Consider the following 53946-nt stretch of genomic DNA (forward strand, 5'->3'; position numbering starts at 1 on the left):
GAGCAAGCCCGCTCCCACATTTGATTTTGCCCGGCATCAAAATTGGGTTCGACGCCTGACCTGGTCAGGCGTCGAAGGGTCTATCAGGCTTGGGTCAGTTTCGCTGCAGCACGTTCGAAACGATCAAGACCGGCGTCGATGTCCGCGTCTTCAACCACCAGGCTCGGGGCGAAACGGATCACGTCCGGGCCGGCCTGCAGAATCATCAGGCCTTCTTTTTCAGCGGCGTTGAAGATGTCCTTGGCCTTGCCTTTCCAGGCATCGCTCAGCACGCAACCGATCAACAGACCGAGACCACGCACCTGGGTGAACAGGCCGTATTTCTCGCCGATCTGTTGCAGGCGGGTCTTGAACTTGTCGTGCTTGGCGTGGACGCCGTTCAGCACCTCAGGGGTGTTGATCACGTCAATCACCGCTTCAGCCACGGCGCACGCCAGCGGGTTGCCGCCATACGTGGTGCCGTGAGTGCCGACGACCAGATGCTTGGCCAGCGCTTCAGTGGTCAGCATCGCCGCGATCGGGAAACCGCCGCCCAGGCTCTTGGCGCTGGTCAGGATGTCCGGAACCACACCGTAATGCTGGTAGGCGAACAGATTGCCGGTGCGGCCCATGCCGGTTTGCACTTCGTCGAACACCAGCAGCGCGTTGTTCGCGTCGCACAGTTCACGGGCACCTTGCAGGTAAGCCAGCTCGGCCGGCAGCACGCCGCCCTCGCCCTGGATCGGTTCCAGAACGACCGCACAGGTCTTGTCCGAAACAGCGGCTTTCAGTGCCGCCAGATCGTTGTACGGCACGTGGGTGATGCCGGTGATTTTCGGGCCGAAACCGTCGGAATACTTCGACTGGCCACCAACGTTCACGGTGAACAGGGTACGACCGTGGAAGCTGTTGAGCGCGGCGATGATTTCGTATTTCTCGGTGCCGAAACGGTCGAACGCGACACGACGGGCCAGCTTGAAGGCGGCCTCGTTGGCTTCGGCGCCGGAGTTGCAGAAGAACACGCGTTCGGCAAACGTGGCGTCGATCAGCTTGTGCGCCAGGCGCAGGGCCGGTTCGTTGGTGAACACGTTGGACACGTGCCACAGCTTGTTCGCTTGCTCGGTCAGCGCACCGACCAGCGCCGGATGCGCGTGGCCCAATACGTTGACGGCGATGCCGCCGGCAAAGTCGATCAGCTCGCGGCCGGCCTGATCCCAGACGCGGGAACCGGCGCCACGCACCGGAATGAAAGCGGCAGGCGCGTAGTTGGGAACCATAACCTGGTCGAAATCGGCGCGTTGTACCGCAGCGTGCTCAACGGACATCGGAGTCTCCTGATGAGGGCCACCCGCCTGAAACTGGCGAGCGATGGGGGGATTGTAAGGACAGTTTTCAGCCCGGCCTTGTCGCCAAGCGACAACTTCTTATAGCGCAAACCCCGGATTTTCCCGGGTTTACGGCAATGCGACATATAGCGTCGCAAAGGCGCAGTTTAAACCGTCGACGACAATTGCAGCAGGCCTGCGAGGATATCAATTGAAGGCCGCAGCGTTGTCGTATCTATATACCGCACCCCGCTCGGGACATTTTGATTTGCTTGGCTCATTTCCAGACGCCAAGGCGCAATCACCATGCAATCACCGACCGAACCGCAACCGGACGCCATACCCGGCAATCCCCCCTCACACTATCAACCGCTGGTGGATGCAATCCCCGAATGGCTGGGCCAGGCGTCTTCCACCCGGCGCGCGGCATTGAAGAACAACCGGCGCCCCGTCACCGACCGCATCAGGAATGCTCCCCGGGCTCAACACGATCAGTTGCGCAACGCGATTGCCGAGCACATGCAGGTACAAAACAACGTCGACCAGCGGCTCGCGCAAGTGCAGGACGTCAGTGCCTATGCCGAACCCTTGCTCAAGGCGGCACTCAAGTCTCGGTTCGGACTGGAACTGGATGTGAAGGAAATTTTCCTGCGCCTCTACCTGCCTGCCAGCACCCCCGTTTTCGGCATCAGGACAGGCGTGCGCAGCTGGACGGTTTCCCTGCTGGACGCGGCACTTCACAACTTCCAGCAGGACGAAACCCGGGAAGACGCCTACGATCGCGACTCCTGTTTCATCACCCGGCCGTCACAAGACGGCCAGTTCGAAACCTTGCCGCAGATCCGCGCAAAGATCGGCATCCCCGCCTTCATCAGCCTTTGCCGGGAACTGGATATCGGGGCGAGCTACAAGGCCTACCTTGAAGATTGCCTGGGCATCTCCAACCCGGTCGTTGCCGCCATCCTTCCCGACAGGCTCAAGGAGAGCCAGAAAACCGCCCTGAAAGCAGACCTGCAACTGGCACGAGTCAACGCAGACATCGGCGAGAACTGGCTGCGGCTGATCAACGGGATGCTCGACGGGATAGAGGGCATGCGCATCAATGGTCACACCTTGCGCTGCCAGGATTTGACGATGATGTCGGCGCACCTCACCGGCATCGTGGTTTTCGCCGCGGATCTGGAACAGGCGCGGACCGCAGTCGGGGTGGTGGCCTATATACCGGGCGACCCGGAACACCCGATCAAGGAGTACGCCTCGAGTGCAGAAATGGAAAAGGAACTGGTCCGCCAGTTGCGTTCACCGCAATACCAGCGCTTTTTCACCCAGTTCGTGGCCCATGAACAAAAGGGACATTTCCTGGCCGATCTGAACCGACGCCTGAGCCAGGTGAAATGGCATGAGCCGGAGTCAGGCAGCCAACAGCCCCCCTGGCGGGAAACGCCGATCGAAAACCCCAAGCTGCAACTGGCCGCATCCCCCATCACTGGCGACCTGTGGGAACACCTCTACCAACGCAAACTGAACAAGGTACTCAACGACGCCGCCACCCTTGCCGTCCCGACCGCCGACGCCGACCGAAAAGCGCGCTGGGCGCTCTGGTATTCCTTCGTCGATATTGCCTCCTCGATTCTCCAGATCGCCTCGTTTGTCGTGCTGCCTTTCGTACCATTTCTGGGCGAAATGATGATGGCTTATATGGCCTATCAATTTCTCGACGAGGTCTTCGAAGGCATTGTCGACTGGTCGGAAGGTGCGGTAACCGAGGCCGGCGAGCAATTGTTCAGCGCTCTCGAATCACTGGTACAACTGGGGACCTTCGGCATCGGCGGCGGCATCGCCATGACGGAGCTGCCCAAGGTCTTGCCACAGAACGTCGTCTCCTTCATCGACCGCTTTCAGCCCGTCAAACTGCGCAACGGCAAGACCCTGTACTGGAAACCCGACCTCAAACCCTACGAAAGCCCGATCGTGCCGCCAGAAGGCGCAGCGCCGGACAAGCAGGGACTGCACTGGCAACAGGGTAAAAAACTGATGCCAATCGAGCAGAAACATTACGCGGTCAGCGATCACATCCGTCCCGACACGTTGCAGATCGAACACCCGACCCGAACGGACGCGTACCGCCCTATTGCCTTTCATAATGGCGAGGGCGCCTTCCATACCGAACTCGAACAGCCGCTGGAATGGGATACAACGGCTGCATTGCAACGCCTGGGCCCAAGCATCGAGCCGTTCTCGCCCGACCGTCGCGAGCGAATTCTCAAAGTCAGCGGCTGCCACGAAGAGGCCTTGCGCAAGATGCATGTCGATCGCGAGCGGGTACCACCGCTGCTGGCCGACACGATCCAGCGCTTTCGCATCGATCAGGAGCTGCAGGCATTCATCAGTTGCATGGCCAGCGACAAGGCCGAGGATTACCTTCATGCCGATCCGCTGATTCAACTTCAGCTGCTCAATGATGAGGGGCTGCTGCCGGGCACCCGACGCCTGCGCCTGATTGACGGTCAAGGCGAAATCCTCTGGCAATCCTCTGCCGATGAACAGCTGCCGCTGATTGACCTTCACCAGGATCGACTGGCCGACGGCGACCTGCTCAAGAGCTTGCTGCAATCCCTCGGCGAACAGGACATCAACACACTGCTGGCGGAAGAGTTCGGCCAGATGTTTGCTCTGGACGTTCGTATTCGCAAACTGAGAAGCCGGATCGAGCAGATCGCGAATTCTCGTCGTACGGCGCTGTTCGAAGCACGCTACCAGGCACTTCAGCAGCCTGAAGAGCCAATGGCGAAAAAGATTGCCGTGCACGAACCGCATCTGCCCGCCAGGATCACCGAAGAACTGCTGCACACCGCCACTGGCGCCGAATTGCTGGCAATCGACGCCGGAGAATGGCCGGAGCGCCAACAGAACCTCGCCGCCCAGGCGACCCACGAACTGCGCATAACCCGCGCCTTTGAAGGACTGGAGCTGGACTCGGTGCGCAACCCGGATACCGATACCCTGGCGTTGCACAGCCTGAAAAAACTACCGGGCTGGTCAGGGGACGTGCGGTTCGAAGTCCGGGCCGGATCACCCGAAGGGGCATTGCTGGACAGCACCGGAGCACAATCGGCCGCCATTCAGAAAGTGTTGGTACGCAGAACCGATGGCCACTGGCAACCGTTCGACCAACAAGGGCTGGAATTACACGCCCCCACCGATTTCTACACCTGCGTGCTGCAGGCTTTGCCGGATGCACAACGGCAGGCCCTGAACCTGCAGATCGGAGAAGGCACAAAACTCAGGCAAGCCATTCGTGACAACCCTGTGGATCGAGACGACCTGCGCCTGGCGATTTCCGACGAGGCCACACAGCCGGTGGTCGTCGATACGCTGCGACTGGTTGGCGCACAAGGCTATGCCCGCGAAAACCCGCAAAGTCCGCGCACACTGGAAAACCGCATCAGGCAGGTGTATCCGGGCATGGCGAACGACGATATGCCAGCCATGATCCGCCACCTTCAAAATCACCCTGATGGCCCGCTCGCAGAACTGTCGCGCCTTCAGCTCGAATACGCGCAACTGGACAGCGACCTGAATCACTGGGCGACCGATGTGCCGCGAGTCGATCCGGCCACGCGTCTCGCCCTTTCACCGATCCAGAAGACTGCCATCCAGCGCGACCGTCAACAGTTCGCCCATGCGCTGCGTAGTTGCTGGCGCAGGGAAACACCGGAGCCAGGCGGTTTTCGAATTCAGGTTGCAGAGCCGTTGCTGGGTGAGCTGCCGGTCTTGAGCGCGAACTTCGATCACGTCACCAACCTGGATCTGAAAGGCGCTGACAGCAGCGGCGGGATCGATCGATTCCTGCAAGGTTTCACACGCTTGCGGCGACTGGCATTGAATCACTTCGACCTTGATGACCTGCCACAGCCCATCACCACCATGACCTCGTTGCGGCAACTGAGGCTGCGCCATTGCGGGGTCACCCTCACACCGCAAAACCAGTTGCTGCTGTCATCGCTCAATGAGCTGACAGCACTCGACCTGCAGGGCAATCCCCTGGGCATCACGATGGACATCAATGCCCTGCCGGCGCTGCACCACCTCAATCTGACCGATACCGGAATATCCGAGTTGCCGCACGGCCTGCTGGCGCATCCACGCATCAAAAGCGCCTGGCTTGCCAACAACCGGATCACTGCACTTCCCGATGTCGTGTTCGAGTTTTCTCCGGGCACTACCGCTGGATACGACTTTGCCGGCAACCCGTTTGCCAGCGCCACGCGAGAACAGATAAAGGTCTATTTCAAACGGACAGGCAACGACATGGGCGTGCGTGCGGTGCAGTCCGATATCGATCGGACCAAGGCACTGTTCACCGACCTCAACGATCGTCAGGCCAGCGAGCTGATCTACCAATTGCCGGGCTCGCTTGTCCAGGGACAGATACAACTGACTCGCTGGGAAAGCGAAATCGCACGGATGACCGCCGACCTGGCGGCGTGGGTCCGGGACATTCCCGACCGTCATCCGCTCAACGGGGAACTGTTCAGCATTGAAGAGCGACTCGCCGAACACACGGCGCGAGAAGCATTCGCCGGGCGCCTTGAACGACTCTGGCGCCATCGTTCGACAGCTCATCCACTGACGAGAGCGGACGTGCTCACAGCGCAACCGACATTCGCGGGTGACTTGCCGGTAGTCAATGCAGACCTCAGCCACGTCACCACTTTGTCCATGACCGGCAAGAAGGACATCAGTGCCATCCCTGCATTTCTACGCACCTTTCCACGACTGACCCACCTGGTCCTGCAGGACTTCGCACTGGAAGGGTTGTCCCAGGCCCTTGCACAACAACGCTCCCTCACCACACTGGCCCTGAAGAATTGCGGTCTGGTGTTCACCGCCGAGACGCAAGCGGCGTTGGCAGCCATGCCCTCACTGGAACTGCTGGAGTTGCCCGACAACCCCTTGGGCAGCACGCCCGACCTGAGCGAGCTGGGCGAGCTGACTTACCTGGACCTGTCCAATACCGCCATTGCTGAAGTGCCGGCCGGCATGGCCGGTCATCCAAAGCTGAAAACCGCCATCGTCAGCGAAAACCGGATCAGCGAAATTCCCGACGCCTTTTTCTCGCTCCCGGCTAGAGCCAGCGAAGGGTTCGATTTTTCCGCCAATCCGTTGACCGACGAGACGCGGGAAAGAATCAAGACCTACTCCCGCGAGTACGGCCCGGACTTTGGCGTACTGGCCGACCCGACAGACATTGGCACCACCAAATCGTTGTTTCCCGGCCTCGACGATGAAGAAGCCAGTGAAGTGTTCTATAGCTTGCCAGGCGATATCGAACATGGCCGCTCTCAACTCAGGCACTGGCAAGCGGAGATCGAACAACTGTCGTCGGATCTTGCGCACTGGATCAATACGACGCCGACCTCGCACCCGATCACCGGCGAGCGGATGAACCCGATGCAAATGTTTGTGGAACACACGCACCGCAAGGCATTTGCCCAGCAACTCGAACGACTCTGGCGTGCAAGGACGTCGGACGCCCCACGGCAAAGGAGCGACACCCTGATCATGGAGGTCGCGCTGATTGGCGACTTGCCCACTCTGTCGACCAACTTCAGTCACATCACCGAGCTGTCGTTTCGCGGTAATAGCGCATTGAACGGCATGGACACCTTCCTCGATTCGTTCACCGGATTGCGGCATCTGGAACTGCATGACTTCAACATCACACAACTTCCCTCGGCCTGCGAACGCATGCCCTCGTTGCAGCGCCTGATCATCGAAAACTGCGCATTGACGTTGACCCCGCAAACACAGGCCAGCCTTTCCTCCCTGAGCCGATTGCAGTATCTGAACCTGAGCCGCAACCCGTTGGGCGCTTCGCCATCGCTGTCGGGCATGACGGCACTGGTTCATCTGCGAATGGTCGACACGGCAATCACCCGCCTGCCGGACGGGATGCTCGATCACCCGCGACTGGTTGCCGCCAACCTGGACAACAATCTGATCAGCGAATTGCCCGACGCGGTGTTCAACATCCCGCCGCAACAACCCGCGCAATTGAGTTTTACCGATAACCCGCTGAGCACGGCCACCCGCGAACGCATCAAAGTCTGCTATCAACTGAAACGGCAAAACTTCGGGGTTTTCATGCCTCGTGAAGACCTTGAACGGACCCAGTCGCTCTTTCCGACCCTGGATCGCGAGGATGCCAATCGCGTGCTGTACCTGTTGCCGGGAACGCTTGAGGACGGCCGGATGCAGATTGAGAACTGGGAAAGGGAGTGGCAGCAACTCGACGAAGATCTCACCTCTTGGGTTGCCGATGTACCCGAGCGCTTTCCGGCCACTGGCGAATTGCTGAGTGAAAACCTGCGTTTGGCGGAGCAGACCGACCGCGAAACGTTCCGCCGGGAACTCGAAGCGTTCTGGCGTGAAAGGTCAGAGGAACAGCCTGAAGTCAGGTCACAGACGCTGAACCTGAATATTCCGTTCGTCGGTGATCTGCCGCGATTACGCGCAGACTTCAGCCATGTATTGAGTCTGTCACTCACCGGCAATACGCAGATGCGGGTCAACGATGGTTTTCTCCAGTGTTTCAGCGGCCTCAAGGGCCTGGAGTTACGCGATCTGGCCTTGGGGCAATTCCCGCGAGCGATCACCAGGATGCCTGCGCTCGAGGAGCTGGTGTTAAGCAATTGCGCTCTGGTCCTGGACAGTGAAGGCCGGACGGCCCTGTCGACACTGACCCGGCTCACCAGCCTGGATCTCTACCGCAACCCGCTCAGCCGCTCGCCCAATCTGCGAAGCATGACGGCCCTCGAGTACCTGGATCTGGCGAACACCGGCATTCGCGAAGTGCCCGAGGGGCTGTTGGACTTGCCGGCCACTGAAACCATCGTGCTCAACAACAATCGCATCACCGATATTCCCCTGGCCGTCTTCGAACTGCCGGCCTCTGTGGGTGCCGGCTATGACTTCGGGGACAATCCTCTGAGTGCCGCCACTCGCGAGCACATCAAGAATTACTTTCGCCTGACCGGGGAAGACCTGGGCGTGTTGGCCGAGCCGGCGGATATCGCCCGTGCCCGGACACTGTATCCTGCCCTGGATGATGAACAGGCCAGCGCTTTCATTTACCGCCTGGACGGCACGCTGGCGGATGGCCGAACCGAATTGACACGCCTGGAAGGCGAGCTCGAAACGCTACGGGGAAATCTGGTCGCGTGGGAAGCTGACATCCCGGAGCACCCGGTGACCGGAATGCCACTGAGCCCGGATGAGCGCCTGCATGAAGAACAAAACAGGGCAGCCTTCTCGGAGGCCTTGCTGACATGCTGGCGCCAGATACCCGTGGAGGGCGGGAATGCGACGGATCATCAATTCACGTCGAATCTTTCGATCCGGGGTGAATTGCCAACGCTACATGTCGACTTCAACCATGTGTCGGACTTTTACCTGGTCAACACCGCCAACCACTGGCCACGCCTCGGCCGACTCCTCGACGCGTTTCCCAATCTTGAACATGTCGATATTCGTGGTTATGACCTGGGCACTCTGCCCGAGGCCATCTTCAGGATGAAACGGCTGACCACCCTGAGTCTGCCCGCCTGCCGTATCACGCTGACTGCACGTGAAGTGAACGGACTGGCAGGGCTGCATTCGCTTGAACTCCTGCACCTGCATGACAATCCTCTGGGGCTGACTCCCGACCTGAGCAACCTGCAGCGCCTGAGCGATCTCGACCTGAGTACCACCGGCATCCGCGAAGTGCCCAAGGGTGTGCTCGAAAATCACAACTGGATGGAAATCGATCTTTCGGGCAATGAAATCACCGATATCCCCGCCGAACTTCAGGAAGTGCCGGCCTACGTCGGCGACCGCTACGACTTGCGTGGCAATCCCTTCTCTACTGAGGCCATGAACCGTATTCGTGCGTACTACCAGGAAACGGGCCACACGCTGAACGTCGACAACGTGGTCGGACATCAGGTTCTGGCGGCGCCTTCCGGCATCCCCATAGAAGAGTGAAGCGCTGGAAACGAAAACGCCATGGAGTTGGATTCCATGGCGTTGGTTTTACAGGTTATCCGCGCTCGGGCGGCACCGATGACAACTCGAACGGGCTGCTGCTGCGCCGCTGGTTGCGGTCTTCCCGCGGCGTGGCGCCGAAGAAGTTGCGATAGGCGCTGGAGAAATGTGGTCCCGAGGAGAAACCGCACGACAGGCCGATCTGGATGATCGACTTGCTGGTCTGCATCAACATCTGCCGGGCCTTGTTCAGGCGCAGTTCCAGGTAGTACTGGCTCGGCACACGGTTGAGGTATTGCTTGAAGATCCGCTCCAACTGGCGACGGGACACGCACACGTGCTGGGCGATTTCGTCGGTGGTCAGCGGCTCTTCGATGTTGGCTTCCATCAGCAGCACGGCTTGGGTGAGCTTCGGATGGCTGGAGCCGAGACGATTCTGCAATGGAATGCGCTGACGCTCGCCGCCTTCGCGGATGCGCTCGACCACCAGTTCTTCGGAGACCGCACCGGCCAGTTCCGCACCGTGATCGCGCGCCAGAACTGCGAGCAACAAGTCGAGCACCGACATGCCGCCGCACGCGGTCAGGCGATCGCGATCCCAATCGAACAGATGGCTGGTGGCGATGACCTTCGGGAAGCGCTCGGCGAAATCGTCCTGCCAGCGCCAGTGCACGGCGGCGCGATAACCGTCGAGCAGACCGAGTTGCGCCAGCGGGTACACACCGGCCGACAGACCGCCGATCACACACCCGGCGCGCACCAGTTGTTTGAGCGCGCTGCTGAGTGCCGGTGCCAGCGTGGTCGGTGGCTCATCGGCAAGCAGGAACAGTTTCTGGAAGTTCTCGAGTTTACCGGCCCAGGGTTCGCCGGGCAGTTGCCATTCACCTTCGGTCGGTGCTTCGGCCTGCAGGAACGACAACTCGTAAACCACGTCCGGATGCACACGCTGGGCAACACGCAAGGCCTCCTCTGCCAGCGCCAAAGTCAGAGCTTTAGTGCTGGGCCAAATCAGGAAACCAATTCGATGGGCAGTCATGGCGGGCGATCCGAAACGTAAACAGAGGGAAAAACCGAAATCGGCTGCAACCAAATTAGACCATCTGGCGCGCTGCGCAGCATGACCTAATCTGGTGCATAACGGGAGCGATTACTTAAGGCTGCCCGAGAGGAATTGTTGCAAACGTTCCGATTGCGGATTGACCAGCACTTCACGCGGGTTGCCGCTTTCTTCCACGACGCCTTTGTGCAGGAACACCAACTGGTTCGACACTTCACGGGCGAAGCCCATTTCGTGGGTCACCACCACCATGGTCCGGCCTTCCTGAGCGAGGGCCTGCATGACTTTCAGCACGTCGCCGACCAGTTCCGGGTCGAGGGCCGAAGTCGGTTCGTCGAACAGCATCACTTCCGGTTCCATCGCCAACGCACGGGCGATTGCCACACGCTGTTGTTCGCCACCGGACATGTGCCCCGGGAACGCATCCTTACGATGAGCCACGCCAACCTTGTTCAGGTAGTGCTCGGCTTTCTCGCGGGCTTCGGCCTTGGACACGCCCAGCACGTGAACCGGGGCCTCCATGATGTTTTCCAGCGCGGTCATGTGCGACCACAGGTTGAAGTGCTGGAACACCATCGACAGGCGCGAACGCATGCGTTGCAGCTGTTTCGGATCAGCGGCTTTCAGCGCGCCGTCCTTGTTCGCCACCAGTTTCAGCTCTTCGTTGTTGAGCAGGATCTTGCCCGCGTGCGGCTGCTCGAGCAGGTTGATGCAGCGCAGGAAAGTACTTTTGCCGGAGCCACTGGAGCCGATGATGCTGATCACATCGCCGGCGGCCGCTTTCAGGGAAACGCCCTTGAGCACTTCGTGACTGCCATAGCGTTTATGCAGGTCTTGGACTTCAAGTTTGTACATGCGGTCGGTTCTCACAAAAACAGTCAGTCGTTGAGCAAAGGGCCGTCGCGCAGCGCATCGCGCCCCGCCACTTTGGCCAGCCAGAAACCGGGTTGGGCGTAACGCAGCCGCTCAATGGCAAACAGCACCCCGGACGTACCAGCACACACCGTGCTGACCCGATCCGACAGCGGATCGATCACTTCGAAAATCTTGTCACCGGCTTCAACCCACTCGCCGGGCTTGCGCAGAAAGCTCACCACGCCAGGATGCGGCGGCAGGAGCAATTCAGTGCCCTCGAACGGCATGCCTTCGCACGGTTCGCGCACGGCGCTCGGCCACTCGCCACGGATCAGGCCCTGCTCGGCGAGGAACGCCAGAATGCCTTCAGCCCAGGCCTCGGCCTGTGCAGGTGTGGTGTCGGCCTGACCACCGAGTTCAACGGTGGTCGCCAGGCACGCCAGTGGAATCCGCGCGTCCGGGAACAGACGCGACAGACGCAGCCACGGCAACGAACAGGCTTCATCGAACGAGCTGCCGCCGGAATCTTCCGCCAGCAGGCCGACCTTCACATCCAGGTGCGCGGCGAGCGAACGCCACTGCGGCCAGTGCTGCGGCAAGGCGTACATGTGCAGCGCGGCTTCACAGTCGCAATGCAGGTCCAGCACCACATCGGCGGTGGCGGCATGTTGCAGCAGGATGCGCTGCATGCCTTGCAACTGGCTGCCGGCCTCGGGCAATGCGGCCAGGTGATCGGCCATCGCCTGACGGATCAGACGAATGTTGGCGTGCGGATCATCACCGAGTTGTCCCTCCAGCCTGGCGGCCACCGGGGCGCTGAGCTCGACGAAATCACGGTTGAAATTCTTGCCGCTACCGGCTTCGAAACGACCCTGGTGATTGCCTTGCAGCAACTGGCCAAGACCCAGCGGGTTGGCCACCGGCACCAGTTCGATGACGCCGTTGAGCAGGCCCTTGGCTTCGAGTTCGCCGAGGCGTTTTTTCAGTTCCCAGGCGGTGCGCATGCCGGGCAATTCGTCGGCGTGGAGGCTGGCCTGGATGTAGGCCTTGCGCTCACCGCTACCGAAGCGAAACACCGAAATCCGGCGCTCGCTGCCCAGGTGGCTCCACGGCAGAACGTGGTCGATGCGTTCCATATCAGTGCTTCCTCGGGGCCAGGTAGCTCAGCCAGCGACGCTCGGCCAGCTTGAACAGGCGCACCAGAATGAAGGTCAGGCACAGGTAGAACACGCCGGCGGTGATGTACGCCTCGAACGGCAGGTAGAACTGCGCGTTGACGGTACGGGCCGCGCCGGTGATGTCGATCAGGGTCACGATGGACGCCAGACTGGTGGTCTGCAGCATCATGATCACTTCGTTGCTGTACTGCGGCAGCGCCCGGCGCAGGGCCGATGGCAGCAGGATGCGCTTGTACATCTTGAAGCGCGACATGCCCATGGCCTTGGCCGCTTCGATCTCACCGTTCGGCGTGGCCTTGAGGCTGCCGGCGATGATCTCGGCGGTATAGGCGCTGGTGTTGATCGCGAACGCCAGGCACGCACAGAACGTTGCGCTGGACAGCCACGGCCAGAGAAAGCTTTCACGCACGGCTTCGAACTGGGCCAGACCGTAGTAGATCAGGAACAGTTGAACCAGCATCGGCGTGCCGCGAATCACGTAGGTGTAGAGCCAGGCCGACATGTTGACGACCGGATTCTTCGAGACGCGCATCAGCCCCAGCGGCAGGGCCGCGAGCAGACCGAAGAACAGCGACAGCGCGAGCAACTTGAGGGTGGTCACCAGGCCGCCGAGGTACAGCGGCAAGGACTCCCAAATGACGTTGTAGTCGAAGATCATAGATCAGCCGCCCTTACGCCTACCGAGTAGCGCTTCTCAAGGTGACGCAGCGCCAGCAACGAGACACTGGTGATGACCAGATACATCGCCGCCACTGCGAGGAAGAAGGTGAAAGGCTCGCGGGTGGCGTCGGCCGCCTGCTTGGCCTTGAACATCATGTCTTGCAGACCGACCACGGAAATCAGCGCGGTGGCCTTGGTCAACACCAGCCAGTTGTTGGTGAACCCCGGAATCGCCAGACGGATCATCTGCGGCACCAACACCCGGAAGAACACCTGGAAGCTGCTCATGCCGTACGCCATGCCGGCTTCGGCCTGACCTTTGGGGATCGCCATGAACGCGCCGCGGAAGGTTTCCGACAGGTATGCACCGAAGATGAAACCGAGGGTGCCGATACCGGCGGCCAGCGGGTTCAGGTCGATGTACTCGTCATAGCCGAGCATCGGTGCGACGCGGTTGAGCAAGTCCTGGCCGCCGTAGAAGATCAGCAGGATCAGCACCAGGTCAGGAATCCCGCGAATCACCGTGGAATACAGATCGCCCAGCCACGCCAGCCAGCGCACTGGCGACAGGCGCAATGCAACGCCGATCAGCCCGAGAACGATGGCCAGGGCCATGGACGACAAGGCGAGCTGAAGCGTCAGCCAAGCGCCATCGAGGATGACAGCCCCGTAGCCTTTCAACATGATTCAGGTCCTCGAAAGTTGGGATGAAAAAATGGCGCAAACCGCAGAGATCCTGTTGCTTGCGCCATTTCGGACGGGTCGAGCGACGTCTTTACTTGCCGTAAATGTCGAAATCGAAGTACTTGTCCTGGATTGCCTTGTACTTGCCGTTCTCGCGGATGGCCGCGATGGCAGTATTGATCTTGTCTTTCAGGGCGTCGCCCTTGCGCACCGCGATGCCTACGCCGTCGCCGAAGTATTTTTCATCGGTGAACTGCGGGCCGACGAACGCAAAGCCTTTGCCGGCGTCGGTTTTCAGGAAGCCGTCATTCAACAGCGTAGCGTCAGCCACGGTGCCGTCGAGGCGACCGGCGGCCACGTCGAGGTAGATTTCGTTCTGCGAGCCGTACGGCTTGATCTCGGCACCCAGCGGGGCCAGGACTTCGCGGGCGAAACGCTCGTGGATCGAACCACGTTGCACGCCGATGTTCTTGCCCTTGAGCTCGGTCAGCTTGTCGCTGACAGCGGTGCCTTCCTTCATGACCAGGCGGGCCGGGGTGTTGTAGTACTTGTTGGTGAAGTCCACGGACTTCTTGCGGTCTTCAGTGATCGACATGGATGACAGGATCGCGTCGATCTTGCGCACTTTCAGTGCCGGGATCAGACCGTCGAACTCTTGCTCGACCCACTGGCACTTGACCTTCATTTCTTCACACAGTGCGTTGCCGATGTCGTAGTCGAAACCGACGATGCTGCCGTCCGGCGCTTTGGAAGCAAATGGAGGGTAAGCCGCTTCGATACCGATTTTCAGAGGCTTTTCATCGGCGAATGTCGGCAGGGACAGCACGGACAGTGCCAGGGCGCCAAGCAGCACAAGTTTCTTCATCTTGGGACTCCATCGGTAAAGGGCAAAAACGGCAGAGTGAGCGACAGCCCAATATGCGAATGGGTGAATCGGGAAAGCAGTGCTGCATCCGTGGGAAATTTCCCATTGAAACCGTCAGCGATTTCAACACGAGCCACGACGAGCGAGTGATCGGCATTCTAACGACAGGCCCGAAGCCGATATTTCTTCAATGCGACAACTAATTACAGATGCACCGAGAAACCCGCTTGAGCACATTGACAGCTCTGCAATTTCATGCAAGAGCGAAAGACAGTGAACCGATCTATGCTGCAAATTGCGGGCCTATTATTCGCAAACCCTTCTAATCCGGCAAGCGCGGGGTGATGTCTTATTTTTCACAGGGTGTTTTGAGGCCCAGAAACAGGGCGCGGCGTTTCCCATCGCCCCGTTGCGGAGCAGGCGGTTACACATTCAGTTACTTGAAGGCTGACGGGTAACAGTGGGAAGTGCCTGACGGAGCAATTCGATAATTATTGGCTGAATGCCGATAGCGTAAGACAGCGGAACACTTCGGAGAATGACAGGCCGTCTTCGCGAGCAAGCCCGCTCCCACATTGGGGTTGTGTTTGGCGCGGATCAAGTGTGGGAGCGGGCTTGCCCGCGAAGAGGCCCACCCCGACGCCACAAAATCATCAGACACAAAAAAGCCCCACCCGGCTAAACCGGACAGGGCTTTCTGCACTTCAGACCCTCCGCTTACGCGACGTTCATGGTCTTGTGCGTATCGATCAGGTGTTGCACCACACCCGGATCGGCCAGGGTGGAGATATCGCCCAGGCCTTCGTATTCGGCGGTAGCGATCTTGCGCAGGATGCGGCGCATGATCTTGCCCGAACGGGTCTTCGGCAGCCCCGGCGCCCACTGGATCACGTCCGGCGAAGCGATCGGCCCGATCTCTTTGCGTACCCAGTTTTTCAGTTCCAGGCGCAGCTGCTCGCTCGGCTCTTCGCCATTCTTCAGGGTGACGTAGACATAAATGCCCTGCCCTTTGATGTCGTGCGGCACACCGACCACCGCCGCTTCGGCGACTTTCGGGTGAGCGACCATCGCGCTTTCGATCTCGGCAGTACCCATGCGGTGGCCGGACACGTTGAGCACGTCGTCGACACGACCGGTGATCCAGTAGTAACCATCGGCATCGCGACGGGCGCCGTCACCGGTGAAGTACATGCCACGGAAGGTCTTGAAGTAGGTGTCGACAAAACGGTCGTGGTCGCCGTACAGGGTGCGCGCCTGACCCGGCCACGAATCGAGAATCACCAGATTGCCTTCGGCCTCGCCCTCGATGATGTTGCCGAGGTTGTCCACCAGCGCCGGCACCACACCGAAGAACGGACGCGCCGCCGAACCCGGCTTCAGCGCATGGGCGCCCGGCAGCGGGCTCATCATGTTGCCGCCGGTTTCGGTCTGCCACCAGGTGTCGACGATCGGGCAACGGGATTTGCCGACGTTCTTGTAGTACCAGTCCCAGGCTTCCGGGTTGATCGGCTCGCCCACCGAACCGAGCAGACGCAGGCTGCTGCCGTCCGCGCCTTCAACAGCGGCGGTGCCGGAGGCCATCATTGCGCGGATCGCGGTCGGCGCGGTGTAGAGGATGTTGACCTTGTGCTTGTCGACGATCTTCGCCACCCGGGTGATATCCGGGTAGTTCGGCACGCCTTCGAACAGCAGCGTGGTCGCGCCGTTGGCCAGCGGGCCGTAGACGATGTAGGAGTGACCAGTGACCCAGCCGACGTCGGCGGTGCACCAGTAGATTTCGCCCGGACGGTAGTCGAACACGCGCTCGTGGGTCATGGCCGCGTACAACAGATAGCCGCCGGTGGTGTGCTGCACGCCCTTCGGCTTGCCGGTGGAGCCGGAGGTATAAAGGATGAACAGCGCTTCTTCGGCGCCCATCTCTTTCGGCGCGCAGACGGTGCCCGCCACTTTCATCAGGTCTTCGTACCAGATGTCGCGATGCTGGTTCCACTTGATGTCGCCGCCGGTGCGCTTGCACACGATGACTTTCTGGATGCTGCTGGTTTCCGGGTTGGTCAACGCGTCGTCGACGTTGGCCTTGAGAGAAATCTTTTTGCCGGCACGGATGCCTTCGTCAGCGGTGATCACCACTTTCGAGCGGCAGTCGATGATGCGACCGGCCAGGGCTTCCGGCGAAAAACCGCCGAACACCACCGAGTGAATCGCGCCGATCCGGGTGCAGGCCAGCATGGCGACCACGGCTTCGGGGATCATCGGCATATAAATGGTCACCACATCGCCGCGGTGCACGTCCTGGCCACGCAGGGCGTTGGCGAGTTTGCACACTTGCTCGTGCAGTTCGCGGTAGGTGATGTTGCGGCTTTCGGAAGGATCGTCACCTTCCCAGATGATGGCGACCTGATCGCCGCGCTCGGCCAGATGACGGTCGAGGCAGTTGTAGGAAACGTTCAGGGTGCCGTCGGCAAACCACTTGATGTCGACATGGTGATCGTCGAACGAAGTCTGTTTCACCGTGGTGAAAGGCTTGATCCAGTCGAGGCGCTTGGCTTGTTCGCGCCAGAAGCCGTCAGGGTTGACGACCGACTGTTGGTACATGGCTTTGTAGGTCGCCTCGTCGGTCAGCGTATTGGCCAGAACCTCGGGACGAACGGGATACAGGGAAGCCGCACTCATCTTTCCTACCTCGGTGTAATAGTTGTTTTTGTATGACCCTGTTGTAGCCGGGGCGCCCGTATAGAACCATTCGACGATGGTAGTAACAAGCCCCTACATGTCGTGGCGATAATCCCGATGCTCGCCCGCAATGGCCTCGCAGGCCTTGAGTCTACTGGCCTGGCAGCGATTGTTACCAAATCTGCCAAAGGTGTTTATCAAAACCCCATCTGTTTACACCCTCCCCGCCTCCCTAAAATCTGCCTCGCCGACAAGGCAAAGCGATTAACAACGTTACAGCCCCCACGAAGGCCGTTAATCCAGCTCTGAAGTAACAAACCAAACGATGAAGTTCCACACGCAACCCCAAAAAGGTTGCGTGACCCCACTCGACCTCAAGAAGGTAAATTTCAAATGAAAGCTTTATTGGTTCTGGCCCTCAGCAGTCTGTGCGCAACCGCCATGGCAGACGAGGTCCCGACTGATGTCGCACAGCAACAACCAGCCATCGAGGAATACACTTACTCCACTCACCTGGACATCGCCAAAGTTGTATCGATGAGCGAAGTGCCGAATGTCTGCGAAGTGGTACCGATGAAAATGGAGTACGACGACTCCACCGGCCAGCGCCACATCCTGCGTTACAGCATCATGGGCAACGGCTGCACCAATTGATGGTTTGAGACTGCACCGAATCGGATCGCTCAGCGCAACATCGAGGGTCGATTCCAGCCCGGCTTCGGTCGGGCTCAGTTGTGTTTGAAGTGACGTAAAAGGGTTGCAAAACACAAGATATAGTGAAAAACGCGGTTTTTTGCTCGTTTTTTGAGCAATCAATCACACGCAGAAAAATTAATGAAAAAATTTTCTCCTGGATCAATCCCGGCGAAAGCCCTGTAAACCCTCGCTCCGATCGAAATCATCCTCCTGCTCGACCGCCCTGCGCTGTTTCGCCCTCCCCCACGCCGGTGTTTTTTTCCCTATAATGCCGCCCTAATCGGGTCAGCAATATTCCCTTACAGGGATCAAAGCCATTCTGAAGCCCCGCAGCAGCGACAACGCTGACCTGCGCCCGTCAGAGGCTCTCGGAAACCCGAAAAAATTTTCTGTTTATTGCCTGCGTTGCACCGCTGCAAAAAACGACATCCAACGCGGCCTGTACGGCCGTGTGAAAAACAACCAATCAGTTTTCACACGGGCACAGGCCCTCACGCAGGAGACGACACGTCATGCTGAGCTGGGACGAATTCGACAAAGAAGACAGTGAAGTAGCAGCAGTGAAAGGCGCCAACGCCGGCCACGCTAGCGAAGCCAACATGGACCGCCTCGACAGCGCCGGCGGTGCCGCTGCTCTCGAAGCCCGCGCCGTGACCGCCGAAGACTCGGCCGCCGTGGCCCGCGCCAAGGCTGCACTGGATTCCCTCGACGTCGCCGAAGGCCTCGCCGAACTCGAAGGCTCCGCCGCCCGTGTCGCCGTTGACGAAAAGCGCATGATCAACTGCCGCGCCGACCTCAACCAGCTCGTGCCATTCAAGTACGACTGGGCCTGGCAGAAATACCTGGACGGCTGCGCAAACCACTGGATGCCGCAAGAAGTCAACATGACCGCCGACATCGCCCTCTGGAAAAACCCGGAAGGCCTGACCGACGACGAGCGCCGCATCGTGATGCGCAACCTCGGCTTCTTCTCCACCGCCGACTCCCTGGTTGCCAACAACCTGGCCCTGGCCGTGTACCGCCTGATCACCAACCCGGAATGCCGCCAGTACATCCTGCGCCAGGCCTTCGAAGAGGCGATCCACACCCACGCCTACCAGTACTGCATCGAATCGCTGGGCATGGATGAAGGCGAGATCTTCAACATGTACCACGAGATCCCGTCGGTCGCGAAAAAAGCCGCCTGGGGCCTGAAATACACCCGCGCCATCTCCGACCCGGAATTCAACACCGGCACCGTCGAAACCGACAAAGAACTGCTGCGCAACCTGATCGCCTACTACTGCGTTCTGGAAGGCATCTTCTTCTACTGCGGTTTCACCCAGATCCTCTCCATGGGCCGCCGCAACAAAATGACCGGCGTCGCCGAGCAGTTCCAGTACATCCTGCGCGACGAATCCATGCACCTGAACTTCGGCATCGACGTGATCAACCAGATCAAAATCGAAAACCCACACCTGTGGGATGCCGAAATGAAGGAAGAAGCTTCGCAGATGATTCTGCAGGGCACCCAGCTGGAAATCGAATACGCGCGTGACACCATGCCTCGCGGTGTACTGGGCATGAACGCAGCGATGATGGAGGACTACCTGAAGTTCATCGCTAACCGTCGTCTGTCGCAGATCGGTTTGAAGGAAGAGTACCCAGGGACCACTAACCCGTTCCCTTGGATGAGCGAGATTATGGACTTGAAGAAAGAGAAGAATTTCTTTGAGACTCGCGTGATCGAATACCAAACTGGTGGTGCTCTGAGCTGGGATTGATAGTCTCGCTCGCCACGATTTGACGATTGCTGTTTGAGTCGTCGAATTGAGAAAGCAAAAAGCCCCGATTTGATCGGGGCTTTTTTATGGGCGGCTGGTTGTCCTTTTCCGTCCCTACGTTGCAGTGCTCAATCTCCTACAGCACTTACAGCCGCTTCGCATTGAAGCCAACTGCAAGCACCTCTAAGCTCAATTGCAGGTGCCTAAGAAACACCCAACGTAGAAGCTTGATCAGTCACACAGACGCATATGCCGTCAGTGGAGCTGCCTCGCTCGTTGGGATTTCTTCAGTCCACTCTACGTTGGGGCCAGGCCCTCCAAAAATCTAAACGTAGAGGTAATGGATATGCCCGATCCTTTTTCTGTAACAGTCTTCTCGCGTCACAACCTCGTACTACACGCCCTTCTGCTCGAAAACCAAACGTGGTTCTGCGCTCGCGATGTGGGTCGTTTGATGGGTTTCCATCTGTGCGAACGCATGGTCAACAAGCTAGATAAGGACCAACGTCGCGTTTTGTGGATTGAGTATTTTCGGCAACCCGAAAAGCAATTGATGCTCAGCGAATCAGGTGTGTATGCGCTGCTGGTGTACCACTACGTTCCGGGGAATCGGTTGTTTCGGGAGTGGTTGACTCTGCAGGTGGTGCCGGCCTTGCGCGATGCAGAACATTTGGGACATTCAGATCGGCCGATGTTGAGCTTGTTGGATTGGCCGGAGATGTCGTTGAGCTTGCTGCATTGGCAGGATGAAGGCTGGATTCGACTGCGGGATATGCCTTATCTGCTGAACGATCAGACGCAACGGCGGACACCGGGGAAGCCTTGGTGGCGAAAGGTTGCGCAGGTTTTTCAGTCTTCGGGGCACTCCATGGGGTAGTAATGGTGGTTGTAGGACTTTACGAGATCCGTCTTTATTTTCTGTAGGAATTTTCGTAGACATCAGTGATGGCCACTCAGTATCGTCCGAGGGTTTTCAACCCTCGGCGATTTTATGAGCGACAAGAAAAAAGACACTGACTGGACTGTTGCTGAGATTGAGGCAGCGGTTGACGCCTATCTGAAGATGTTTGAGCTAGAGCGAATCGGCCAAAAATTTAACAAAGCACATGAGAATCGCGTGCTGCGTGCATCTGCGTTGCACAACCGCACTGAAGGCTCAGTTGAATTCCGCATGCAGAACATCTCTGCCGTTTTATTGAGAATGCATAGGGAATACATCAAAGGGTACAAGCCAGCTAGAAACGTTGGGTCCAACGTTGAGCCAGCCATACGAGCAGTATTGATTGCCAAAGGGGTCACGCTTGGGGATCCAACGATTGCGACTGCGGATGAAGAAGCACTAGAACAGAGAGCTCTGGCGCTAGAAAAACTGCCTCTTGAAGACGAACCTGAGGGGATTGTGAAACCGAAGCGAGCTCCCGCCCAAAGCACTGCATTTATACGTGACCCGAAGGTTAGAGCCTGGGTCCGTCAAAAAGCCAAAGGAATATGTGAAGGGTGCGGTGAACCGGCGCCGTTCACCAAAAATGACTCGCCCTACCTTGAAGTGCATCACGTGAGGCATTTGGCGAATAAGGGTTCTGATCGAATCAGCAACGCTGTAGCACTTTGTCCGAACTGCCATCGGCGCTGCCATCACTCGAATGACAGCAAAGAGTTCACCGAGTCGCTTTATGACAGGGTTAAACGGTTGAAGCGTGAGTACCCGAACCGCAAATCCCTGTAACGAGAGAGCTTGCTCCCTCGCCACAGGGTTATGCGTGGCCTGCAGTTGCAGTGTGAGAGTTGAAATCTGGTTGGTGGCGAGAATCGCCAGCAGGCTGGCTCCCACAGATCCCGCATCATTCTGAAAACAATCAGTGCAACCCACCCCACCTCCCGCTATTAATACCCCTCCCCCACTCAAGGACCCGAGCCCCACCATGAAATTCGACCTCGCCTACTGCCTCAGCCTCGACGACAAACTGTCGATCTATGACGTTCGCGATCTCAATTTCGATGAGACGGTGGCGTTCGATTCTGCGAAGGAACACTTCCAGTGCCCCAACGACGCCTGTCGTGCGGCGTTCGATGCTTCCAACGAGTTGGGTACGTTCAACGCCAAGAACGTGAATTACGTGCGCACGCCGCACTTCAAGAATCTGCCCGGTACGCAGCATGTGGCGGGTTGTCCGTATGTGAGTTTGAAGACGTCGGCGTCGGGAGTTGAGGCGGCGGATGGGGAAACGGATGACGGGCGGGAGGAGCATTTCCCGTCGGAGTTGTTGCTGACGCGCCGTGAGTATGTGCGCAAGCCTGCCGCGCCAGCGGGGACCGCGGATGTGTTGCGGGATGATCCGGTGCGAGTGGCGACTAATCCCTCAAAAGAGTCGCCGAGTCGTGAGACGGCGCCGGACAAGACCAGTGTCTTCGCTCACCCCGTGGAGTGTTTTGTGTCGAACTTCGCGGACAAGGATTTGCTCAAGCGCATGCCGTTGAAGATTGGCGAGCATACGGCACCGTACAGTTCGTTCTTCAAGAAGATCGAGTACTTGATGGACAACAAGGGGCTGATTTACTGGGGCCGGATCAAGAAGATCGAGGACTTTCACAGCGCCAGTTTCCGGATCGATTTCGAGGACAAGGTCTGGTTCAAGAAGCCGGATGACAGCAAGAAGAAGCCTTATCCGGTCAGTGTCTATCTCAACAAAAAGCTGATCGACAACTACCGCAAGCGCAAGGCGTTTCTGGAAGAGATCAAGCACGCCATCGACAGTGACAAGGAGTTGTTCTGCTTCTTTTATGGCGTGACGCCAGAGTTGAAGCAGGTGCCGGGCAAGAAGAACCCCGAAAAGCCTTTCGAGGTCTTCAATGCCAATATCGAGAACCTGGATCACTTCATCATTCGTGAAGCGCCGGGTCTGGCGTGATGCTAGCCCTGGGGCAGTTGCAGTTTGACGGCGCCGGGGTGTTGCTTGATCAGGGAGTACGGCAGGATCGACCAGTCTGGTCTATCGCAAGAACGTTGTACGCGAGCGAAGTAAGCGCCCAAGTATAAGCCTTTCGCAGTGAAGTACCACGGCGAAGAACCCCAAACGCTTTCTTCCGTGAAGTCGCAATCGTCATCTTGCGTCGGTTTCTTCATTTCTGCGGGGTACAGGACGGTGAATTGCTTGATCAGCCAAGGCACCAGCTCTTTGCTTTCATACTGATAACGCGCGCCACTTTCAGCTGAGCTCAAAGGCTTGTCACCCAGGCTGTCTCGTTCGGCATGCAGAAGTGGCTTGCCCTCACCTACCCACAACACATCTTCGAGCGACAACGGATGACCAGTGCTCACATCAATATTGAGGGGTGAATCACCGAAGTCCGGATGCGCGCCACCGCAGAAATAGCTGGTCGAGATGTTCAGGCTGACCACGGCTGGCGAAATCATTTTGGGCTCTGCGTTCTGCATGAAGTCGACGTTTTCCCCGCCCAGCAGCTGGCAACCGTGATAACGAATGACTTCATTCCACAATCGTCCAAGCAACTGCTGGTTAACCCGTTGCAGATCATCTTTTGGCAGACCGGACTCTACGCTGAACAATGAAATCTTCGACTCGGGCTCTGTCCACCATTGCAGGGTGTAACCCATGAAGTCTTGTTTCTTCAGCGGTTTGAGTTTGAGTCCCTGTAGTCGCAAATATTCATACGGCTCGCCGTTTGGCAGCGCGGCGATGAAGGGCAGCGTAGAAGCTGTCGGCGCTGGAAACCTGGCCTCGGAAAGTTGCACTGTAAGCTTCTTGCCCTTCGGACTTTGCCACTCGCCCTGCCAGCCAGTGGCAGTTTCTTCCAGTTTTAAAGTTGGCAGTGGCTTGTCGTCGCTGTAGCGATTGTTGCCTTCGACCAACGTCAGGGTGCCGTCCTGCGATGACCCGCTGAGGGGCAGGTCCCGATGGTATTTCTCGTAGAAGTAACGACCGGTCACTTCATCCGGATTCTGGGTATTGATCTCGACCACAATCGGCGTCTTGCCCAATGTGCCGGTGAATACGCGCCGGCCATCTTCGGCATGGGCGGTGGAAATGAGTGTAAACAACGCCACGGCATATGGTGCCAGGCGTAACAATCCCTTGAGCATGGATCGATCCCTGAGTGAGTCGGAGGTTGCGCCGCAACGTGGGTGCCGGCGCTGGAAAAATCGGGGCGGATTATGGCGGGGGTTGCTTAAGTAATCGAGTTTTGTCGGTTGTATTCCTTCAGCCAGGCTTCGCGCTCGACTGCTGCGATCTCCCGATACACTTGCTTGCGCCGTTCCTTGGCCGCTTGAACTTCATCCTCATCCAGAGCGCAATAACGACGAAGCCAATGAACGGTCATCTCCTCATCCGGGTAGTAGTAACCCTTGGCGCCCTTGCTGTTTCTTGGGGTGTCGTTCATCTGTGCATCAAACACCATGGATGCGACTTCATCAGGCGGTAAACAACCTGCCCCTGCGGCCTTGTCCTGGAAGACCCAGGCAATTTCATCGATGTGTTTTTGTGCGCTGCGATGGCTGCGGCGATAGAACTGCTGCGGTCGACACATCCACTGGAATCGCTCAATCAACGGTTCAATATCAATCCACTCGGAGAGCCCGTGATGGGTTGCATGAAGCATGACACCGTTGAACCAACGATCAGCGAATTGCCCCACAAATGCATTCAGATCAGCCTTTTTCATGTCGGCGAAAACCATGCAATAGCGAGTCTTGATATGGATGGCGAACAGCACATGCTTTCGTTGCACGGTGATCGCATGCACCAGCCACTGTTCGACAGAACTGTCCATCTCATCATCTTCAATGATTGATGATGGTGGAGCGAAATCCACCGGGGTGATTTTTTTGCCCTGGTGGACGCGACTGAAGAACTTGCTGGCAGCTTCGGTGCAGTTGAAGATTAACATCCGGGTTCTCTGCTGATTGGTCGAAGGCATCTATCATTCCTGATAGACGATTTCCTCAACCCACTTGAGTTCGTAGGGTTGTCGCTCGATATCGGTGACCAGTTTAAGAGCTTCTTCACTGAGGATTGAGAGTTCGGCGTCGGTCAACAGGTCTCGGGACACCATCAAGGTCAACTTCCACAACGCGGAAGAGCGGGCAAGCCCATCGAACATTCGAGCCATTTCCCTGTCTCGATCCTGGATAAGGCCATACAACATACCGTAGCGGGCATGTGCTGACAGCGCTCCATGCTGAGCAATGGTTTTAGTATCGGCTAGTACGCCTTGGCAAAAGCGGTCGAGTGCGATCTTGCGCAGGTCTTTAAACTTCTTCCAGTCGCTTTCCAGGATCGACATAAAACTCTCCTGCATGACATTGAACGGTGCGAAGACTGACTCTTGCGAATTTGCCTCAAGATCTCACCTTGTCCAAGCCCATACTCACCCTTACGGCAGTTGCAGCGCAACACCACCCGGATGTTGTTTGACGATGTTGTACGGCAGAACACTCCAGTCCACGAATCCGCATACTGCTGCGACGTGCGGAAATGATGGCTCGATGTTGATGCCCTGTTCCGTGAAGTGCCAACCCGGATAATGCCAGGGATAATCCTCGTTGTAGCCGCAAACGTTTTCACCCTCGGCGGTGATGGTCATTTCGTTGGGGTAGAGTTTCAGAAACTGTGCGACCAACCAGGGTGCCAGTTCATTGGTGCGGTAGTTCGACCACGCTGTAGAGGAGCCGGGGGAGTCTGCGGCGAAATCTTCATATTCCTCGTAGTGCAATGGCTTGCCCTGCCCCACCCACATAACATCATCCAGGGTCAGAAGCTTGCCTGTCTTGGTATCGATGTTGAGCGCGTCGTGGCTTTGATCCGGATAGGCGCCACCGCAGTAATAGTCCGATGAAATCCGCACACTCATCACGGTGGACGACATCCACAGTGGCTGGCTCCACTGTGCGTAACTGCCGGAACAACCATAAGAAGACAACACTTCGCCCCACAAACGCGCCATCAATTTTTGGTTGATACGTCGACGCTCTTCGAGGGAGTAACCGGACACCACTTCAAACAGGGAAGTGTCAGTCTTCGGCTCGGTCCACCACTGCAGCGTGTAGCCCATGAAGGTGTCAGTCTTGCCTTTTTTGAGTGTGACGCCTTGCAGCCGCAGATATTCGTAAGGGTACTTATCGTGAAGTGTGGTGAAAAAGGGCAAGGCATCGGCGGGCACTTCGGGGATGACGGCTGGCTCTAACTCGATCTTCAGGGTCTTACCGGCAGTACTTGTCCACTCGCCACTCCAACCATTAGATGTCGGCTGCAGACGAAGGGTCGGGCGCGAGTCTTCCATTCGCGAACCTTCTTCCAGCACCAGTGTTTCCCCGTCCAGGACACCGTCGAGTGGCAGATCCTTGCGGTACTTCTTATAGAAGTAACGACCGTCTCCAGTGCGAGGATTTATTTCGAGGACGATAGCCGCTTTGCCCAAGGTGCCGGTGTACACCTGCGCGCCGTTATCGGCCCGAGTTGCCGTCGAGACAAACAACCCCGTCAGTAAAAGAGTAGCGAAAAGGCGTGTCAGTCCTCGGAACATCACTTCATCCTTGAATAAACGAGCAACTGCCCGCGCAAAATAGCCGTGGATTATGTCGAGGTTGTGCGGGGGAATCGAGCGTCTTCGTTATCAGCTCAAGCACATGCTGATCATCACCATCATGAGCAGACCGATATACACCCGCGCATGCACCCAATCCTGTATCCGTCCGATCCACGGCGTAGCCAGTCGAATCCCCAGCAACGATCCGAGCGTCAGCACCGCAAACGCCAGCAGATCCACATACCCGATAAACCATGGCCCGAGGTCTGTCTCGCTGAACCACGCGATCAGCATGTACGTCAGCGTTCCCGCCAGCGCCACCGGCACGCTCAATGGATTGGCCATAGACGTCGCCTGCGACATGCTCAACCCACAACGCCGCAATAACGGCACGGTCATGACGCTTCCTCCTACACCGAGAAAGGTTGCGATGGCGCCAATGCCTACACCGCCGCCGGACGTTTCCAGTGTTCTCAATCGACGTGGGATGGCGCCTTCGGACTGCGTAAGAAATCCGCGTCGCAGCAGGCAGTCGACAATCGTCACGCCAAGGTAGGCGATGAAGGCATAACGAATGACTTCGCCGCTGACCCAGACCGCGGCGATTGCGCCGACGACCGCGCCCAACCCGATGAACCCGCCCAAGGGCCACAGGTAATCACGGATGAGGTTGCCGGCGCGGCGATGTTTGTCGGTGGCGACCAGAGCGTTGACGATCATCACGCAGGTCGAGGTGGCGACGGCGATGTGCATGGCGGATTGGCTGATCGGGTCGTCGGCGCCGTGGCTGGCGGTGAGCATGCGATACAGCAGTGGCACGACGACGAAGCCGCCGCCGAAGCCGAAGAGCACGGCGGTGACGCCGGTCAGGCAGCCGAAGAGTGTCAGCAGGAGGTAGAACATGGCGCGTCGTCCGTTGTTTGGGAGAGTTCGACGATAGAGCGGCGACGCTTGGCCTGCTTCAGCAAGTCAGCCAATAATGTTTGCGTTTACGCCAATTTGCCGGGTGCCGCTCGATGCGCAATGTTTCGATCAATTTGCTGGACGACACGCCGCGCCCGGTGGTGGCGATCGGTACGGATTATTCCCACGGCCATCTGTTGCCACGTCATACGCATCGACGGGCGCAATTGTTGTACGGCGCGACCGGGGTGATGCAGGTCAGCACGCATGACGGCAACTGGGTGGTGCCGCCGCAGCGGGCGGTGTGGATTCCACCGGGGGTGGCGCATGAGGTTTTGATGCTCGGGGTCAGTACCCGCAGTTTGTACATCGAGCCGGGGGCGGTGGATCTGGGTGAGCGCTGTCAGGTAATCAGTGTGTCGCCACTGATGCGCCACTTGCTGATGGAAGCCGTGGAGCTGCCGCTGACGTATGACCTGAGCGGGCGCGACGGTGTGCTGATGAATTTGTTGCTGCATGAATTGGTGCGCAGCGCACCGCTGCCGTTGCATATACCGCTGCCGTCTGACGGAAGACTGCTCGAATTGTGTCAGACCTTTCTGCATCAGCCGCATGCCCACCAATCACCCCAGCAATGGTCCGATCAGCTGCACGTAAGCTTGCGCACCTTCAACAGACTGTTTCGTCAGCAAACCGGCCTGAGTTTCAGTCAATGGCGCCAGCGCGCCTGCGTGGTACTGGCGCTGGCGCGGCTGGCGGAGGGTGAGGCGGTGACGCGGATTGCCCTGGATTTCGGTTATGACAGCCCGGCGGCGTTCTCGACGATGTTCCGTCGGATCCTCGGTCAGGCACCGTCCGTCTGGTTGGAGGCGGCGAACTAGGGCAAATCAAAAAATGCGTTTGATCCCGGCTAAAAACAACTGTACAAAAACACAGTACATTTTCCATCAGCACTCTCGAGCCCGGAGCACACCATGGCCTCTTCAGCGATGAACCTCATCCTCGAACGTATCGCCCTTTTCCAGTTCACCCCGACCCATTGCGCCCAGGCCCGAGGGATGTTGGGCTGGAGCGTTGAACAGTTGTCGCGAGAGGCCAAGGTTTCAACAGACGACATTCAGCGATTCGAAGCGCAACAAGACGTGGCGGATGCGGTGCGGCTGGCGTTGACCTATCGGTTTGAGGCGCAGGGGCTGGTGTTCTTTCCGGGGTTTGCGCCGGGGCGCGGGGGGAATATGAGAGAGTCAGGCTCTGTAGAAATACGCGGTGAAATGGCAATGGTCGAGTAATTCACCGCGCATGGTTAGTGGAATGTGATTGTTGCTGCGGCTTGAATTCGAAGGTTCCACTGCCATTTGCAAGGAAACCCTCGTTGGCCTGATTACTCCTTGAACACCGGATGCTGCAATTCCATCGAAGCCTGCTCATAGCTGTACGCCATCGCAAACAACTGCGGCTCGCTCCACTGCTGGCCATAAAAGAACACGGAGGTCGGCATGCCGTCATCGTTCATGCCTGAGGGCAAGGTGATTGCCGGGTAGCCTGCGGTGGCAGCAGAGAACTGGGAAAAGCCGTCCGACTCGGCGAACAGGGCATCCAGATTGTGCTCACGCACCTGCTCGTCGATAGCATCTTTGAAGTTCTGGCTGATGGTTGTAATCAGTGCACTCGCCTCCTGATGGGAAAGCGCCGACGCGTTGATGGCCTCAAGCATCTCCTGGCCGTATTTCTCTGCACCGGGATTGGCCTTGTTGAAGTCGATCAACGCCTGCAAAGAATCGATCGGTAAACCCTGACGGCTGGCGAGATATTCGGGAAGCTCATGTTTCATCGCGCCCATCAGGCCGTTGATGTAGTCATCGATGGCCGGAAGACGCACAGTCAGTGGGACCAGCGTAGCGCCCTGTTCCTCCAGAGTTGCCAGAGCCACCAGCATCTCCAGAGTCGGGGTCAGCTCCGTATTGTGGGACCCTGTGTACGCAATCGGATAACCGATCCGTTTACCTTGCAAGGCTTCACTGGAAAGCAATGCGGTGTAGTCGACTCCAATGGGAGCGTTGGCAGTTTCTCTGTCCGAGGCGTCAACGCCTTGCATGACGTTGAACAGCAGCGCGGCATCCCGGACGGTACGGGTAAGCGTACCCGGAGTGTCTTGCAAGCGGGTGATCGGCACGATGCCGGAGCGGCTGAACAGTCCCAGTGTCGGTTTGACGCCAACCACACCGGTGGCCGACGCCGGGCAACTGATCGAACCATTGGTTTCCGTCCCCAACGCCAGCGGTGTGAAACCGGCGGCTACCGCTGCCGCCGGGCCGGAACTGGAACCACAGGTGCTTTTACTCAGCACATGAGGATTTTTCCCCTGGCTGCCGCGCCCACTCCACCCCAAGGGCAGGGACATGTCCCGCATCCCCGACCACTCGCTCATGTTGGCCTTGCCCAGCAGGATGGCGCCGGCATCGCGCAGTTGTTTAACCGTAAAAGCATCTTGAGCCGCCGGTTGCCCGACCATGGCCAATGACCCGGCACTGGTTTGCAGACTGTCAGCAGTATCGAAGTTGTCCTTCAACAGGACCGGGATTCCATGTAGCGGGCCACGGATCTTGCCCTGCGCACGCTCCTCGTCCATCGCTGTCGCGATGTCGAGAACCTGGGGGTTTATTTCGATGATGGCGTTGAGCGTCGGGCCTTGCTTGTCCAGATCCGCAATGCGCGCAATGAGGTGTTGAACCAGCGCAACCGAAGTCAGTTCGTTGCTGACCATCATTGCACTGAGCTCGCTGGCGCTTGCGTATTCAAGTTCAGCGCTGGAGGGCGCCGCGAAGGCGACACTGCTGGCGAGCGAAAGCAGGATGGCCGGCGCCAGCGTATTCATGTTGCGTTTAAAGCGGCATTTCATTTTCCAATCCTTGTTTAAGCCAATCACGAGTGAGTCATTTCACTCGCGACCAAGCCTACCGAAGCCTCAGGAAACGGCTGTCAGCAACAAGAACCAGTACTGGTAGGAAAATTCACCCTGCCTTGTAGCCGCTACAAGCAACGCGCCCTTTTTCTGACATCTCCTGTTCCACTTCCAACCACCACGCGTCCCCACGCTGGGGTTGCATCAAGTTAAACGCCTCACCCATTTTCGGCGTCGTGATGGAAACACTGCGTTCCCAGGCCAAGGCAAGAATGCGATCAAACGGTTCATGCCACGCATGCATCGCCAGGTCGAACGTGCCGTTGTGAATCGGAAACAGCCAGCGGCCCTTGAGATCGATGTGGGCTTGCAGGGTTTCTTCCGGTTGCATGTGCACGTGGGGCCATTCGACGTTGTAGGCGCCGGTTTCCATCAGGGTCAGGTCGAAAGGGCCGAACTGTTCGCCGATGCGTTTGAAGCCGTCGAAGTAGCCGCTGTCGCCGCTGAAGAAGATCCGTTTGTCGCCGTCGATGATCACCCACGAAGCCCACAGCGTCTGGTTGCCATCGAACAGGCCACGGCCGGAGAAGTGCTGTGACGGGGTGGCGATGAAGTGGATGCCCGCGACTTGGGTGCCCTGCCACCAGTCGAACTGGCGGATCTTGCTGGCATCGATGCCCCATTTGATCAGGGTATCGCCGACGCCCAGCGGGGTCAGGAAGACGTTGACCTTGTCCGCGAGTTTCAACACCGCTTCGTAGTCGAGGTGGTCGTAGTGGTTGTGCGACAGGATCACCGCTTCGATCGGTGGCAACTCGTCGATGCTGATCGGCGGCTGGTGGAAGCGTTTCGGGCCAGCCCATTGCACGGGCGAGGCGCGGTCGGCGAAGACCGGGTCGGTGATCCAGAATTTGTCTTGCAGCTTCAGCAGCAGGGTCGAGTGACCGAGGCGATAGACACTGTGGTTTGGCGCGGCAATCAGGTCGGCGCGGGTCAGAGGCTGTACCGGAATGGCCGACGCCGGGCGGGTGTTGTGCGGTTTGTGGAAGATCATGTTCCACATGATCCGCACCATTTTGCGCAAACCTTCGCGCTGGACCGGAGCGTGATTGCGGAAAGCCCCTTCGGCCTGACGCGAAGCTTCAGGTAATGGACTGACCGCGGAGGAAGTTGATTTGGCCATGACTGAATGACTCCAGAAAAACCGCGCAATTCACGGTTTTCCACGGTGGGACGATAAATGGCCAAGGCACGCACGCATCAGCCGGACATCTGCTTTTAGGTTGCACCGATTAACGCAACATTACACTGATCGGTGTACTTTCTAGGTTGCATCAAACCGCATGACAAGTAAACTGCCGAGTGTAATTTCATCTTTTTTCTGCCGAATCGAATTTATGACAGCTCCAACGCGCCTCACCGACCGCAAACGCGAAGCCATCATCCTGGCGGCCATTAACGAGTTCCGTGCCAACGGTTTCGAAGTCACCAGCATGGACAAGATCGCGGCTACCGCCGGGGTGTCGAAGCGCACGGTGTACAACCATTTTCCGAGCAAGGAAGAGCTGTTCGCCGAAATTCTCAACCAGTTGTGGGCACGGATCAGCACTGAGCAAGCCGTGTCATATCAGCCAGATCAGCCCTTGCGCGACCAGTTGCGATCGATGCTGTTGGCCAAGTTGCAGATGATGGCGGACGACAATTTCATGAATCTGGCCCGTGTCGCCATCGCCGCCGCGATCCATTCGCCCGAACGTGCACAGAACATGGTGGCACGCATGGGCGAACGAGAGGAAAGCGTCACCGTGTGGATTCGCGCCGCTCAGGCGGACGGTCGATTGAAACCCGTCGATCCGGAGTTCGCCGCGCATCAGGTACAGGGGCTGCTTAAATCCTTCGCCTTCTGGCCGCAGATTTCCATGGGCCAACCGGCGCTCGACAACGCAACACAAAGTGCCGTGGTCGAGTCGGCGCTGGACATGTTCCTGGCCTGCTATCAGCTCTAGGTCGTGCCTGCGCCACGATTAAATGGCTCACAAGGACACTGAATTTTCCCGCTGGAATAAATGACAATGTCTGTCATTGACCGATGAACGGTCACTCTGAAGAATTACACTGCAAAGTGTTTCAGAATGAATCTGGCGAAGAACATCATGGATAACCAACGCGGCAAAGGCTTGTCATTCGCCAGACGCATTTACCTGCCACGCGCCATCGGTTTGGGCGTCGGTTTCTTCAGTGTCGGCGCCGCGCTGTACCCGTTGAACATGCCGGCCTGGCTCTGGGCGCTGTTGCTGTTCAACGGTTTTCTCTGGCCCCACGCCGCCTATCAATGGTCGAGCCGCTCGGCCTTCCCCTACCGAGCTGAACGTCGCAACCTGCTTTACGACTCGGTATGCGGCGGTTTCTGGACTGCGTGTTTCCAGTTCAATCCGCTGACCGCCGTGACCATTCTGTCGATGATGACCATGAACAATGTGGCCGCCGGTGGCCGGCGTCTGTTCCTGCTCGGCGCCCTGGCCCAGTTGATCGGCGTGTTGTTGGGCTGGTCGGTGTTCGGGGTCAGATTCAACCTGACCACCACGCAAACCCAGGTCTGGGCGTGCCTGCCGATGCTCACTCTTTATCCGCTGGCACTGGGAATGGTCTGCTACAAACTGGCGATCAAACTCGCTGAACACAAACGCACCTTGAGCGCCCTGAGCCGCACCGACAGCCTCACCGGCCTGCTCAACCACGGCGCCTGGAAAGACCTGCTGCACCTGAAATTCCAGCAGTGCCGCGAGCACAACAGCCAGGCCACCCTGGCACTGATCGACATCGATCATTTCAAGGTGATCAACGACAGTTACGGGCACATCGTCGGCGACGCGGTGCTGCAACAACTGAGTCGCGAACTGAAATTCCTGCTGGATGAAAGTGAGCTGGCCGGGCGTTACGGCGGCGACGAGTTCTGCGTGATTCTGCCCAACCTGCCGCTGAGCAAAGCCGAAGCCCTGATGGAGCAACTGCGCCAGGCGCTGCATCAGTACCGCCATCCCGAGGTGCCCGAGTTGCGGGTCAGCCTGAGCATCGGACTGGCGCGTTTTCAACTGACCTGCCCGGATGCCCTCGACTGGCTGGATGACGCCGACAAAGCGCTGTACACAGCCAAACACACGGGGCGTAACACAATCTGCGTTGCGTTGAGCCGCTCCAGCGCCTGACAAAAGTTGTACAAGATCCTGGCAAATCACTTTCTTGTACAACCATACAAAGTTTGTATAAGATCTGGTTGTCAGCCTGGATGCTGGCACTATGAAGTCAACGCCGAACGTCGCCAGCATCTTCGGCCTGCCGCCGCGGGAACAGGGACAACACCTCTAGCCCTATTTCCGGAGCGCACCCAGCATGTTTTTCAATCGCCACAAGTCCGTCATCGACGACCTGCAACAAACCATCACCGAGCAATCCGGTTTGCTCGAAGCCATCGACCGCTCCATGGCTGTGATCGAATTCGATCTCGACGCGGTGGTGTTGCGCGCCAATGACAACTTTCTCAAGACCACGGGCTACACGGCAGCACAGGTGATCGGCCAGTCCCACCGCCAGTTCTGCCCGCCGGATTTTGCCCGCAGCAGTCAGTACACCGAGCTTTGGTCGAAGCTGAAAAACGGTCAGTTCCAGTCCGGCACCTTCGAGCGCATCGACAGCCAGGGCCGACCAATCTGGCTTGAGGCCAGTTACAACCCGATCAAGGATGCTTCAGGCCGCGTGGTGAAAGTGGTCAAGTACGCCATGGACGTCACCGCCAAGGTGCAGCAGGAAAGTGAAGCCAACGCCAAGTTGCAGGCCATCGACCGCGCCATGGCGGTGATTGAATTCGATCTCAATGGCAATGTTCTTACAGCCAATCAGAATTTTCTGACGCGCATGGGTTACACCCTCGCCGAACTCAAAGGTAAACATCACCGCTTGTTCTGCACCGCAGAGCTGGTCAACAGCAGCGAGTATCAGGATTTCTGGCGCCGACTGAATCAGGGTGAGCTCTTCCACGGGCAGTTCGAACGCGTCGACAAGCACGGGCGAACCGTCTGGCTGGAGGCCAACTACAACCCGGTCTACGACGCCGCCGGGCGTCTGTGCAAAGTGGTCAAATTCGCCTCGGACGTCACCGCCCGGGTCGAGCAGCACGAGCAGGATGCCCGCAGCGCCAGCGCCGCTTATCACATCTCCGTCGCTACCCGAAAAGTCGCCGAGCAAGGCACGCAAGTCATTCAGCAAGCGGCCAGCGAGATGCGCGAAATCGCCGATGACATCGCCCAATCGTCGACCCTGATCGCCCAGCTCGGCGAGCGCTCCGAGCAGATCACCGCCATCGTCAACACCATCCGCGCGATTGCCGACCAGACCAATCTGCTGGCACTCAACGCGGCAATCGAGGCGGCGCGGGCCGGTGAACAAGGGCGTGGTTTTGCGGTGGTGGCCGATGAAGTGCGACAACTGGCGGCCCGCACCAGCGGCTCGACAGCGGAGATTTCCAACATGATCGGCCTGATCCAGAGCGAAACCCGCCAGGCAATCAAGAGCATGGACGGCACCCGTGGGCGCGCCGCCCAAGGCGTCGAGCTGGCGGATCAGGCGGGGACGGTGATTCTGCAGATTCGTGACGGCGCCAGCGAAGCCGTGGAAGCGGTGAGCATGTTTGCCAACGAGCGTGCGCCGGGATAAGGCCAACACGGGCGACGCAGGGCTATAGTGACTCAACGTCCCAAGCCCTGCCGAGTCCGTCATGACCACCGAAAAAACCGAATCATCCAGCGCCCCTGTCGATCACCTGCGCTTTCATCGCCCCCACGCCCACCTCAATACAACCTTCGGTAACGACAAGTTTGCCTTGCGGGCCGAGGCGTTTGCGCGGTTCTTCGGCACGCCGACCTTCCTCGGCGCGCAAACCCTGATCGTTGTGCTCTGGGTGTGCCTCAACATATTTGGCGTCACCCACTTCGACGTTTATCCGTTCATTCTGTTGAACCTGGCGTTCAGCCTGCAATCGGCCTACGCCGCCCCGCTGATTCTACTGGCCCAGACCCGCCAGGCCGCGCGGGACAAGGCGCAATCGGACGCGGACGCGCAGCATCGCGAAGCTCTGGCCGTGGCCAACAGCGAGCGCCAGGTGCAGGCGGCGAAGAACACCGCGCAGTTGCTTGAGCTGCTGGAGCAGAACACCCGGCTCACCGAAATGACCAAGAACCTCACCGAACGCATCGAAGGCCTGACCCGCGAGTTGCACGATCACATGCGCCAGAACCCGCAATCCTGATCACGGCAAACGCAGCGCCCGCCCGAGTTCATCGAACAGCGTGACCACCGAGCGCAATGCTCGGCAGTCCGGGCGGGTCAGCAGCCACAGTGCGGTGTCGTAGCCGTGCAGCGGTTCGCTCAAGGCTTGCAGACCTTCGGTGATCAGAAAGTCCGGCAACGCCGCCACGCCGAGCCCGGCGCGTACCAGCTCCGTCACCGACAGCATGCTGTTGCAGCGATAGCCCGGCGTCACGCCCGGCAAGTGCTGGCGACGCCAGACGACAGTCGGGTGATCGGGCAGAAAATCGTCCGGGGCGATCCAGGTCAGTGCCGTCAGATCGGCCCCATCGGCATTGTTCAGATAACGCTCACTGGCGCAGACCCGGTAGGAAATCTTCGCCAGTTCCCGTCCGACCAGATGCTCCGGTGGTGTGCGCGTCAGGCGCACGGCGATATCGGCATCGCGGCGGCTGAGGTTGGCAAAGTCGTTGGAGGTGCTCAGTTCGATGGTCAGCGCCGGGTAGTTCGGCATGAACTGCGCGAGCGCCGGCAGCAGCAATCCTTGCAGCACAGAATCGGTACAGGTCAGGCGCACCGTGCCGCTGACCACTTCGCCGCCCTGCTCCACGCCGACTCGCGCCGCTTCCAGTGCCTGCTCGGCACGCTCGGCCTGCTCCGCCAAGGTCTGCGCGAGGCTGGTGGGCAGGTAACCGGCGCGGCTTTTTTCGAAGAGTTGTTGACCGAGCGCGGCTTCGAGGCGGCGCACGGCGCGAAACACCGTCGACACATCGACCTTCAACAGCTGTGAGGCCCGGGCCAGAGAGCCGCCACGCACCAGGGCGAGAATCAGCGCCAGATCCGGGAAGTCGAGCCGATAGTGCGTCGCTGCATTAATCACTTGGGGAAACGCCCATATTGAGTGCGTGAACGCCAATCTATAGTGAGCGTCATCCCTCAACAAGCACAGCGAACACTCATGGAATCCAGAGCCCTGCGCATCGCCCTGATCGGTGACTACGACCCGCAAGTCACCGCCCATCAAGCCATCCCCGTTGCCCTCGAGCTGGCGGCGGAACACATTCGCCGTCCCGTGGAATTCGAATGGCTGGCCACAGACCGGATTCACCTCGATACGCCGCTCGAAGGTTTCGATGGTTTCTGGTGTGTCCCGGCCAGCCCTTACAAGAGTGAGGCAGGTGCGTTGCGGGCCATTCGTTTTGCCCGCGAACAGCAGCGCCCCTTCCTTGGCACCTGCGGCGGTTTTCAACATGCCGTGCTGGAGTTTTCCCGCAACGTGCTGGGCTGGGCCGATGCCGAACATGGCGAAACCTCACCCGACTCCAGCCGCACGGTGCTCACGCCGCTGACCTGTTCGCTGGTGGAAGCGGTGGACAGCATCCATCTGGTGCCCGGTTCGTTGATCGCCAAGGCGTACGAAACATCGGAGATTCGTGAAGGTTATCGCTGCCGTTTTGGTGTGAATCCGCAGTTCGAACGTGAATTGCTGACCCATGACCTGCACGCCGTGGGTCACGATTCGGCAGGCGATCTGCGCGCCATCGAACTGAAAAACCATGTGTTCTTCGTCGCCACATTGTTCCAGCCGGAACGTGTAGCGCTCAAAGGGCAATTGACGCCACTGGTGCGGGCGTTCGTTGAAGCCTGTGTGGAGCAATCTCGATGAAGTCGGACAATGAGTGTTTCGCTGTGATCTTCACCTCGACCCGTACCGAGGGCGACAACGGCTATGCCGAAGCCTCCGAACGCATGATGCAACTGGTGGCCGAGCAACCGGGGTTTCTCGGCATCGATTCGATCCGGGGCGCGGACGGGGTGGGGATTACGGTTTCGTACTGGGAAAGCGAGGCGGCGATTCTGGCCTGGCGCGAGCATCCGGAACACCGGGTGATTCAGGCACGTGGGCGGGCTGAGTGGTATTCGGCATTTCATACGCGGGTGTGTCGGGTGGAGCGGGAATATCGGTTTGCTCTGTGAGTATTGAGGCGGGCTCACTGGCCCCTTCGCGGGCAAGCCCGCTCCCACAGGGTACTGCGTTGTTCTCAAGATCACGCGGTACCTGTGGGAGCGGGCTTGCTCCGGGCGGCGTTCCGACGAAGAGGCCAGGACAGTCACGCCAGAACCTCAGCCCTTGACCAGACTGCGCACCGCCACAATCTCCGGCACTTCGCGCTTGCTCATGTAAACGCGCAGCGGCTCGGTGATGTTGATCCGGTCATCGATGTGCTGATCGAGCAGCAACTGGATCAACTCGCGCTTGAGGGTCATGGTCTGTTCGGTGGCCGGGGCCCAGACGAATTCGCTGGCGGGAATGATGCCGTCATCGGCCACGTCCATGCCGAACGAATCTTCGCTGAAACGCACGATGTACTGGCCGGTCTTGCGATTGAGGCCGACAAAGCCTTTGAGGTCGTCGGCCGCCTGGCAGATGAGTTGGGATGTGATGCGCATGGTAAACCTCACAAGAGTGGTCAAAGGTTTACACGCAGGGCATTGGGGCACACCCTCTGCAGGGGTGGTTGCCGTGGCCAAGCGTACTGCAAACAAACGCACAAAAGTGCGGAAATTTTCGCTTTCAGTACGTTTATGTCGGTCTTGCGATAGCAGGTTTTCGTTTGAGTTGCTAAAAGGGACATCTTCGAAAATACCTGCGAAAGGACCTCGACATGCCCGCCACGTTTACCAAAAGCGCTCTGCTGCTGAGCCTGATGCTCGGCCTCGGCCAGGCCCATGCCGCCACCCAGCCAAGCCCTGTTGCACTCGCTGCCTCGGAGGGCATTCCGCACCCGGCCGTGATCGCCCACCGTGGCGCGTCCTTCGACGCCCCGGAATCCACCGCCGCCTCCTACAAACTGGCCCGCGACCTGGGCGCCGATTACCTGGAAATGGACCTGCAGCGCAGCAAGGACGGCGTGCTGTTCGCCCTGCACGACAACAATCTGCAACGCACCACCGACGTCGCCAGCAAGTTCCCGGATCGCAAGGACAGCCCGGCCAACGCCTTCACCATGGCCGAACTGAAAACCCTCGATGCCGGCAGCTGGTACAACAAGGCTTACCCGGATCGCGCGCGCCCGTCCTACGTCGGCCTGAAGATTCTGACCCTGGACGAAATCATCGACATCGCCCAGGCCAACCCGCAGCACAAGCCTGGCCTGTACATCGAGACCAAGGAACCGCAACTGTTCCCCGGCATCGAGCACGACCTGAAGGAAAAACTCCAGGCCCGTGGCTTGCTGATCCCGGCCGGCGCCAAGCAGCCAAAAGACGCCACCAGCGTCGGTGCAGGCAACGGTAAAGTGATTCTGCAAACCTTCGAGAAAAACAGCCTCGAACTGCTGCAAAAGGAAATGCCGCAGGTGCCGAAGATCCTGTTGCTGTGGGTCGGCGAAGGCAGCATCGAGCCGAAATCCAAAGTGACATTTGCCGACTCCGGCGAGAAGGACAAAAACGTTTTCTACGGCAAGCAAGAGCCGAAATCCGAAGCTGAATTCAAGCAATGGATCGACTATGCCAAGGCTCAGGGTGCCATCGGTACCGGCCCGTCGGCCAAGCTGACCCACGGCGGCGATCAGAGTTATTCGGATCTGGTTCAGCCATGGATGAACAAGTACACCCACGACAAGGGCATGCTGGTGCACGTCTACACCGTCGATGAGCCGGTGGACTACGAGAAAGTCATGGCTGCAGGTGTCGACGGCATCTTCACCAACCGCGCCAGCGAACTGCTGAAGTTCTACAAACGCCCGGCCGCCGCCAGTGTGGATCAGGTGTTGAAGAACAACGGTTTCTGATCCGTAAATCGGGGCGTCAGTATTGCGAGCAGGCTCGCTCCCACAGGGAGTCCGGCCTGCTCGCTGTGTTTTAAGGGTGAATTAAGTTGGGGTCATTAACCTGAACTCACTTGAACGAATCACCCAAAGGAATAACCGATGAAAACCCTGACTGCCCTGTTTACCGCTGCCGCCCTGACCCTCACCGCTGGCCTGGCCCAGGCTGACGTTCGTGTTGATCAGATCCCTGAGCTGGTCAAGTCCGGCAAGATCAAATCGCTGGAATCGATGAACGAACAAGCGCTGAAACTGCATCCGGGCGCGACCATCACTGACACCGATCTGGATAATCATTTCAATGGTTATGAGTATGAAGTCGAACTGAAAACTGCTGATGGCAAAGAGTTCGATGTGGACTTCGACGCGACCACCGGCAAGGTGCTGAGCAACAAGCAAGACACTTGATTGGCTGATAAAACAAAGCCGCATGACTTTTGGGTTGTGCGGCTTTTTTGTGTCTGTAGTTTGACGGAACTCTTGCGGCGCCTGTGAGATTTACCCCCTCACCCCAGCCCTCTCCCCCAGGGGGGCGAGGGGGAAAGGGAGCAGATCTCCATAGGTTTCAAAAACTGAGGTCAACTTAGAACTGTCAGGTCGGCGCACCTCTAACATTCAACTCCGCCTGTACCCTTCCGATGTATTGGGAGGGCCAGGGCGAAGGGAAAGGGAGCTGATCGGGGGATTTTATGCACCTGAGTTCGACACAAGATTTTCAGGTCGATGTATCTAGCAAAAACACCTCGGTCGGTCCCCTCTCCCTTTGGGAGAGGGCTAGGGTGAGGGGGAAGGTTTCACGCGGTCGTGCTGACCAGCGAGCCAGACGTACTCGAATCAGAATCCTGCAACGCCGCCAACAACGCCGCCGTCGCCGTCTGCAACGAAGCCGAAGTTGTCGCAATCTGCGACTGCGCAGCCGCAACATCCGCCGCCTTGGCATCCTGACTTTCCTGCTTGGCCTGGGCCGCTTGCAGCGCTTGCTGTTGTTCCTGCAATTGCTTTTGCAGCTCGGCGATCTGCTTGCGCAGTTCCTTCACGGTATCCGATTCATCACTGCTGGAACTGCTGTCCCCCGACGGTGCAGCACCGCCGCCCGCCGCCACTTTACTGGTGTCAGCTTTCACACTGGTGCTGGCCGCCGCAGTGGTCGACGTGTCGTCGCCCGTGTCGGCAATCGATGTTTTGCTGGTAGGGGTGGTGACGGTCTGATTGATCGAAACAGAGGTGATGCTGACCATGGGAAATCTCCAATGACGGTTATGAATAACCGGCCATCGGCGATGCACACATGAATTTGAGATCGACTGTGTACCGACTCGGTAACCGGGCCGGTACACAGTCGCTGGCGGGTCAGACGCTCAGGCGAGCGGTGACGTCGTTGAGTTGCCCGGACAGGCCGTGCAGGTTCTGGCTGGCGCTTTCGGTGCGCTGCACGTTGTCGAGGTTGGTGCTGGCGATCGAGGTGATCTCGGTCAGGTTGCGCGAGATGTCTTCGGCCACCGAAGTCTGCTCTTCGGCCGCCGTGGCGATCTGACGGTTCATGTCGCGGATCGCTTCCACTGCATGGGTGATGCGCTCGAGCATGGCGCCGGCCTGGGTCACTTGCTCGACGCTTTCGTCGCTGCGGGTCTGGCCGCTGTCGATGGCGTGGGCCGCATCCACCGCGCCGGTCTGCACGCTCTGGATGATCTGGTTGATCTCGATGATCGACTCCGCCGTACGCTGCGCCAGGTTGCGCACCTCATCGGCCACCACCGCGAAACCACGCCCGGCTTCACCGGCCCTGGCCGCTTCGATGGCCGCGTTGAGCGCCAGCAGGTTGGTCTGCTCGGCGATGCCGCGAATCACTTCCAGCACCTTGCCGATGCGACCACTGTCGGCTTCCAGACGACGGATCACCGTGGCGGTGTTGGCGATTTCACCGCGCATCTGGGTGATGCTGTGGATAGTGCTCTGCATGACCTTCTCGCCCTGTTGGGCGGACTGGTCGGCATCGTCGGCAGCACGCGCCGCGTCGGCCGCATGACGGGCGACTTCCTGGGCGGTGGCGGACATTTCGTTCATCGCCGTGGCCACCTGATCGGTGCGGTTGAACTGCTCGTTGGTGCCGCCGGCCATGACGGTGGCGATGGCGTTCAACTCGCCGCTGGCGCTGTCCAGGTCCTTGGCGCTGCGCTGCAGATGGTTGAAGGTTTCGGCGAGGAAATCGCGCAGGGTGTTGGCCGCGGCGGCCAGGTTGCCCAACTCGTCCTGACGGTCGCTGGACACACGCTCGACCAGACGGCCCTTGCTCAATTGGGTGACGTAGTCGATGAGTTTGCGGATCGGCTCGACCAGGTTGCGGTTAACCAGCCACAGGCTCAGCAAACCGATCAACAGACCGGACGCGAGCATCACCAGAATCCCCAGCAACACGGTGCGATCAGCGCTGGCACTGATCAGCGCCGACTGTTCGGTGCCCTGCTTGCGCAGTTCGGCCACCAGTTCGCTCATCTGGTCGCTGGCGGCGCGGTCGACGCCTTTGACGGCGACGTCGCCAGCGGTCGGGTCGGCACCGGCGGCCACGTAGGCATCACGACCTTTCTGGTACGCGCTGCCGAGCAGGCGGTGTTCTTCACGCAGACGTTCGATGCGGGTTTTCAGCGCAGGCTCGAGGCCTTTCTGATTGGCCAGTTCACCGAGGATGTTCTGTACATCGCGCTGGCGATCTTCGAACTGGCCCCAGTACTTGGCCAGGTCCGCCGGTTGTTTACCGCGCAGCAGGACGTTTTTCCACTCCTGCACCTGCACCTTGAATTGCAGGTTGGCTTCGTCGATCAGTTGCGACGTGTGCAAGGGGCCGGCGATCAACTGGCTGTAGTTCTGCACGCCGTTGGACAGGAAATGAAAGCAAGCCAGCGCGATCAACAGCATCGCCAACAGACTGCCGCTCAGCAGGGCGAGAATTTGCGCTCTCAGGGATTTTTGCAACATCGCAGGTACTCATGACAGGGATGAGGCACGTCCGGTAAGACGTGAATTGTGGCCGGACATCCGTGTCGGCGAACCTTGGCTCATGGCCGAAGGCGCGCAACCTAACTCATGCGTGATCGGCGTGCCAGAGGGCTTCTTGAGAAATATCCGACCGCCGGTAAGGCATTGATTCTGACGTCATTTACCTGTCACCAAAACGTCACACCGCATTGCAATGATGCGGCTCAGGTGAATCTGCAAATCCCGCGACAGACGCCCTCCTCCCAGCGAGACTTCATGAACCACAGCCTCGATATCAGCCATCGCGATCCAGACCTGTTCGGCCTGCTCTACGGTTTTCGTTTTCGTCCCGGAGAGCGTGGTCGCGAAGTCGACTCGGCGACTGCATTGCGCTGCCTGCAAGACGATAGCGACAGCGATGAGTTTCTCTGGCTGCACCTGAACCTGGCCCACGCCGCGTGCGAGCGCTGGATGAAAAGCCATCTGCAATTGCCCGAAGAGTTTTTCGAGGCGCTGCATGAAGGCTCGCGCTCGACCCGCATCGAACATGTGGACTCGGCACTGCTGGCGGTGGTCAACGACGTGGTGTTCAACCTCAGCAGCATGGTGTCGTCGGACGTGTCGACGCTGTGGGTCTGCGTGCGCAGCAAACTGATCGTCAGTGCGCGCCTGCAACCGCTGCACTCGGTGGACAAGCTGCGTTCGTCGGTGAAGGCCGGCGAGTGCTTTCGCTCGCCGTCGGAATTGCTCGTGCACCTGCTGCGCGACCAGGGTGAAGTGCTGACCCAGATCGTGCGCAAGACCAGCATGAGCGTCGATCAGGTCGAGGACGAGTTGCTGTCCTCGCGACTGTCGACCAACCGCGCCGAACTCGGCGCCAACCGTCGGGTGCTGGTGCGCCTGCAACGGCTGCTGGCGCTGGAGCCAGGCTCGCTGCTGCGCCTGCTCAACCGACCGCCGCCCTGGTTGCAGAAGGAGGACGTGAAGGAGCTGCGCAAGTCCACCGAGGAGTTTGCGCTGATCATCAACGACCTCACAGCCCTCGGCGAGCGGATCAAGCTGTTGCAGGAAGAGATCGCCGCCAACCTCAACGAGCAGAGCAACCGCACGCTGTTCACCCTGACCGTGGTCACGGTGCTGGCGCTGCCGATCAACATCATTGCCGGTTTCTTCGGCATGAACGTCGGCGGCGTGCCGCTGGCCACCGATCCGGAAGGGTTCTGGATTCTGGTGGCGCTGGTGGCCACGTTCACCGTAATCGCCGGACGCTGGGCGTTTCGCAAGCGCGGGGATTACTGAGCGCTGCCGAGCGCCGACACGCTCGTTCCCACGCTCGGCGTGGGAATGCATCAGGTGACGCTCTGCGTCACAGGGACGCGGAGCGTCCCGGGCGGCGTTCCCACGCAGAGCGTGGGAACGATCAGTCAGAAGACCAGCGGCGCGGCTAATCCGCCAAACACTGATCTGTCGCAGTCTCTCTGTAATATTTAGCAACGATCATGGGCAACACTCCTTCCCCCGCTCAGGATTGTCCTCCCATGGCTACTCCCTCCCTGACCGCCAGCCCGGCCTCCGCTGCAAGTGGCAGGCCGGCGCTCGACAAGAAAACCGGCCCCTTCACCTACGTCGTGTTCTTCGCCGTGCTGGCGATGGGGATGCTGTTCACCGCCTACAGCCTGATGCACGACATGCACGAACTCGGCACGGTGGTCACCACCTGGACGCCGTTCCTGCTGCTCGGCGTGGCGCTGTTGATTGCGCTGGGCTTCGAGTTCGTCAACGGATTCCACGACACCGCCAACGCCGTGGCCACGGTGATCTACACCCACTCGCTGCCGCCGAACGTGGCCGTGGTGTGGTCGGGTTTCTTCAACTTCCTCGGGGTACTGCTTTCGAGTGGCGCGGTGGCGTTCGGCATCATTGCGCTGTTGCCGGTGGAGCTGATTCTGCAAGTCGGCTCGTCCGCCGGTTTCGCGATGATCTTCGCCCTGTTGATCGCAGCGATCCTGTGGAACCTCGGCACCTGGTGGCTGGGCCTGCCGGCTTCGTCGTCGCACACGCTGATCGGTTCGATCATCGGCGTCGGCGTAGCGAATGCCCTGATGCACGGTCGCGATGGCACCAGCGGTGTGGACTGGACTCAGGCGACCAAGATCGGTTACGCACTGCTGCTGTCGCCGCTGGTGGGCTTCGGTTGCGCGGCGCTGTTGCTGCTGGCCCTGCGCGCCTTCGTCAAGAACCGCTCGCTGTACAAAGCCCCGGAAGGCAACACCCCGCCGCCGTGGTGGATTCGCGGTTTGCTGATCCTGACCTGCACCGGCGTGTCATTCGCCCACGGTTCCAACGACGGCCAGAAAGGCATGGGCCTGATCATGCTGATTCTGGTTGGCACCCTGCCGATGGCTTATGCGCTGAACCGCACCATGCCGGCGGATCAAGCGTTGCAGTTCGCCGCCGTGGCTGAAGTCACCCAACAGGCGCTGGTGAAAAGCGCCCCGCTGCCGGCCCCGGCCGATCCGCGTCCGGTGCTCTCGGATTACGTGCGCAGCAAGCAAGCCACGCCGCAACTGGTTCCGGCCCTCGCCGCACTGACCGGTCATATCGGTGAAGAAGTGAAAGGCTACGGTTCGCTGTCGAAAGTCCCGGCCGAGGCCATGGGCAACGTGCGTAACGACATGTACCTGGCCAGCGAAACCATTCGCCTGATGGACAAGAACAAGGTCGGCACCTTCGACGCCGACACCACCAACAAACTGCAACTGTTCAAGCAGCAGATCGACAACGCCACACGGTTCATTCCGCTGTGGGTGAAGATCGCCGTGGCGATTGCGTTGGGGCTGGGCACCATGGTCGGCTGGAAGCGAATCGTGGTCACGGTCGGCGAGAAGATCGGCAAGACCCACCTGACCTACGCCCAGGGCGCCTCGGCGGAAACCGTGGCGATGCTGACCATCGGCGCCGCCGACATGTTCGGTCTGCCGGTGTCGACCACTCATGTGTTGTCCTCGGGCGTGGCCGGGACCATGGTCGCCAACGGTGGCGGCTTGCAGATGAAGACCATCCGCAATCTGCTGATGGCGTGGGTGCTGACCTTGCCGGCGGCGATTGTGCTGTCGGGCAGCCTGTATTGGCTGTTCACCCAGATTTTCTGATTAACCGGAATCCCTGTGAGAGCCTTTGCTCCCACAGGGATTTGCGGCAGAAATCAGAGTGTCGAGCGAATCAACTCCCCCAGCCAGTCCATGAACACCCGCACCCGCAACGGCAGATGCCGCTGCCTGGCGTACAACAGTGAAATGCCCATCGCCGGCGCGGTGTATTGCGGCAGCACCGTCACCACCTCACCGGTGTCCAGATAGGTATTCATGCCTGTACGCGGCACCTGGATCAGACCGAATCCACCCAGGCACGCCGACTCGTACGCATCGGTGCTGTTGACCGTCACGCTGCCGGCCATTGGCAAGCGGTGAACCTGCCCATTCTGCTCGTAGACAAACCCTTCCGATCGCGAACCCAGCACACCGACGTAGTGCACCAGCCGATGCTGCGCCAGATCCTCCAGCGTCTGCGGCACGCCGTAGCGCTCGAGATACGCGGGGCTGGCGCAGTTGATCATGCTGAAATCCCCCAGATGCCGCGCCACCACCGACTGATCGGGCTGCGCGCCGATGCGCACCACGCAATCGAAGCCTTCGGCGAGCAGGTCGACCCGGCGATCGGTGCTGCTGATTTCCAGCTCCAGGTTCGGATGGCGGGCCATGAATTCCGGCAGCTTCGGCATGATCAGCCGCCGCGACAGAATGTTCGGCATGTCGACCCGGATCCGCCCGGTCAGCGACGCTTCGTCCTGACGGAACAGGTTCTCGATTTCGTCCATGTGCGACAGCAGATCCTTACTGCGCTCATACAGCGCGAGGCCGTCCTGAGTCGCCTGGACCTTGCGCGTGGTGCGTTGCAGCAGGCGCGTGCCGAGCAGGGTTTCGAGCGCTTGGACCTGTTCCGACACCGTCGAACGCGGCAGCCCCAGACTCTCCCCCGCCATCGTAAAACTCGACAGTTCGCTGACCCGGACGAAGGTGCGCAGCAGTTCCAGTTTGTTCATGGGCCACCTTTTGATTGTTCGGACATACCGACCAGTGATTCCGGTTTCAGTCTGTTTATCACCTCACGGCGGATAAATAAACTGGGCCCCATCAACCGTCACTGCCCTCGAGGAAGACCCATGAACCGCAAAATCGCATTGATCACCGGTGCCAGCCGTGGCCTCGGCAAGAACGCCGCCCTGCACCTCGCCGCGCAAGGCGTGGACATCATCGGCACCTACAACAGCCGCGCCGATGAAGCGCAATCGCTGGTCGAGGAATTGAAAAATCTCGGTGCCAACGCCGTGATGCTGCAACTGGATGTCGGTCGCAGCGAAGGCTTTGCCGATTTCGCCGTGCGGGTCGAGCAGGCGTTGCAACAGCTCGGGCAGCCGCGCTTCGATTTCCTGATCAACAACGCCGGGATTGGCGTGCATGCGTCCTTCGCCGAAACCACGCCTGCGCAGTTCGACCTGCTGATGAACGTGCAATTGAAAGGGCCGTTCTTCCTGACTCAGCAACTGCTGCCGCTGATCAACGATGGCGGGCGGATCATCAACATCTCCAGCGGCCTGGCCCGTTTCACCCTGCCGGGTTATGCGGCCTATGCGGCGATGAAAGGCGCGATGGAAGTGCTGACCCGTTATCAGGCCAAGGAGCTGGGCGCGCGACAGATCGCCGTGAATATCCTGGCACCGGGCGCCATCGAAACCGACTTCGGCGGCGGCGCAGTACGCGACAATTCGGCGCTGAACGCGATGGTCGCCAGCAACACCGCGCTGGGTCGTGCCGGTCAGCCGGATGACATTGGCGGTGCACTGGCGTTGCTGCTGTCGCCGGGGGCGCAGTGGATCAACGGTCAGCGGATTGAAGCGTCGGGCGGGATGTTTCTGTAAGCCCGAACAAAGTCCGGACAAAAAAATCGCAGCCCTCGCAGGCTGCGATTTTTTGTTTTCAGTTCTGGCAGACGCTGCGCATCACCAGCCGCTCGCGCACCACGTCATAACCCCAGTGATACACGTAGGTGTACGGCAGGAAGAACAGCAGCACGCCGATGTCGAGCAGGAACGCCTGCCACAGGCTGACCGACAACCACCAGGCAATCAGCGGCACGCCCATCACGATCAAACCGCCCTCGAACAGCAGCGCGTGCGCCACCCGTATCCAGGCGTTGTGGGCGATGTTCCAGCGTTTGAGCAGGCGGTCGAAGAAGCCGTTGAACACCACGTTCCAGCCCAGGGCCAGCAACGCGATGGCAATGGTGACGGCGCCCATTTCGACCAGCGGTTTGCCCATGATCCACGCCAGCAGCGGAGTGCAGATCAGAATTGCCAAGAGTTCGAAACCGATGGCCTGGAAGATACGTTCAGTGATGGATTTGTTGGCAGTCATGGCCGAAGTCCTCTGTGAAGATGGTTGCCATGATCCAGCACCACACCGATACTTCATAACCAATAACCATCGATAAAGGCGATAGTTCATGGCGTCTCAGGAAGTGTTGCTGGCGTTTGTCCAGGCGGCGACTCAAGGCTCTTTTTCGGCGGCGGCGCGCAAACTCGGGCGCAGTCAGTCGACGGTGAGTGCGTCGGTGGCGAGCCTTGAGATTGATCTGGACCTGATCCTGTTCGACCGCAGCAGCCGCAAACCGACCCTGACCCCGGCCGGCCACGTGATGCTGCAACGGGCCGAGGCGATTCTGTCGGCCACCAGTCGCCTGGAAATGACCGCCCGGCAATTGGCCCAGGGCGTCGAGCCGAAACTCACGGTGGCGATTTCCGACACTTATCAGTCCGACCGCTTCGAAGCCGCATTGGTGGGCTTCGAGCAACGCTATCCGGATCTGGAGCTGGAATGCCTGATCGCCGAGTGCGATGACCTGATCGAACTGGTGCAACGGGGTCGAGCGCATCTGGCATTCGCCGAGATGCAGGACAACTACCCGCCGGATCTGGCGACCGCGACTGTCGCCGAACGTACTGAAATTGCTTTATTCGTCGGTCGTAACCATCCTTTGGCGGCACTGGAATCCGTCGATCAAACGGTCCTAGAGCAACATCGCGAACTGCGCCTGGCCACCATCGTCAACCCCTACGACAGTCGCGGCAAGGGTCGGGTATGGTCGGCGCCGAGTTATCTGATGCTGCTGGAAATGGCCGAAAAAGGCTTCGGCTGGGCACCGCTGCCGCGCTGGCTGGTGGAGCGTTTCGGCAATGATTTGCTGGTTGAGCTGAAGGTGCGCGGCTGGCCGAAACCGGTGTTCGTCGATGCGCTGTGGTCGCGGCTGTACCCGCCGGGGCCGGCGGGGAGTTGGTTGCTCAGCAAAATGCTGGAATAGCTCAGGCGGCTTCGATCGCTGCCGGGCGATTGACCTGAAAATATTCGTGCAACCCACGCATCGTCGGTAACTCCAGCGCCTGCGCCGCATAACACAATCCCACCCGCCGGGTCGGCGCCGGAAGGTGCAGCGCGCGCACGACGATGCGTTCATGCCCGCTGACCAGCGACTGCGGCAACATCGCCACACCAACACCCGCCGCCACCATGTGCAACGCCTGTTGCAATGAACCGGCATGCCCCGCCACCACTTCCGGCGAGCGTCCGTACAGCGCCATCAACCGCTGATGCGAAGGATGTTGCGGGCAGGTGATCCAGTCCTCGATCGGCGCCCAGCCGGCCTGCGCGTTGGCCATCGGATGATCGAGGGGCAGCGCCATCACATAGGACTCTTCCCACAGCGGCAAGAACAGTTCGTCCTCGCAGCACATTTCCTCGACCGCCAACCGACCATCGCCGTGACAGCCCTCCTCCAGCGTCAGCAGCAAATTGGGCAACGCCTGATGAGCCATGCGCACAAAGGCTTCGATGTGACAGGCGGCGATGTCGCCCTCGATGCCGAGGGTCAGCGGCGCGCGGTTTTCGCGGCCGCGAAACATCCGGCTCAGTGCCTCGGACTCGGCCACCATCCGTCGTGCCTGCGGGTACAGAAGACGCGCTTCGTCGCTGACTTCCACACCACGGGGCTGACGCACAAACAGCGTCGCGCCGAGTTCTTCTTCCAGCTGTTTGATGGTCACCGATAGCGTGGGCTGGCTGATGAACAGCCGTTGCGCGGCAGCGGTGATATTGCGTTCCTCGAACACGGCGAGGAAGGCTTTGAGATGGCGGATATCCATAGGAGATTCCGATAGCAGACAGAGGAATAAGGCATTTTTCAGCCTCCAGCGGGCTAAATATACTGCGTCACGAATCTGGTTATTTGTTTTTCTTATCTCAGGAGTTCAACCATGAGCAAGCCTTTGATCATCATCACCGGCGCCAGCTCGGGCATCGGCGAAGCCACCGCCCGCCGCTTGAGCGCTGCCGGCCATCCGCTGCTGTTGCTGGCGCGGCGCATCGAACGCCTCGAAGCACTGGCACTGCCGAACACCCTCAGCCGCCGCGTCGACATCACTGACCGCGCTGCGTTGCTGGCCGCTGTGGCCGAGGCTGAAGCGCAGTTCGGCCCGGCCGATGCGCTGATCAACAACGCCGGGGTGATGCTGCTGGGCGAGATGAGCAAACAGGACCCGGCGCAGTGGGACCAGATGCTCGACGTCAACGTAAAAGGCCTGCTCAACGGCGTGCACGCGGTGGTTGCCGGGATGATCGAGCGCAAGCACGGCACGATCATCAACGTCAGCTCGGTGGCCGGGCGCAAGACGTTCCCGAACCATGTGGCGTATGTCGGGACCAAGTTTGCGGTGCATGGGTTGTCGGAAAACCTGCGTGAAGAGCTGTCGCCGCATAACGTGCGGGTGACCACAATTGCGCCGGGTGCGGTGGAGACCGAATTGTTGAGCCATACCACGGATGAGGCGATCAAGACCGGGTATCAGGCCTGGAAGCAGGACATGGGTGGGACGGTGTTGAGTGCCGAGGATGTGGCGACGGCGATTGCCTATGCGTATGGGCAGCCGCAGGGGGTTTGCATTCGGGAGATTGTGATGGCGGCTACTCGGCAGCAGGCCTAAAGCCGAAAGACAAAATCAAAAGCACCCTCACCCTAACCCTCTCCCGGGGGGAGAGGGGACTGACCGCAGTGTCTTGCGTCATACATCGACCTGAAATACCGAGTCGATTATGGATTCACAGCAATTCGCTGACGACAGCGCCGAGGTGTCTGATGCGATACGCCGACCTGAAAGATCTGGTGGATTATGGATTCACATCGAACCGTTCAGGTCGGCGTATCTCTCCAATATCCCCGGATCGGTCCCCTCTCCCTTCGGGAGAGGGCTAGGGTGAGGGCAAGCGATCCAGAGCCGAAAGCCGCGCCTCGATAAACCGCCGCTCAGGCTCTTGCCGGGTCAGTTCCAAGGCTCGCCGATAAGCCACCCGAGCCTCCTCAACCCGCCCCAACTGCCGACAAAACTCCGCCCGCGCCGAATGCGCCAGGTGATAATCCTGCAACTCCCCGCGCTCCAGAATTCCTTCGATCAAGGTCAACCCCGCCAGCGCCCCGTCACGTTTGGCCACCGCCACCGCCCGGTTCAACTCGATGACCGGCGACGGCACTGCCCGCAACAACACGTCATACAGCCCGACGATCTGCTCCCAATCCGTCTCCCCCGCCGTCGGCGCTTCGGCATGCACCGCCGCAATCGCCGCTTGCAGGCAGTACGGCCCGAAGCGCCCGGTGGTCAGCGCCCGCTCCACCAGATCGCAGCCTTCGGCAATCAACTCGGCATTCCACACACTGCGATCCTGATCATCGAGCAAAATCAGTTCACCATCGGGCGATGAGCGCGCCGACCGTCGCGATTCATGCAGCAGCATCAACGCCAGCAACCCCATGACTTCCGGATCTGGCAGCAACTCCAGCAGCAACCGCCCGAGGCGGATCGCCTCGCGGGTCAGGTCTTCGCGGGTGACCTGGGCGCCGCCGGACGCCGAGTAGCCTTCGTTGAACACCAGGTAAATCACCCGCAACACACTATCGAGGCGTTCGGGCAATTCGCTCAGGCTCGGGACTTGATAAGGGATTTTCGCGTCGCGGATCTTCGCCTTGGCCCGCACGATGCGCTGGGCAATCGCCGCCGGGGCCGAGAGGAATGCGCGGGCGATTTCTTCAGTGGTGAGGTCGCAGACTTCACGCAGGGTCAGCGGCACTTGCGCGTCCGCCGCCAGCGCCGGGTGGCAGCAGGTAAAGATCAGGCGCAGGCGATCGTCTTCCACGTCTTCGGCGTCCCATTCGGACTGCTCCAGCTCTTCGAGCTGCGCCAGCAACAACGGCTGCGAGGCCTTGAACCGTGCCCGACGGCGCAACACGTCGATGGCTTTGAAGCGCCCGGTGGACACCAGCCACGCGCGCGGATTGTCCGGCACGCCATCGCGCTGCCAGCGCTCGACCGCGACGAAGAAGGCCTCGTGCAAGGCCTCTTCGGCAAGGTCGAAATCGCCGAGCAAGCGGATCAGAGTCGCGAGGATCCGCCGCGAGTCTTCGCGATAGACCTGCTCGACCCGCGCCCTGACCTCAGACATTCAACTGCCGCACGGGACGCACTTCGACACTGCCGACCCGGGCCGCCGGAATGTTGCCGGCGACCTGGATCGCTTCGTTGAGGTCCCGCGCATCGATCAGGTAGAAGCCGGCCAACTGTTCCTTGGTCTCGGCGAACGGGCCGTCGGTGATCGACAACTTGCCGTTGCGCATGCGCACCGTGGTGGCGGTCTGCACCGACTCCAGTGCTTCGGCGGCGACCATCCGGCCACTGCCCTGGATCGACTCGGCGTAGGCCCAGCATTCGGCGTCTTCCGGGCTGTCGGGCGACGAATGCAGCAGACGCTCATCGCTATAGACCAGGCATAAATACTTCATGGCGTTCTCCTGAATCGGACGGATCAACTATGGCTGAAGATCAGGGTTTCGCATCGAACAGGGTCGAGCCAGTCATCGGATCGAACGGCGCCGACCAGTGTTCGTGGGCAATTTTCCACGCCCCGCCGACCAGCCGGTAGCAGGCGGTGGCGCGCATCCAGCAACTCTGGGTTTCGCCCTTGTCATTGGTGCCGCCGCAGTTGGCGACCCAGTGGGCGAAGGCGATGTTGTCCCCGGTCTCGATGGCGATTTCGTGGAATTCGAAGATGTGCGGGCCAGGGCACATTTCCATGCAGGCCACCCAGTGGGCGCGGTAGGCCTCCTTGCCCTTGAATTGCAGAGCCTTGATGGCATCAAACGAAAGGATGTCGTCGGCGTACAGGGTCATGACCTTTTCCACGTCCTTGGTCATGACGGCCTGCCGGTAGGTGTCGATGATGGCTTGAATCTGCGCTTGCGTACTCATGGGTTTTCTCCCTGGTTTTTGTTGTGAAGACACCCTTTGTCGTTCGGCGATTGGCCGGATCGACAGTTGAAACAAAAAAATTCCGAAGAAGACAAAGTCGCTAGAATCCGGGACTCAACTTTGTAGGAAAAAGGAAATTCCCGTGTCAGCCCGACTCGTGCCTTACGAAAGCCTGAACGCCACACAACGCCAACAGGTCGAGGCCATTGAAATCCACGCCGAGCAGATCAAATTCTCCGGCGACATCCACGGCGCCCTGCACACCCTGCTGTCGAAACCCGGCCCCGGCGTGAAAGGTTTTGCGCTGCTCGCCGAAGACGTGCCGGTGGCCTTCCTGCTGCTCAAGCGACCGCCGGTCCTGCCAGAGTGGGCCGATGAACACAGCGCTACCCTGCATGCCTTGCAGGTCGATCATCGGGCCCAAGGCAAAGGTTACGGCAGGGCCTGCCTGCTGGCGCTGCGGGACGTTGCGCGCCAGGCCTGGCCGGAAATCAAAGGGCTGGAACTGTCGGTGGATGCCGACAACGACGCCGCGATTGCGCTGTACGCCAAGTACGGTTTCGTCGACAGCGGCGAAGCGTACAAGGGTCGCATCGGTTACGAACGGCGCATGGGACTGTTCTTCTAATCATCGAGGGAGCAACGATGATCGACTCAATCGAAGCACTGGAAGCTATTTACGGATTGCCTCACGAGCGGGCAGTGCGCAAGCAGATCGGGTTTCTCAACGAGGACTATCAAGCGATGGTCCGGGTCTCGCCGCTGGTGATTGTCAGCTCGGTGGGCGCCGATGGCATCGACGGTTCTCCGCGCGGGGACGCACCGGGATTTGTGCGGATCATTGACGAGCGCACCCTGGCCCTGCCGGATCGCCCGGGCAACAACCGCATCGATACCCTGCGCAACGTGTTGCACGATCCGCGGGTGTCGCTGCTGTTCATCATTCCGGGGATTGGCGAGACGTTGCGGGTCAACGGTACGGCTACCATCAGCGCTGATCCCGAGTTACTGGAAAGCTTCGCGGTGAACGACAAACCGGCGCGCACGGTGTTGTTGGTGACGGTGGAGGCGGCGTTCTTTCATTGCTCGAAAGCGTTTGTGCGTTCGGATGCCTGGAATCCTGAAACGCACTTGCCACGCTCGGCGCTGCCGACGGCGGGTGCGTTTCACAAGCGTCTGAATGATGGGCAGTTTGATGCCGAGGCCTATGATCGCGAGGCCCCGAAGCGAGTGCTCGACACGCTGTACTGACCAAAACTTGCAAACACCATTTTCCCTTGTGGGAGCGGGCTTGCTCGCGAAGGCGGTGGGTCAGTCAAACTA

Annotated in this window: 47 protein-coding genes and 2 pseudogenes; 24 read left to right on the top strand and 25 right to left on the bottom strand. The window is 59.4% G+C overall.

Going from position 1 to position 53946, the window contains the following annotated elements:
- Positions 1-83: 83 nt before the first annotated feature.
- Complete coding sequence (locus ACW9HX_RS21390; RefSeq protein ID WP_457382141.1) at positions 84-1304, bottom strand: aspartate aminotransferase family protein; 1221 nt, start codon at positions 1302-1304, stop codon at positions 84-86.
- Positions 1305-1610: 306 nt separating this feature from the next.
- On the opposite strand from ACW9HX_RS21390, the gene ACW9HX_RS21395 reads away from it, so the two are divergent.
- Positions 1611-9332: a dermonecrotic toxin domain-containing protein gene (locus tag ACW9HX_RS21395; RefSeq protein WP_457382142.1), complete on the top strand. Its 7722-nt coding sequence runs from the start codon at positions 1611-1613 to the stop codon at positions 9330-9332.
- Between the two features lie 55 nt (positions 9333-9387).
- Here ACW9HX_RS21395 and argR read toward each other — a convergent pair whose 3' ends face one another.
- From argR to acs, 7 genes are all read right to left on the bottom strand, one after another.
- Positions 9388-10368, bottom strand: coding sequence for a transcriptional regulator ArgR (gene argR, locus ACW9HX_RS21400; RefSeq protein WP_085709719.1), 981 nt, complete (start codon positions 10366-10368; stop codon positions 9388-9390).
- A gap of 111 nt (positions 10369-10479) precedes the next feature.
- Positions 10480-11244 carry an ABC transporter ATP-binding protein gene (locus tag ACW9HX_RS21405; RefSeq protein WP_003227281.1) on the bottom strand — a complete coding sequence of 255 codons (765 nt, stop codon included), beginning with the start codon at positions 11242-11244 and terminating at the stop codon, positions 10480-10482.
- A 23-nt stretch (positions 11245-11267) separates the two neighbouring features.
- Positions 11268-12380, bottom strand: a complete 1113-nt coding sequence (locus ACW9HX_RS21410; RefSeq protein WP_457382143.1) for a succinylglutamate desuccinylase/aspartoacylase family protein — start codon at positions 12378-12380, stop codon at positions 11268-11270.
- A gap of 1 nt (position 12381) precedes the next feature.
- On the bottom strand, positions 12382-13080 hold the full coding sequence (locus ACW9HX_RS21415) for an ABC transporter permease (RefSeq protein ID WP_457382144.1): 699 nt from the start codon (positions 13078-13080) through the stop codon (positions 12382-12384).
- Entirely contained in the window at positions 13077-13766 is a 690-nt protein-coding gene (locus ACW9HX_RS21420; RefSeq protein ID WP_065261785.1) for an ABC transporter permease, read from the bottom strand. The genes ACW9HX_RS21415 and ACW9HX_RS21420 overlap by 4 nt, the downstream gene beginning before the upstream one ends.
- 91 nt (positions 13767-13857) lie before the next feature.
- Positions 13858-14631 (bottom strand): ABC transporter substrate-binding protein, encoded by a 774-nt coding sequence (locus ACW9HX_RS21425; protein WP_457382145.1) that lies wholly within the window; start codon positions 14629-14631, stop codon positions 13858-13860.
- 717 nt (positions 14632-15348) lie between these two features.
- Positions 15349-17304: an acetate--CoA ligase gene (gene acs, locus ACW9HX_RS21430; RefSeq protein ID WP_007951065.1), complete on the bottom strand. Its 1956-nt coding sequence runs from the start codon at positions 17302-17304 to the stop codon at positions 15349-15351.
- A gap of 393 nt (positions 17305-17697) precedes the next feature.
- Between acs and ACW9HX_RS21435 the strand changes: the two genes are divergently transcribed.
- The 5 genes from ACW9HX_RS21435 to ACW9HX_RS21455 all read left to right on the top strand — a co-directional run bounded on the left by ACW9HX_RS21435 (position 17698) and on the right by ACW9HX_RS21455 (position 22672).
- A complete protein-coding gene (locus tag ACW9HX_RS21435; protein WP_007951066.1) occupies positions 17698-17958 on the top strand; it encodes a DUF2790 domain-containing protein in 261 nt (86 codons plus the stop codon).
- 554 nt (positions 17959-18512) lie between these two features.
- A complete protein-coding gene (locus ACW9HX_RS21440) occupies positions 18513-19763 on the top strand; it encodes a ribonucleotide-diphosphate reductase subunit beta (RefSeq protein ID WP_007951068.1) in 1251 nt (416 codons plus the stop codon).
- 346 nt (positions 19764-20109) lie between these two features.
- Entirely contained in the window at positions 20110-20640 is a 531-nt protein-coding gene (locus ACW9HX_RS21445; protein ID WP_457382173.1) for a BRO-N domain-containing protein, read from the top strand.
- A gap of 114 nt (positions 20641-20754) precedes the next feature.
- Positions 20755-21489 (top strand): HNH endonuclease, encoded by a 735-nt coding sequence (locus ACW9HX_RS21450; RefSeq protein ID WP_457382146.1) that lies wholly within the window; start codon positions 20755-20757, stop codon positions 21487-21489.
- Positions 21490-21685: 196 nt separating this feature from the next.
- Positions 21686-22672, top strand: a complete 987-nt coding sequence (locus tag ACW9HX_RS21455; protein ID WP_457382147.1) for a hypothetical protein — start codon at positions 21686-21688, stop codon at positions 22670-22672.
- A 2-nt stretch (positions 22673-22674) separates the two neighbouring features.
- Here ACW9HX_RS21455 and ACW9HX_RS21460 read toward each other — a convergent pair whose 3' ends face one another.
- The 5 genes from ACW9HX_RS21460 to ACW9HX_RS21480 all read right to left on the bottom strand — a co-directional run bounded on the left by ACW9HX_RS21460 (position 22675) and on the right by ACW9HX_RS21480 (position 27212).
- Positions 22675-23865, bottom strand: coding sequence for a hypothetical protein (locus ACW9HX_RS21460; RefSeq protein ID WP_457382148.1), 1191 nt, complete (start codon positions 23863-23865; stop codon positions 22675-22677).
- 86 nt (positions 23866-23951) lie between these two features.
- Positions 23952-24671 (bottom strand): DUF6933 domain-containing protein, encoded by a 720-nt coding sequence (locus tag ACW9HX_RS21465; protein WP_457382174.1) that lies wholly within the window; start codon positions 24669-24671, stop codon positions 23952-23954.
- 33 nt (positions 24672-24704) lie between these two features.
- Complete coding sequence (locus ACW9HX_RS21470) at positions 24705-25067, bottom strand: hypothetical protein (RefSeq protein WP_457382149.1); 363 nt, start codon at positions 25065-25067, stop codon at positions 24705-24707.
- Between the two features lie 90 nt (positions 25068-25157).
- Positions 25158-26306 (bottom strand): hypothetical protein, encoded by a 1149-nt coding sequence (locus tag ACW9HX_RS21475; RefSeq protein WP_457382150.1) that lies wholly within the window; start codon positions 26304-26306, stop codon positions 25158-25160.
- 90 nt (positions 26307-26396) lie between these two features.
- Positions 26397-27212 (bottom strand): sulfite exporter TauE/SafE family protein, encoded by an 816-nt coding sequence (locus ACW9HX_RS21480; protein ID WP_457382151.1) that lies wholly within the window; start codon positions 27210-27212, stop codon positions 26397-26399.
- A 113-nt stretch (positions 27213-27325) separates the two neighbouring features.
- Here ACW9HX_RS21480 and ACW9HX_RS21485 point away from each other — a divergent pair, with 113 nt between their 5' ends.
- Both ACW9HX_RS21485 and ACW9HX_RS21490 read left to right on the top strand, forming a co-directional pair.
- Positions 27326-28093, top strand: coding sequence for an AraC family transcriptional regulator (locus ACW9HX_RS21485; RefSeq protein WP_457382152.1), 768 nt, complete (start codon positions 27326-27328; stop codon positions 28091-28093).
- Positions 28094-28186: 93 nt separating this feature from the next.
- On the top strand, positions 28187-28501 hold the full coding sequence (locus tag ACW9HX_RS21490; RefSeq protein WP_457382153.1) for an XRE family transcriptional regulator: 315 nt from the start codon (positions 28187-28189) through the stop codon (positions 28499-28501).
- A gap of 92 nt (positions 28502-28593) precedes the next feature.
- Here the strand turns inward: ACW9HX_RS21490 and ACW9HX_RS21495 are convergent, their stop codons facing one another.
- Together ACW9HX_RS21495 and ACW9HX_RS21500 are read right to left on the bottom strand one after the other, a co-directional pair.
- Positions 28594-30111 carry an amidase family protein gene (locus tag ACW9HX_RS21495; protein WP_457382154.1) on the bottom strand — a complete coding sequence of 506 codons (1518 nt, stop codon included), beginning with the start codon at positions 30109-30111 and terminating at the stop codon, positions 28594-28596.
- A gap of 112 nt (positions 30112-30223) precedes the next feature.
- Positions 30224-31297 carry an MBL fold metallo-hydrolase gene (locus ACW9HX_RS21500; RefSeq protein WP_457382155.1) on the bottom strand — a complete coding sequence of 358 codons (1074 nt, stop codon included), beginning with the start codon at positions 31295-31297 and terminating at the stop codon, positions 30224-30226.
- 214 nt (positions 31298-31511) lie between these two features.
- Between ACW9HX_RS21500 and ACW9HX_RS21505 the strand changes: the two genes are divergently transcribed.
- From ACW9HX_RS21505 to ACW9HX_RS21525, 5 genes and pseudogenes are all read left to right on the top strand, one after another.
- Positions 31512-32120, top strand: coding sequence for a TetR/AcrR family transcriptional regulator (locus ACW9HX_RS21505; RefSeq protein WP_457382156.1), 609 nt, complete (start codon positions 31512-31514; stop codon positions 32118-32120).
- Between the two features lie 147 nt (positions 32121-32267).
- Complete coding sequence (locus ACW9HX_RS21510; RefSeq protein WP_457382175.1) at positions 32268-33320, top strand: diguanylate cyclase; 1053 nt, start codon at positions 32268-32270, stop codon at positions 33318-33320.
- Positions 33321-33594: 274 nt separating this feature from the next.
- A pseudogene (locus ACW9HX_RS21515) lies at positions 33595-34278 on the top strand (PAS domain-containing protein); the annotation flags it as partial.
- Between the two features lie 108 nt (positions 34279-34386).
- A pseudogene (locus ACW9HX_RS21520) lies at positions 34387-34824 on the top strand (methyl-accepting chemotaxis protein); the annotation flags it as partial.
- Between the two features lie 61 nt (positions 34825-34885).
- On the top strand, positions 34886-35416 hold the full coding sequence (locus ACW9HX_RS21525) for a DUF1003 domain-containing protein (protein ID WP_457382157.1): 531 nt from the start codon (positions 34886-34888) through the stop codon (positions 35414-35416).
- On the opposite strand, the gene ACW9HX_RS21530 is transcribed toward ACW9HX_RS21525, so the two are convergent.
- The gene (locus ACW9HX_RS21530) at positions 35417-36358 is read right to left on the bottom strand and encodes a LysR family transcriptional regulator (protein WP_457382158.1); all 942 of its coding nucleotides are present in this window, start codon (positions 36356-36358) and stop codon (positions 35417-35419) included.
- A 15-nt stretch (positions 36359-36373) separates the two neighbouring features.
- On the opposite strand from ACW9HX_RS21530, the gene ACW9HX_RS21535 reads away from it, so the two are divergent.
- Both ACW9HX_RS21535 and ACW9HX_RS21540 read left to right on the top strand, forming a co-directional pair.
- Positions 36374-37081, top strand: coding sequence for a CTP synthase C-terminal region-related (seleno)protein (locus ACW9HX_RS21535; protein WP_457382159.1), 708 nt, complete (start codon positions 36374-36376; stop codon positions 37079-37081).
- A complete protein-coding gene (locus ACW9HX_RS21540; protein WP_457382160.1) occupies positions 37078-37392 on the top strand; it encodes an antibiotic biosynthesis monooxygenase family protein in 315 nt (104 codons plus the stop codon). The genes ACW9HX_RS21535 and ACW9HX_RS21540 overlap by 4 nt, the downstream gene beginning before the upstream one ends.
- Before the next feature lie 147 nt (positions 37393-37539).
- Here ACW9HX_RS21540 and ACW9HX_RS21545 read toward each other — a convergent pair whose 3' ends face one another.
- Positions 37540-37866 (bottom strand): DUF2025 family protein, encoded by a 327-nt coding sequence (locus ACW9HX_RS21545; RefSeq protein WP_085730336.1) that lies wholly within the window; start codon positions 37864-37866, stop codon positions 37540-37542.
- 215 nt (positions 37867-38081) lie between these two features.
- Here ACW9HX_RS21545 and ACW9HX_RS21550 point away from each other — a divergent pair, with 215 nt between their 5' ends.
- On the top strand, positions 38082-39209 hold the full coding sequence (locus ACW9HX_RS21550; protein ID WP_457382161.1) for a glycerophosphodiester phosphodiesterase: 1128 nt from the start codon (positions 38082-38084) through the stop codon (positions 39207-39209).
- A gap of 138 nt (positions 39210-39347) precedes the next feature.
- Positions 39348-39653, top strand: coding sequence for a PepSY domain-containing protein (locus ACW9HX_RS21555; RefSeq protein WP_197871217.1), 306 nt, complete (start codon positions 39348-39350; stop codon positions 39651-39653).
- Positions 39654-40039: 386 nt separating this feature from the next.
- Here the strand turns inward: ACW9HX_RS21555 and ACW9HX_RS21560 are convergent, their stop codons facing one another.
- Together ACW9HX_RS21560 and ACW9HX_RS21565 are read right to left on the bottom strand one after the other, a co-directional pair.
- The gene (locus ACW9HX_RS21560) at positions 40040-40483 is read right to left on the bottom strand and encodes a hypothetical protein (protein WP_457382162.1); all 444 of its coding nucleotides are present in this window, start codon (positions 40481-40483) and stop codon (positions 40040-40042) included.
- A 112-nt stretch (positions 40484-40595) separates the two neighbouring features.
- On the bottom strand, positions 40596-42218 hold the full coding sequence (locus ACW9HX_RS21565) for a methyl-accepting chemotaxis protein (RefSeq protein WP_457382163.1): 1623 nt from the start codon (positions 42216-42218) through the stop codon (positions 40596-40598).
- Between the two features lie 276 nt (positions 42219-42494).
- Here ACW9HX_RS21565 and ACW9HX_RS21570 point away from each other — a divergent pair, with 276 nt between their 5' ends.
- Together ACW9HX_RS21570 and ACW9HX_RS21575 are read left to right on the top strand one after the other, a co-directional pair.
- Positions 42495-43517, top strand: coding sequence for a transporter (locus tag ACW9HX_RS21570; RefSeq protein ID WP_047599633.1), 1023 nt, complete (start codon positions 42495-42497; stop codon positions 43515-43517).
- 239 nt (positions 43518-43756) lie between these two features.
- Positions 43757-45370 carry an inorganic phosphate transporter gene (locus tag ACW9HX_RS21575; protein ID WP_457382164.1) on the top strand — a complete coding sequence of 538 codons (1614 nt, stop codon included), beginning with the start codon at positions 43757-43759 and terminating at the stop codon, positions 45368-45370.
- A gap of 53 nt (positions 45371-45423) precedes the next feature.
- On the opposite strand, the gene ACW9HX_RS21580 is transcribed toward ACW9HX_RS21575, so the two are convergent.
- The gene (locus ACW9HX_RS21580) at positions 45424-46320 is read right to left on the bottom strand and encodes a LysR family transcriptional regulator (protein ID WP_457382165.1); all 897 of its coding nucleotides are present in this window, start codon (positions 46318-46320) and stop codon (positions 45424-45426) included.
- A 120-nt stretch (positions 46321-46440) separates the two neighbouring features.
- Between ACW9HX_RS21580 and ACW9HX_RS21585 the strand changes: the two genes are divergently transcribed.
- Complete coding sequence (locus ACW9HX_RS21585; RefSeq protein WP_457382166.1) at positions 46441-47196, top strand: SDR family NAD(P)-dependent oxidoreductase; 756 nt, start codon at positions 46441-46443, stop codon at positions 47194-47196.
- 58 nt (positions 47197-47254) lie between these two features.
- On the opposite strand, the gene ACW9HX_RS21590 is transcribed toward ACW9HX_RS21585, so the two are convergent.
- Positions 47255-47692: a multidrug/biocide efflux PACE transporter gene (locus ACW9HX_RS21590; RefSeq protein ID WP_457382167.1), complete on the bottom strand. Its 438-nt coding sequence runs from the start codon at positions 47690-47692 to the stop codon at positions 47255-47257.
- A gap of 88 nt (positions 47693-47780) precedes the next feature.
- Between ACW9HX_RS21590 and ACW9HX_RS21595 the strand changes: the two genes are divergently transcribed.
- Complete coding sequence (locus ACW9HX_RS21595; RefSeq protein ID WP_457382168.1) at positions 47781-48635, top strand: LysR family transcriptional regulator; 855 nt, start codon at positions 47781-47783, stop codon at positions 48633-48635.
- Between the two features lies 1 nt (position 48636).
- Here the strand turns inward: ACW9HX_RS21595 and ACW9HX_RS21600 are convergent, their stop codons facing one another.
- Positions 48637-49473 (bottom strand): LysR family transcriptional regulator, encoded by an 837-nt coding sequence (locus ACW9HX_RS21600; protein WP_457382169.1) that lies wholly within the window; start codon positions 49471-49473, stop codon positions 48637-48639.
- 111 nt (positions 49474-49584) lie between these two features.
- Here ACW9HX_RS21600 and ACW9HX_RS21605 point away from each other — a divergent pair, with 111 nt between their 5' ends.
- Positions 49585-50310, top strand: a complete 726-nt coding sequence (locus ACW9HX_RS21605) for an SDR family oxidoreductase (RefSeq protein ID WP_011335572.1) — start codon at positions 49585-49587, stop codon at positions 50308-50310.
- Positions 50311-50575: 265 nt separating this feature from the next.
- On the opposite strand, the gene ACW9HX_RS21610 is transcribed toward ACW9HX_RS21605, so the two are convergent.
- From ACW9HX_RS21610 to ACW9HX_RS21620, 3 genes are read right to left on the bottom strand one after another with little or no spacing between them, the layout of a single operon-like run.
- Positions 50576-51820 carry an RNA polymerase sigma factor gene (locus tag ACW9HX_RS21610; protein ID WP_457382170.1) on the bottom strand — a complete coding sequence of 415 codons (1245 nt, stop codon included), beginning with the start codon at positions 51818-51820 and terminating at the stop codon, positions 50576-50578.
- On the bottom strand, positions 51813-52157 hold the full coding sequence (locus ACW9HX_RS21615) for a YciI family protein (RefSeq protein ID WP_007951101.1): 345 nt from the start codon (positions 52155-52157) through the stop codon (positions 51813-51815). Before ACW9HX_RS21615 ends, ACW9HX_RS21610 begins: the two co-directional genes overlap by 8 nt.
- A gap of 40 nt (positions 52158-52197) precedes the next feature.
- On the bottom strand, positions 52198-52623 hold the full coding sequence (locus ACW9HX_RS21620) for a YybH family protein (protein WP_114884994.1): 426 nt from the start codon (positions 52621-52623) through the stop codon (positions 52198-52200).
- Between the two features lie 142 nt (positions 52624-52765).
- Here ACW9HX_RS21620 and ACW9HX_RS21625 point away from each other — a divergent pair, with 142 nt between their 5' ends.
- Both ACW9HX_RS21625 and ACW9HX_RS21630 read left to right on the top strand, forming a co-directional pair.
- Entirely contained in the window at positions 52766-53251 is a 486-nt protein-coding gene (locus ACW9HX_RS21625; RefSeq protein WP_457382171.1) for a GNAT family N-acetyltransferase, read from the top strand.
- Positions 53252-53268: 17 nt separating this feature from the next.
- The gene (locus tag ACW9HX_RS21630) at positions 53269-53874 is read left to right on the top strand and encodes a pyridoxamine 5'-phosphate oxidase family protein (RefSeq protein ID WP_457382172.1); all 606 of its coding nucleotides are present in this window, start codon (positions 53269-53271) and stop codon (positions 53872-53874) included.
- Positions 53875-53946: the final 72 nt, after the last annotated feature.

The organism is Pseudomonas sp. SDO52101_S400, from assembly GCF_054071635.1.

Coding starts and splice junctions, on each gene's coding strand:
- ACW9HX_RS21390 (WP_457382141.1), bottom strand. CDS start 1,304: ATGTCCGTTGAGCACGCTGCGGTACAACGCGCCGATTTCGACCAGGTT.
- ACW9HX_RS21395 (WP_457382142.1), top strand. CDS start 1,611: ATGCAATCACCGACCGAACCGCAACCGGACGCCATACCCGGCAATCCC.
- argR (WP_085709719.1), bottom strand. CDS start 10,368: ATGACTGCCCATCGAATTGGTTTCCTGATTTGGCCCAGCACTAAAGCT.
- ACW9HX_RS21405 (WP_003227281.1), bottom strand. CDS start 11,244: ATGTACAAACTTGAAGTCCAAGACCTGCATAAACGCTATGGCAGTCAC.
- ACW9HX_RS21410 (WP_457382143.1), bottom strand. CDS start 12,380: ATGGAACGCATCGACCACGTTCTGCCGTGGAGCCACCTGGGCAGCGAG.
- ACW9HX_RS21415 (WP_457382144.1), bottom strand. CDS start 13,080: ATGATCTTCGACTACAACGTCATTTGGGAGTCCTTGCCGCTGTACCTC.
- ACW9HX_RS21420 (WP_065261785.1), bottom strand. CDS start 13,766: ATGTTGAAAGGCTACGGGGCTGTCATCCTCGATGGCGCTTGGCTGACG.
- ACW9HX_RS21425 (WP_457382145.1), bottom strand. CDS start 14,631: ATGAAGAAACTTGTGCTGCTTGGCGCCCTGGCACTGTCCGTGCTGTCC.
- acs (WP_007951065.1), bottom strand. CDS start 17,304: ATGAGTGCGGCTTCCCTGTATCCCGTTCGTCCCGAGGTTCTGGCCAAT.
- ACW9HX_RS21435 (WP_007951066.1), top strand. CDS start 17,698: ATGAAAGCTTTATTGGTTCTGGCCCTCAGCAGTCTGTGCGCAACCGCC.
- ACW9HX_RS21440 (WP_007951068.1), top strand. CDS start 18,513: ATGCTGAGCTGGGACGAATTCGACAAAGAAGACAGTGAAGTAGCAGCA.
- ACW9HX_RS21445 (WP_457382173.1), top strand. CDS start 20,110: ATGCCCGATCCTTTTTCTGTAACAGTCTTCTCGCGTCACAACCTCGTA.
- ACW9HX_RS21450 (WP_457382146.1), top strand. CDS start 20,755: ATGAGCGACAAGAAAAAAGACACTGACTGGACTGTTGCTGAGATTGAG.
- ACW9HX_RS21455 (WP_457382147.1), top strand. CDS start 21,686: ATGAAATTCGACCTCGCCTACTGCCTCAGCCTCGACGACAAACTGTCG.
- ACW9HX_RS21460 (WP_457382148.1), bottom strand. CDS start 23,865: ATGCTCAAGGGATTGTTACGCCTGGCACCATATGCCGTGGCGTTGTTT.
- ACW9HX_RS21465 (WP_457382174.1), bottom strand. CDS start 24,671: ATGTTAATCTTCAACTGCACCGAAGCTGCCAGCAAGTTCTTCAGTCGC.
- ACW9HX_RS21470 (WP_457382149.1), bottom strand. CDS start 25,067: ATGTCGATCCTGGAAAGCGACTGGAAGAAGTTTAAAGACCTGCGCAAG.
- ACW9HX_RS21475 (WP_457382150.1), bottom strand. CDS start 26,306: ATGTTCCGAGGACTGACACGCCTTTTCGCTACTCTTTTACTGACGGGG.
- ACW9HX_RS21480 (WP_457382151.1), bottom strand. CDS start 27,212: ATGTTCTACCTCCTGCTGACACTCTTCGGCTGCCTGACCGGCGTCACC.
- ACW9HX_RS21485 (WP_457382152.1), top strand. CDS start 27,326: ATGCGCAATGTTTCGATCAATTTGCTGGACGACACGCCGCGCCCGGTG.
- ACW9HX_RS21490 (WP_457382153.1), top strand. CDS start 28,187: ATGGCCTCTTCAGCGATGAACCTCATCCTCGAACGTATCGCCCTTTTC.
- ACW9HX_RS21495 (WP_457382154.1), bottom strand. CDS start 30,111: ATGAAATGCCGCTTTAAACGCAACATGAATACGCTGGCGCCGGCCATC.
- ACW9HX_RS21500 (WP_457382155.1), bottom strand. CDS start 31,297: ATGGCCAAATCAACTTCCTCCGCGGTCAGTCCATTACCTGAAGCTTCG.
- ACW9HX_RS21505 (WP_457382156.1), top strand. CDS start 31,512: ATGACAGCTCCAACGCGCCTCACCGACCGCAAACGCGAAGCCATCATC.
- ACW9HX_RS21510 (WP_457382175.1), top strand. CDS start 32,268: ATGGATAACCAACGCGGCAAAGGCTTGTCATTCGCCAGACGCATTTAC.
- ACW9HX_RS21525 (WP_457382157.1), top strand. CDS start 34,886: ATGACCACCGAAAAAACCGAATCATCCAGCGCCCCTGTCGATCACCTG.
- ACW9HX_RS21535 (WP_457382159.1), top strand. CDS start 36,374: ATGGAATCCAGAGCCCTGCGCATCGCCCTGATCGGTGACTACGACCCG.
- ACW9HX_RS21540 (WP_457382160.1), top strand. CDS start 37,078: ATGAAGTCGGACAATGAGTGTTTCGCTGTGATCTTCACCTCGACCCGT.
- ACW9HX_RS21545 (WP_085730336.1), bottom strand. CDS start 37,866: ATGCGCATCACATCCCAACTCATCTGCCAGGCGGCCGACGACCTCAAA.
- ACW9HX_RS21550 (WP_457382161.1), top strand. CDS start 38,082: ATGCCCGCCACGTTTACCAAAAGCGCTCTGCTGCTGAGCCTGATGCTC.
- ACW9HX_RS21555 (WP_197871217.1), top strand. CDS start 39,348: ATGAAAACCCTGACTGCCCTGTTTACCGCTGCCGCCCTGACCCTCACC.
- ACW9HX_RS21560 (WP_457382162.1), bottom strand. CDS start 40,483: ATGGTCAGCATCACCTCTGTTTCGATCAATCAGACCGTCACCACCCCT.
- ACW9HX_RS21565 (WP_457382163.1), bottom strand. CDS start 42,218: ATGTTGCAAAAATCCCTGAGAGCGCAAATTCTCGCCCTGCTGAGCGGC.
- ACW9HX_RS21570 (WP_047599633.1), top strand. CDS start 42,495: ATGAACCACAGCCTCGATATCAGCCATCGCGATCCAGACCTGTTCGGC.
- ACW9HX_RS21575 (WP_457382164.1), top strand. CDS start 43,757: ATGGCTACTCCCTCCCTGACCGCCAGCCCGGCCTCCGCTGCAAGTGGC.
- ACW9HX_RS21580 (WP_457382165.1), bottom strand. CDS start 46,320: ATGAACAAACTGGAACTGCTGCGCACCTTCGTCCGGGTCAGCGAACTG.
- ACW9HX_RS21585 (WP_457382166.1), top strand. CDS start 46,441: ATGAACCGCAAAATCGCATTGATCACCGGTGCCAGCCGTGGCCTCGGC.
- ACW9HX_RS21590 (WP_457382167.1), bottom strand. CDS start 47,692: ATGACTGCCAACAAATCCATCACTGAACGTATCTTCCAGGCCATCGGT.
- ACW9HX_RS21595 (WP_457382168.1), top strand. CDS start 47,781: ATGGCGTCTCAGGAAGTGTTGCTGGCGTTTGTCCAGGCGGCGACTCAA.
- ACW9HX_RS21600 (WP_457382169.1), bottom strand. CDS start 49,473: ATGGATATCCGCCATCTCAAAGCCTTCCTCGCCGTGTTCGAGGAACGC.
- ACW9HX_RS21605 (WP_011335572.1), top strand. CDS start 49,585: ATGAGCAAGCCTTTGATCATCATCACCGGCGCCAGCTCGGGCATCGGC.
- ACW9HX_RS21610 (WP_457382170.1), bottom strand. CDS start 51,820: ATGTCTGAGGTCAGGGCGCGGGTCGAGCAGGTCTATCGCGAAGACTCG.
- ACW9HX_RS21615 (WP_007951101.1), bottom strand. CDS start 52,157: ATGAAGTATTTATGCCTGGTCTATAGCGATGAGCGTCTGCTGCATTCG.
- ACW9HX_RS21620 (WP_114884994.1), bottom strand. CDS start 52,623: ATGAGTACGCAAGCGCAGATTCAAGCCATCATCGACACCTACCGGCAG.
- ACW9HX_RS21630 (WP_457382172.1), top strand. CDS start 53,269: ATGATCGACTCAATCGAAGCACTGGAAGCTATTTACGGATTGCCTCAC.